45 protein-coding genes and 1 pseudogene (1 of these 46 running past the window's edge) are annotated in these 57,671 nt (G+C 49.9%); 35 read left to right on the plus strand and 11 right to left on the minus strand.

Features of this window, described 5'->3' with window-relative positions:
* Positions 1 to 131 precede the first annotated feature (131 nt).
* Positions 132 to 1,124 (plus strand): hypothetical protein, encoded by a 993-nt coding sequence (locus tag FYJ45_RS15790; protein WP_154465652.1) that lies wholly within the window; start codon positions 132 to 134, stop codon positions 1,122 to 1,124.
* A gap of 37 nt (positions 1,125 to 1,161) precedes the next feature.
* Here FYJ45_RS15790 and FYJ45_RS15795 read toward each other — a convergent pair whose 3' ends face one another.
* Together FYJ45_RS15795 and FYJ45_RS15800 are read right to left on the minus strand one after the other, a co-directional pair.
* Complete coding sequence (locus FYJ45_RS15795) at positions 1,162 to 2,757, minus strand: response regulator transcription factor (RefSeq protein ID WP_154465654.1); 1,596 nt, start codon at positions 2,755 to 2,757, stop codon at positions 1,162 to 1,164.
* Positions 2,742 to 4,562 (minus strand): cache domain-containing sensor histidine kinase, encoded by a 1,821-nt coding sequence (locus FYJ45_RS15800; RefSeq protein ID WP_154465656.1) that lies wholly within the window; start codon positions 4,560 to 4,562, stop codon positions 2,742 to 2,744. Before FYJ45_RS15800 ends, FYJ45_RS15795 begins: the two co-directional genes overlap by 16 nt.
* A 172-nt stretch (positions 4,563 to 4,734) precedes the next feature.
* On the opposite strand from FYJ45_RS15800, the gene FYJ45_RS15805 reads away from it, so the two are divergent.
* The 4 genes from FYJ45_RS15805 to FYJ45_RS15820 all read left to right on the plus strand — a co-directional run bounded on the left by FYJ45_RS15805 (position 4,735) and on the right by FYJ45_RS15820 (position 9,708).
* Positions 4,735 to 6,099 (plus strand): ABC transporter substrate-binding protein, encoded by a 1,365-nt coding sequence (locus FYJ45_RS15805; RefSeq protein ID WP_154465658.1) that lies wholly within the window; start codon positions 4,735 to 4,737, stop codon positions 6,097 to 6,099.
* Positions 6,100 to 6,204: 105 nt separating this feature from the next.
* Entirely contained in the window at positions 6,205 to 7,074 is an 870-nt protein-coding gene (locus tag FYJ45_RS15810) for a carbohydrate ABC transporter permease (protein WP_154465660.1), read from the plus strand.
* Positions 7,075 to 7,087: 13 nt separating this feature from the next.
* On the plus strand, positions 7,088 to 7,912 hold the full coding sequence (locus FYJ45_RS15815) for a carbohydrate ABC transporter permease (protein WP_154465662.1): 825 nt from the start codon (positions 7,088 to 7,090) through the stop codon (positions 7,910 to 7,912).
* A 62-nt stretch (positions 7,913 to 7,974) separates the two neighbouring features.
* On the plus strand, positions 7,975 to 9,708 hold the full coding sequence (locus FYJ45_RS15820) for a glycoside hydrolase family 66 protein (protein WP_195841835.1): 1,734 nt from the start codon (positions 7,975 to 7,977) through the stop codon (positions 9,706 to 9,708).
* A gap of 189 nt (positions 9,709 to 9,897) precedes the next feature.
* On the opposite strand, the gene FYJ45_RS15825 is transcribed toward FYJ45_RS15820, so the two are convergent.
* Complete coding sequence (locus tag FYJ45_RS15825) at positions 9,898 to 10,815, minus strand: Rpn family recombination-promoting nuclease/putative transposase (RefSeq protein ID WP_154465666.1); 918 nt, start codon at positions 10,813 to 10,815, stop codon at positions 9,898 to 9,900.
* 360 nt (positions 10,816 to 11,175) lie between these two features.
* Here FYJ45_RS15825 and FYJ45_RS15830 point away from each other — a divergent pair, with 360 nt between their 5' ends.
* The 10 genes and pseudogenes from FYJ45_RS15830 (at position 11,176) to FYJ45_RS15870 (ending at position 20,560) form a co-directional block, all read left to right on the plus strand.
* Positions 11,176 to 11,373 (plus strand): hypothetical protein, encoded by a 198-nt coding sequence (locus FYJ45_RS15830; RefSeq protein ID WP_154465668.1) that lies wholly within the window; start codon positions 11,176 to 11,178, stop codon positions 11,371 to 11,373.
* Positions 11,374 to 11,388: 15 nt separating this feature from the next.
* On the plus strand, positions 11,389 to 12,090 hold the full coding sequence (locus tag FYJ45_RS30760) for an alpha-L-fucosidase (protein WP_207708429.1): 702 nt from the start codon (positions 11,389 to 11,391) through the stop codon (positions 12,088 to 12,090).
* Entirely contained in the window at positions 12,045 to 12,383 is a 339-nt protein-coding gene (locus tag FYJ45_RS33195) for an alpha-L-fucosidase (RefSeq protein WP_207708430.1), read from the plus strand. The genes FYJ45_RS30760 and FYJ45_RS33195 overlap by 46 nt, the downstream gene beginning before the upstream one ends.
* A gap of 88 nt (positions 12,384 to 12,471) precedes the next feature.
* On the plus strand, positions 12,472 to 12,708 hold the full coding sequence (locus FYJ45_RS15840) for an alpha-L-fucosidase (protein ID WP_154465670.1): 237 nt from the start codon (positions 12,472 to 12,474) through the stop codon (positions 12,706 to 12,708).
* On the plus strand, positions 12,683 to 14,503 hold the full coding sequence (locus FYJ45_RS15845) for a glycoside hydrolase family 35 protein (protein WP_154465672.1): 1,821 nt from the start codon (positions 12,683 to 12,685) through the stop codon (positions 14,501 to 14,503). Before FYJ45_RS15840 ends, FYJ45_RS15845 begins: the two co-directional genes overlap by 26 nt.
* A 591-nt stretch (positions 14,504 to 15,094) precedes the next feature.
* Positions 15,095 to 16,057: a bifunctional 4-hydroxy-2-oxoglutarate aldolase/2-dehydro-3-deoxy-phosphogluconate aldolase gene (locus FYJ45_RS15850; protein WP_154465674.1), complete on the plus strand. Its 963-nt coding sequence runs from the start codon at positions 15,095 to 15,097 to the stop codon at positions 16,055 to 16,057.
* 29 nt (positions 16,058 to 16,086) lie between these two features.
* Complete coding sequence (locus FYJ45_RS15855) at positions 16,087 to 17,112, plus strand: PfkB family carbohydrate kinase (protein ID WP_180998039.1); 1,026 nt, start codon at positions 16,087 to 16,089, stop codon at positions 17,110 to 17,112.
* Between the two features lie 491 nt (positions 17,113 to 17,603).
* Positions 17,604 to 18,050: an RrF2 family transcriptional regulator gene (locus FYJ45_RS15860; RefSeq protein WP_025490615.1), complete on the plus strand. Its 447-nt coding sequence runs from the start codon at positions 17,604 to 17,606 to the stop codon at positions 18,048 to 18,050.
* Positions 18,051 to 18,123: 73 nt separating this feature from the next.
* Positions 18,124 to 19,019, plus strand: a pseudogene (locus FYJ45_RS15865) (FAD-dependent oxidoreductase).
* A 173-nt stretch (positions 19,020 to 19,192) separates the two neighbouring features.
* Entirely contained in the window at positions 19,193 to 20,560 is a 1,368-nt protein-coding gene (locus tag FYJ45_RS15870; protein WP_154465676.1) for a cytochrome c biogenesis protein/redoxin, read from the plus strand.
* 105 nt (positions 20,561 to 20,665) lie between these two features.
* On the opposite strand, the gene FYJ45_RS15875 is transcribed toward FYJ45_RS15870, so the two are convergent.
* Positions 20,666 to 21,151 (minus strand): GNAT family N-acetyltransferase, encoded by a 486-nt coding sequence (locus FYJ45_RS15875; RefSeq protein WP_102286936.1) that lies wholly within the window; start codon positions 21,149 to 21,151, stop codon positions 20,666 to 20,668.
* An 86-nt stretch (positions 21,152 to 21,237) separates the two neighbouring features.
* Positions 21,238 to 22,248, minus strand: coding sequence for an aspartate--ammonia ligase (asnA, locus tag FYJ45_RS15880; protein WP_154465678.1), 1,011 nt, complete (start codon positions 22,246 to 22,248; stop codon positions 21,238 to 21,240).
* Positions 22,249 to 22,554: 306 nt separating this feature from the next.
* Between asnA and FYJ45_RS15885 the strand changes: the two genes are divergently transcribed.
* From FYJ45_RS15885 to FYJ45_RS15900, 4 genes are all read left to right on the plus strand, one after another.
* The gene (locus FYJ45_RS15885) at positions 22,555 to 23,268 is read left to right on the plus strand and encodes a response regulator transcription factor (RefSeq protein ID WP_235930831.1); all 714 of its coding nucleotides are present in this window, start codon (positions 22,555 to 22,557) and stop codon (positions 23,266 to 23,268) included.
* Between the two features lie 81 nt (positions 23,269 to 23,349).
* Positions 23,350 to 24,543: a HAMP domain-containing sensor histidine kinase gene (locus FYJ45_RS15890; protein WP_207708431.1), complete on the plus strand. Its 1,194-nt coding sequence runs from the start codon at positions 23,350 to 23,352 to the stop codon at positions 24,541 to 24,543.
* Positions 24,544 to 24,683: 140 nt separating this feature from the next.
* Positions 24,684 to 25,379, plus strand: coding sequence for an ABC transporter ATP-binding protein (locus FYJ45_RS15895; protein ID WP_021639318.1), 696 nt, complete (start codon positions 24,684 to 24,686; stop codon positions 25,377 to 25,379).
* The gene (locus FYJ45_RS15900) at positions 25,372 to 27,714 is read left to right on the plus strand and encodes an ABC transporter permease (RefSeq protein WP_195841837.1); all 2,343 of its coding nucleotides are present in this window, start codon (positions 25,372 to 25,374) and stop codon (positions 27,712 to 27,714) included. Before FYJ45_RS15895 ends, FYJ45_RS15900 begins: the two co-directional genes overlap by 8 nt.
* Positions 27,715 to 28,365: 651 nt before the next feature.
* Here the strand turns inward: FYJ45_RS15900 and FYJ45_RS15905 are convergent.
* Complete coding sequence (locus FYJ45_RS15905; protein ID WP_154465684.1) at positions 28,366 to 29,391, minus strand: carbohydrate-binding family 9-like protein; 1,026 nt, start codon at positions 29,389 to 29,391, stop codon at positions 28,366 to 28,368.
* Positions 29,392 to 29,915: 524 nt separating this feature from the next.
* Between FYJ45_RS15905 and FYJ45_RS15910 the strand changes: the two genes are divergently transcribed.
* The 9 genes from FYJ45_RS15910 (at position 29,916) to FYJ45_RS15945 (ending at position 41,740) form a co-directional block, all read left to right on the plus strand.
* Positions 29,916 to 30,845, plus strand: a complete 930-nt coding sequence (locus tag FYJ45_RS15910; RefSeq protein ID WP_154465686.1) for an ABC transporter permease — start codon at positions 29,916 to 29,918, stop codon at positions 30,843 to 30,845.
* 13 nt (positions 30,846 to 30,858) lie between these two features.
* A complete protein-coding gene (locus tag FYJ45_RS31810; protein ID WP_321170244.1) occupies positions 30,859 to 31,392 on the plus strand; it encodes an ABC transporter permease family protein in 534 nt (177 codons plus the stop codon).
* A complete protein-coding gene (locus FYJ45_RS31815) occupies positions 31,298 to 31,789 on the plus strand; it encodes a carbohydrate ABC transporter permease (protein ID WP_321170245.1) in 492 nt (163 codons plus the stop codon). Before FYJ45_RS31810 ends, FYJ45_RS31815 begins: the two co-directional genes overlap by 95 nt.
* Before the next feature lie 92 nt (positions 31,790 to 31,881).
* Positions 31,882 to 33,510: an extracellular solute-binding protein gene (locus FYJ45_RS15920; protein WP_154465688.1), complete on the plus strand. Its 1,629-nt coding sequence runs from the start codon at positions 31,882 to 31,884 to the stop codon at positions 33,508 to 33,510.
* Positions 33,511 to 33,674: 164 nt separating this feature from the next.
* Entirely contained in the window at positions 33,675 to 34,964 is a 1,290-nt protein-coding gene (locus FYJ45_RS15925) for an alpha-L-fucosidase (RefSeq protein WP_035323751.1), read from the plus strand.
* Entirely contained in the window at positions 34,957 to 36,459 is a 1,503-nt protein-coding gene (locus FYJ45_RS15930) for an alpha-L-fucosidase (RefSeq protein ID WP_235930832.1), read from the plus strand. Before FYJ45_RS15925 ends, FYJ45_RS15930 begins: the two co-directional genes overlap by 8 nt.
* Positions 36,456 to 37,646: a glycoside hydrolase family 18 protein gene (locus tag FYJ45_RS15935; protein WP_154465690.1), complete on the plus strand. Its 1,191-nt coding sequence runs from the start codon at positions 36,456 to 36,458 to the stop codon at positions 37,644 to 37,646. The genes FYJ45_RS15930 and FYJ45_RS15935 overlap by 4 nt, the downstream gene beginning before the upstream one ends.
* Positions 37,633 to 40,341 (plus strand): transglutaminase domain-containing protein, encoded by a 2,709-nt coding sequence (locus FYJ45_RS15940; RefSeq protein ID WP_154465692.1) that lies wholly within the window; start codon positions 37,633 to 37,635, stop codon positions 40,339 to 40,341. The genes FYJ45_RS15935 and FYJ45_RS15940 overlap by 14 nt, the downstream gene beginning before the upstream one ends.
* Positions 40,310 to 41,740 carry a leucyl aminopeptidase family protein gene (locus tag FYJ45_RS15945; RefSeq protein ID WP_235930833.1) on the plus strand — a complete coding sequence of 477 codons (1,431 nt, stop codon included), beginning with the start codon at positions 40,310 to 40,312 and terminating at the stop codon, positions 41,738 to 41,740. The genes FYJ45_RS15940 and FYJ45_RS15945 overlap by 32 nt, the downstream gene beginning before the upstream one ends.
* Positions 41,741 to 41,802: 62 nt before the next feature.
* On the opposite strand, the gene FYJ45_RS15950 is transcribed toward FYJ45_RS15945, so the two are convergent.
* A complete protein-coding gene (locus FYJ45_RS15950; protein ID WP_021639334.1) occupies positions 41,803 to 42,822 on the minus strand; it encodes a LacI family DNA-binding transcriptional regulator in 1,020 nt (339 codons plus the stop codon).
* 531 nt (positions 42,823 to 43,353) lie between these two features.
* Here FYJ45_RS15950 and FYJ45_RS15955 point away from each other — a divergent pair.
* Both FYJ45_RS15955 and FYJ45_RS15960 read left to right on the plus strand, forming a co-directional pair.
* Positions 43,354 to 43,923, plus strand: coding sequence for a TetR/AcrR family transcriptional regulator (locus tag FYJ45_RS15955; protein WP_154465694.1), 570 nt, complete (start codon positions 43,354 to 43,356; stop codon positions 43,921 to 43,923).
* Positions 43,916 to 44,434 (plus strand): flavodoxin domain-containing protein, encoded by a 519-nt coding sequence (locus FYJ45_RS15960; RefSeq protein ID WP_154465696.1) that lies wholly within the window; start codon positions 43,916 to 43,918, stop codon positions 44,432 to 44,434. The genes FYJ45_RS15955 and FYJ45_RS15960 overlap by 8 nt, the downstream gene beginning before the upstream one ends.
* A gap of 41 nt (positions 44,435 to 44,475) precedes the next feature.
* Here FYJ45_RS15960 and FYJ45_RS15965 read toward each other — a convergent pair whose 3' ends face one another.
* From FYJ45_RS15965 to FYJ45_RS15975, 3 genes are all read right to left on the minus strand, one after another.
* Positions 44,476 to 45,312: a heparan-alpha-glucosaminide N-acetyltransferase gene (locus tag FYJ45_RS15965; RefSeq protein WP_035323754.1), complete on the minus strand. Its 837-nt coding sequence runs from the start codon at positions 45,310 to 45,312 to the stop codon at positions 44,476 to 44,478.
* Between the two features lie 3 nt (positions 45,313 to 45,315).
* Positions 45,316 to 48,054 carry a YfhO family protein gene (locus FYJ45_RS15970; RefSeq protein ID WP_154465698.1) on the minus strand — a complete coding sequence of 913 codons (2,739 nt, stop codon included), beginning with the start codon at positions 48,052 to 48,054 and terminating at the stop codon, positions 45,316 to 45,318.
* A gap of 73 nt (positions 48,055 to 48,127) precedes the next feature.
* Positions 48,128 to 49,912 carry an LTA synthase family protein gene (locus FYJ45_RS15975; protein ID WP_025490641.1) on the minus strand — a complete coding sequence of 595 codons (1,785 nt, stop codon included), beginning with the start codon at positions 49,910 to 49,912 and terminating at the stop codon, positions 48,128 to 48,130.
* Positions 49,913 to 50,194: 282 nt separating this feature from the next.
* Here FYJ45_RS15975 and FYJ45_RS15980 point away from each other — a divergent pair, with 282 nt between their 5' ends.
* From FYJ45_RS15980 to FYJ45_RS16000, 5 genes are all read left to right on the plus strand, one after another.
* A complete protein-coding gene (locus FYJ45_RS15980; RefSeq protein WP_154465700.1) occupies positions 50,195 to 51,046 on the plus strand; it encodes a GNAT family N-acetyltransferase in 852 nt (283 codons plus the stop codon).
* Between the two features lie 142 nt (positions 51,047 to 51,188).
* Positions 51,189 to 52,262, plus strand: a complete 1,074-nt coding sequence (locus FYJ45_RS15985; RefSeq protein WP_154465702.1) for an MORN repeat-containing protein — start codon at positions 51,189 to 51,191, stop codon at positions 52,260 to 52,262.
* An 84-nt stretch (positions 52,263 to 52,346) separates the two neighbouring features.
* Complete coding sequence (locus FYJ45_RS15990; protein WP_154465704.1) at positions 52,347 to 53,822, plus strand: glutamate synthase-related protein; 1,476 nt, start codon at positions 52,347 to 52,349, stop codon at positions 53,820 to 53,822.
* A 264-nt stretch (positions 53,823 to 54,086) separates the two neighbouring features.
* Entirely contained in the window at positions 54,087 to 55,535 is a 1,449-nt protein-coding gene (locus FYJ45_RS15995; protein ID WP_154465706.1) for an MATE family efflux transporter, read from the plus strand.
* Positions 55,536 to 55,563: 28 nt separating this feature from the next.
* Positions 55,564 to 56,052: a GNAT family N-acetyltransferase gene (locus tag FYJ45_RS16000; RefSeq protein WP_195841838.1), complete on the plus strand. Its 489-nt coding sequence runs from the start codon at positions 55,564 to 55,566 to the stop codon at positions 56,050 to 56,052.
* 204 nt (positions 56,053 to 56,256) lie between these two features.
* On the opposite strand, the gene FYJ45_RS16005 is transcribed toward FYJ45_RS16000, so the two are convergent.
* Positions 56,257 to 57,671, minus strand: partial view of a glycoside hydrolase family 2 protein gene (locus FYJ45_RS16005; protein ID WP_195841839.1) — the 3' portion only. The gene runs 304 nt beyond the window's last position; the window shows 1,415 of its 1,719 coding nt (coding positions 305-1,719); the start codon falls outside the window, past its right edge — the gene reads right to left on this strand; it ends in the stop codon at positions 56,257 to 56,259.

A 57,671-nucleotide genomic window follows, 5' to 3' on the forward strand; every position in this document is an offset into this window, starting at 1 on the left:
GTCCTATAACTTCTGATGGAGGGGGAACTCCTCCTTCCGTTATATCTATATAGATTTATTAGATTGGACTTTGTAACTGTTAACCAGTAGTCGTTCTTGACTACACCATTATTATACTAGGAGGAAACACCATGGCTTACCAGATTTTTGAAATGTCGGATGGACAGAGAGTGGCGCTGTATGCCCAGGGCAACTCCGTATTATACTGCCTGCTGCCCTTTGCAAGGGGGATGCTGCCAATAGAGGTAAAGAGAGATTATCTGGCGCATTTTGAGGCGCGGGTTTTTCGGGATACGGTGTGTTATGTGTATGAAAACCTGGAGCATACGATTATACTGGATACGCTGGGTAACGGCCCTGCGCGGATCATTCTTACGGACGGACCGCTTGGGTACGGATTCTGCAATCTGCATCTGGTAGTCAGGGACGGGGATTTGTATCTGTTCTACCAGGCCTTTTCCGGACGGGAAAAGGGGTATGGACTTTACGTATGCATGCCGTATCAGGAGAACTGCCGGGGAGTGGTCTTTGAAAAGGAAAGCCCTGTCGGGGACGGCGCCAGAAAGAGCGCCGGACAGGATGAGAACCAGGAGCAGAAGGGCAGGAGAAATGATCTGGCAGGGAAGAATGATCTTGTGGGAAAAAATGCGCTGGGATTTCATGTGACGGCAACGGATGCGGGGACAGTGATTACCTGTGTGGACAAAATCAGCGGAGAGGTCCGGGTTTTTGAATGGAAGAGCGGGCTTATTTTTGAAGAAAGACGGCAGGTGGGAGAGGAAGAGCACGGACGGAGGCTGAACAGTCTTCAGGCGGCCTGGCAGGAGGAAAAGGAAGGCTGGGAGCTTCAGAAAGAAGAAATACAGGCGGTGGCCTTGGCAAAAATGGGAGAACTTCAGCAGGAACGGGAAGAGCGCCTGATCCAGTGCCGGAAGGAATACGAAGGAAAGGTAAACCGCCTGCGGGGAGAATACGAGGAAAAGCTGGCCAAATGCAGGGAAGGCTACGAAAAACAGCTCCTGCAGGCAAAACGCCAGTATGACGAACTGGCGCAGACAGCAATCCGGCTGCAGCAGATTGGCCGGAAGTGGAGGGATAAGTATTTTGAAAAGGATGATGAATAGTGTTCTTTCAAAACGGCAAAGGTGACTGACGGTTATCTTATCTGGAAACATATGCGGAAGGCGTTGTTCCATAGTATTTCTTAAAGACTGCTATGAAGTGCTTGGAACTGACGAAGCCGGTGTGCTCAGCAATTTTGTATATCTTTTCTCCTGGATTTTCTTTCAGAAGCCGGGCCGCCTGTTCCATTCGAATGCGAAGCAGATAGCGGGAATAGGGCTCCCCCATATATTTATGGAAGATATCACTCAGATAGCAGCTGTTGACGCCGATTTCTTCTGCTATCTGTGAAAGACTTATCTGCTCCTGATAATGGGACAGGATGTATTTACGGGCATTTTCCGCTATCTGCTGGGACTCGGAAATACGGGCTGGCTTATCAGGGGAAAGTAATGCACAGATGGCTCCATGAAGTGCATCTGTAAGGAGGGGCTCGGTAAAATTTCCGGTAGGCAGCAGTCTGTCAAATGCGGTAAAAAGTGCTTCGTAGGCTGCTTTTTTGTAATGGAGCTTGATGTGGGATCTGCTGCAGATATAGTGGAGTAAATAAGTTCCATACTGAAGAAGTGCGGCCGCACTTGGAGCATCCCGGAAAAAAGCAGTGTAGAGCGGAAAATCGACCATCAGCTTTTCTCGGCTGGAGGAGAGATAATCTTGATAAAGAATGGCGCAGGTTTCCTGAATCTGAAGGATAATTTCTTTGTTTTCCAGGTATTGTTCCTGAGAAAAAGGAGGCTTTTTATTTAAAAGCGAAAGTGCGGCAGCAGCATAAGCAGTTTTGGCAGAGTAGGAAAACTCGGACAGGTCGGAAGAAATCTGACCACAGGAAGCCAGCAGCCTTGGAAAGTGGAATGCAGTTGCCGCATTGGTGAGTTCCTGGAAAACATGGGAAGCAAGCTTATGCAGATGGGCTTCATCAGATGCTGCCAGAAGCAGGTAGATATCACCGTCATTGCTTTTTGCGGAAAGCAGGTGCCTGGGACGGCAGTAATCCTGGCAGAGTTTCCACAGCTTCAGCTGCCAGGCGGTCATATCCGGTGCGGTATTTCCTGATAACAGCAGATCTGGACCATCAGGATAAATGAGCATAATACAGAAAAGCTGCCCTTCAGAAAAAAGGCCGTGTTCCATGAGCTTGACATAAAGGGAATACATTTGTCCGGGATCCTCCTCAAGGACAGCAGAAAGGAACAGACTGCCCAGTTCCTCTGGGTTTATGTTTTCCGGAAAAACAGTGAGAGAAGCATTGTGGCGGCTGTCTGCGGCAAGCTGTTCTTTTACATTCATAAGAACATCGGCCAGTGCATTATCATTCAGCGGTTTCAGTAGATAATCGGTAACATGATATTTCAGCGCACTTCTGGCATATTCAAATTCATTATAACCGGACAGGATAATTATCTTGATATGAGGAAAGGCTTCCGAAATATATTTGGCCAGACCGATTCCGTCCATTTCCGGCATGCGGATATCAGTAATTACAAGATCAAAATTCTGTTTTTGCAGCAATTCCATGGCCTCTCTGCCGTCGCAGGCAACGCCGGTGACGGCAAAGTATGGGCAGATAGCCGCCGTATTATTGGCGAGATAGGTTCTCATCAGCGGTTCATCATCTACAATTAGTGTTCTGTACATATGATACCTTCTTCCCTGGAAATATTTTGCGGTATGGTAAGTGTTATTGTTGTTCCTTCCGATCCAGAAACAATATGCAGTCCTGAGGACGCACCAAAGTGCAGACGGAGCCGTCTGTGAACGTTGATAAGGCCGATACTGCTTGTCAGCGCATCCTGCGTTTCTTCCCGCGTAAGGCTTTCGGTGATTTTAAGCAGGGTTTCTTCTGGGATTCCGGGACCGTTATCCAAAACCTGTATGCTAAGATTGTTTCCATCCCATTCAGAGGTAACCAGGATGGAAACAGGAGCGCTGCTGGTCTCACAGCAGTGCTTGATGGTATTCTCCACCAATGGCTGCAGGGAAAGTGCCGGTATAGAGACATTTTCCGTGTTTTGTCCGATGGAAAGATTATAGGACAATCGATCTCCATAACGTATTTTCTGCAGGTTTAGGTAGGAAGAGACGATGGACAGTTCCTCCCTGAAGGAAATTTCCTTGTCTGCATTCATGATACCTCGTAGAAAACAGGACAAATTCTCAATGCAAAGAATGGCGTCTTTAGATTCGCCGCATTTGATGAGCAGACTGATAGTATTCAGCGTGTTATACAGAAAATGCGGTTTTATTTGGCTGCATAGAGCATCATACTGGGATACCTTGTGAAGATACTGAACTTCATATACCTGTTTCATAAGCAACGAATTCCGGTGAATTACGTCCTTGAGGCTGCTGGTCATGGTGTTGAAGGCGCTTGCAAGATAACCGATTTCATCATCCTGTTCCAACGGAACCTGTACGTCCAGATTGCCGGTCTGCACTATTTCCATGGTGCGTATGATGTGATACAGGGGATGAAGAAAACGCTGTATAAACAGGATAAAAATAACAATAGACGCTACGATGCAGATAAAGGCAAGAAATACTGTGCGGCTTAAATTCCCCCGGGCCTTGCTGGTCAGGCTCCGATAGGAGTGGAGCGCAATAATTTTGAGTTCTGATTCCTGCAGAGTAGTTACATTTCCAATATATTTCTCCCCGTTAATGCGGCAGGAAAAATCCCCGTTGTCCGTGGGAAGCGTCAATTTTTCCCATAATCCGCTTTCTGGCAGATCATTTTTTTCATAAACCATTTCTTCATTTTTATTAATCACAAACAACGCGCCGTCGTTTTCAAATTCAACCTTGTCACAAATAGACTTGATACCGGTATAATCTGCATCCACCTTGATTACACCCAATATGATGTCATTGTTATCTTTACTTCGGAGTCTCCGGGCTACAGAAAAAATCTGTGTGGGTTTTTCACCGAAGGCTTTTTCCGCATGAACGGGGATAAATACGGGGACGTTGGCTTTCAGAGCTTCCATGTACCAAAAGGAATTCTTGTAGACATTATAATCCTCCATCTGATAGGGCGTGCGTGTATAGGAGTAAATATCTGCTTCCGTCAGAATATAAACGCGGAGTATTTCATCACGAGGCAGGGTCATGACAGAAGCAAGAAAGGACTCAATGGTTCTTTTCTTATTAAGTGCTTCTTCCGGGGAGGCGGGAATAAAGGCGATTTTATTCATTATTTCGTCGTTATAATAAGGGGATAACGTAAGACGAAACAGTTCATCGATATAGTTGTCGATATTGGAGCCCGTTTGTTCGATAATCTGCTGTGTCTGGTTAATCGTCAGTCTGGTGAGCTGCCGGGAATGCCACAGATAATTAAAAAAGGATACACACAGAACCAGACTGATATTAAAAAGCGAAATCATCAGAACAAGCTTTGCCTTAAAATTCAAATGTATTTTTTCCATGGTTTCTTTATTCATAGGCTGTCTCCGTTTTCTTGGATAAATATGATACACTCATTATAGTAAAACCGGAAAAGGGAAACAAGGCTTTTGAAAAAGTGCTAAAAAACAGGAACCATTTTCCAAAAACCAAGGTATTTTAAACAAAAAATCCCTGTGTTATGCTGATAGCACAAAGGAGGTAGCACTTATGAAAAAGAAAAAATGGTTGGCAATAATGATGGCTCTTACTATGACGGCAGGTTGTCTTTCAGGATGCGGCGGAGCGGAAGAAGGACAGCAGGAAGTGTCAGGCGGTGTAGACGAAACAGCAGCACGGAAAGAGGAAGCTTATGCAGAACAGACGTCTGGGGAAAAGGTACGAATTAAGCTTTTTACCGGGAAAATTGAAACCATCGATGTTATGGATGAAATCATTGCCGATTTCAACGCCTCTCAGGACAGGATTGAGGTGGAGCAGGAGTATCAAAAGGATGCCAGTAATATTATCAAGATTAAATTTGCGTCAGGAGAGGTACCTGACATTATGACAACCTATGAACAGGGGTTTGTAGACGAAGGAAAATATCTAGATCTTTCCGGACAATCGGAGTGGTGGGAGCGGCTTTCCCCATCAATGAAGGAGGCCTGTACGGATGTAAAATCCGGAAACCAGTATCGTGTATGTACGAATATGACAATGGCCGGCTTTTTCTATAACAAGGAAATGTTGGATGAATTGGGACTGGAGGTGCCACAGCAGTGGGATGATTTCATGAAGATGCTGGAGACAGTAAAAAAGGAAAAACCGGAGGTGACGCCCTGGTTTATTTTCGGCAGCGAGGCATGGCATCTGGGTCATTTGATTGAATTTATTCCCCATGGCTATGTGAAAGCAACGCTTGGAACCATAGATGCCAAGAAGGCCATGTTGGATGATGACCAGGCAAGGCTGCGTTTCGGCGAGCCCGATGGCCCGATGGCGGTTTTCGCTTCCAGGATGCTGGAACTGCAGGAAAAAGGTTTGATTAATGAGGATGTCCTGACTGCTACAAGTGATAATTGTATACAGGATTTCGTTAATGGAAAAGCGGCCATGTTCAGCAATGGTATGTGGGTGATTTCCAGCCTGCTGGAGGCGAACCCGGATATGGCGGACAAAATAGGCTTTGCCCCATACCCCGCCTATATGCCGGATTCCAAACCGGTAGTCCTCAGCGCAGAAGATTCAGGATACTCTATTTCCTCAACAACGGAACATAAAGAGGAAGCGATAGAATTTTTAAATTTTCTGTTTCAGCCAGAGAATCAGAAGAAATATAGCGAAGCTGCAAAAGCCCCCAGCGCCTTTACGGATGTTGATGCAGACTGGGCGCCGGAAACTATTGTAAAAGAGGTTTCGGAAGCCGTTGGCAGCGCTGTCAATATCGGCTATACCAACGAAAAACCGGCCGGATTTTCAGGAGATGATGCCGGAAGAATGCTGCAGGAGCTGTTTGCAGGACAATTCTCAGCGGAAGAATTTGCAAAAGCTTATGAGCAGGCCTGGAACGATGGGATGAATACAGGAAACTGATAAATGATTGTAGATGGGGAGGTACCCTGGTAATACTTGGGGTACCTTTTCTTTTGGAAATGGCATGCTGTATGGATAGTATGTCGGAAAGGCAAGGAGGGCAATATGAACAGAAAGAGGAAAAATATCGGGGGGCATATATTTATGGCAGTGCCTGCATTTCTCCTTTTTACAGTATTTTTTCTGTATCCGCTCGTAAAAGGACTGGGAATGAGCCTGACAAATTGGGATGGCATCGGACAGGCAAAATTTATAGGACTGCAAAATTTCCGCTCCTTTTTTTCAGATAAAAGAGCAATGTCGGATATTAGAACCACACTTCTTTTTGCACTGGGAAGTGCACCGCTTCTGAATATCGCAGGACTTGCGTATGCCCTTTTGATGAATGGTAGTTTTCGAGGAAAATCGGCGGCCCGGATGTTTATTTATATGCCTGCCATTATAAGTCCCCTGATTATGGGATATATCTGGTATCTGCTGCTGCAGCCTGGCAGGGGCTTCCTTTTTCATCTGCTGGATAAGGTGGGAAAAGGAGAATGGTTCGGTAACTGGCTGGGAAGCTACGGTACGGCAATGTTGGTGCTGGTGCTGGTAAATGTGTGGCAATATGCAGGCATGACCATGGTCATTTATCTGGCTGGGTTGCAGTCCATACCATCGGAGCTTTACGAAGCGGGAAAAATGGATGGGGCTTCAGGCGTGGCCGCTTTTCGTTATATTACACTACCGCTTCTGGGACCTTCCATACGGATCAACATTATAACCAACATTATCGGTTCTTTGTCGGTGTTTGATGTTGTAATGTCCCTTACGGGGGGTGGACCGGGATACCAGACGGAAACATTGAGCATTTATATCATGCGGATGTGCTATGGCAGTAAGACAGGCTATTCTACAGCGGTGGCGGTAATTATGTTTTTCATTATACTGATTCCGGTTCTGGCTGCACTGAAGCTGATCGGTGAAAAGGAATAGGAGAAGTGATGATATGAAAAAGTTTAGGAATCTATGCAGATATACGGCTGTTTTGCTGATTTGCCTATTGTGCCTTACTCCCTTTCTGATTCTGCTGATATTATCACTGAATACGCCGCAGCGGAATTTTTATGAAGGGAATATGCTTTTGCCGGACTTTTACTTTGCTAATTTTGCAGTAGGCTGGGAAAAGTCAAATATTGGGAATGCCATGGTAAATTCCGGAATCATAACGGTTGGCTCCATACTTCTGATTGTGTTTCTGGGGGCAATGGCGGGATTTGCTATTGCACGGTTTCCCATCAAAATGAACCGGATTTTTTTCTCCATATTGCTCTGTTGTATGATGGTGCCGGGCATTATCAATACGGTTCCATTATATACCCTGATGATTAAGCTCCATGCGGTTAACACCCTTTGGGGAATGGCCTGTGTCTGTGCAACGCTGGCGCTGCCGCAGGCGGTGTTTGTATTCACCGGATTTATCAAAGCCCTGCCAAAAGAAGTGGAAGAGGCTGCAATCATAGACGGCTGTTCCTGGACAAAAACGTTTTGGCGCATTGATTTCCCGCTGCTGAAGCCTTCCATTTCGGCTGTGATAATCCTGAATGCATTTGGTATATGGAATAATTATTCCCAGGCCGTTTTCTTTTTGCAGGACAGCCGGAAGCACAATGTTCCACAGGCACTTTCCGTATATTTCCAGCAGTTTGCCGGAGCCAAATGGAATCTGATGGCAGCCACAGCGGTAATTGCCATTGTTCCGGTCATCGCTGCCTTTCTGCTGTTTCAGAAGAATCTGATAAAGGGACTGACAGATGGAGCACTGAAAGGCTGACAGCCATGTGCTTTCAGCCAGCCCGATTTATATGCGTGCTTCAGTGTTGGATGGGAGGAATAATGGAAAAAAGAATAAATACATATTTATATCCGGAAAAATCACAGTATATTACCGGTGAAGAAGTCTGGCTGAAGGTGGGTATCGGGAAAAAAGAAGAAAATGTAACGGTACAGCTGCGGATATTTCAGATGGAAAAGCTGGTCAGGACGGTTTCTGCAGTATGGCAGGGAAATGAAATGAGAATCAGCGCAGGCACTTTTTCGGAAAGATTTAAGGGTTTTGGAGCGGAGCTGTGGCTGCCTGAGAGAAAAAAAGGCGGGCAAAGGTTAAAATGCGCGGCTTCCACTGCTTTTGATGTAGTGGAAAGCGTCTCTGATTCCATTCGATATGGTTTCTTAAGTGATTTTGATACAAAGGATGGTGCTTCAGATGCGGATTTGGATTTCCTGTTAAGGTGCCATATCAATATGCTTCAGTTTTATGATTGGTCTTTCCGTCATGATAAGCTGGTTTCTACGGAAACAATATATGAAGATATGATGGGAAAACGGAAGGATTTTTCCGTCATTCGCGGGAAAATAAAGGGTGCTCATGAAAGAGGGATGAAGGCGATTGGTTATGGCGCAGTTTATGCGGCTTCAAAGGCCTATGCACAGGATCACCCGGAACAGGTTCTTTATACTTCCGAGGGAGAAGCCTTCCGGTTTATTGATATCTTTTATTTGATGAATATAGAGGAGAGCAATGGCTGGCATAAACATATTCTTGAAGAGTATGTATCGGCGGCAGAGCAGGCGGGTTTTGACGGAATCCATATGGATACCTATGGTTTTCCTAAGGAAGCCTTTTCTCAGAAGGGAGAAAAAATCCTGCTGCAGGAGGAATTCCCGGGATTGATAAGAGATGCGAGGATATACCTTGAGAGAAAGGGAAAAGATTGTTATCTGATTTTTAATAATGTGGGAAATTGGCCTGTGAATACGGTAGCCTGTGCGCCTCAGGATGCTGTTTACATTGAGGTATGGCCGCCTTACGAAAAATATCATCATATCAGGGAAATCATCCGGGAGGCAAAGGCCGCCTGCGGTGGGAAGAAGCAGGTAATTCTGGCTGCCTACCTGGAGCCCTTCCGCCTGGAGGAGAAGGGGGAACTGTTGGAAGGAAGGGCCGGTTATGCGGCGAGGCTGCTTACAGCAGCAGTTGTCTCGATGGGGGCCACTCATTTACTTATGGGGGAAGAAGGCTGTGCCTTGACACAGGGATATTATCCCGATTATACTCGGATGCAGGAACCTCTGAAAGAACAGATGATAAAGTATTATGATTTTCTGATCCGATATATGAATTTGTTTTATTCAGAGGATATGCAGGAGGTGTCCATGACCCACATGGGATGGGATAACTATGAATACCAGTGTCACTTCCCGTGGAGCGGCGATGGGGCAGCCGGCAGAATCTGGACAATTATTCGTCAGAGCGAAAGAGCAAAGAGCATCAGCCTGATCAATCTGTGCGGATGCAGTGATGATTATTGGAACCGGGGGAAGGAACGGCCCCAGGTACAGCGTGAACTGGAATTTACCGTACTTACAGACGGAGATGTGGAAGGAATATATCTGGCAACTCCGGATAAAGAAGCGCAGGATGCTGTGGGATTTCAGTCAGATATAACTTCATATGAAGGTATGAATAGTCTGCAATATGATTATTTTTTGACTAATAAGGGGAGATTTGTAAAGTTTACTGTGCCATGGCTTTTCGTGTGGGCGATGGTTTTTATAAGAATGAAATAATAAGAGAAAAATGAATTGATATTTGAGGAAATAACAAAGGGATTCCTCCAATAAGAACGGAAGAATCCCTCAGTATGTTCACGAAAAAACGGTCAGCCGGTGAGTCTGTTTCTGAAGCATAATCGGCTATATTTATTTATCCATGACGTATATGGGATCTATTATATATCGGTACTTTTCCCAAAACCTTTACAGTCCATACTTTCTGTACAGTCTGTTTCTGATGGCGGGATTGTCCGCAGCCTTGGAAATATCTGAATAACGGTTATCTCTTTCCAGCAGCTGTATCAGCCGGGCAAATCTGTTTTCGCCTTCTTTTATACCTTCCGTCCTGCAGTCTTCCATCCATTCTTCAAAAGCTCTGCACATATCAACACATTCTCCTTCCTTATTTTCCAGCATATATTTTCTCAGTTTTGGTGAATTGGTACGGTTGACAATTACCTCAAAGGCCTGTTCCGTCAGCCTTGAAAAAGCGGCTCTGTTATTTTCAAAAAAAATCTGCATGGCCCGTTTGTCATCCACACGCTGTAGAATTCCCATAACCTCTCTCAGTTCAGTATGGAACAATTCAATATCCATATCTTTCCTTACAGAGATTAGGCGCAGAGGATAGTCCGGAATCTGTTCTCTGAAGCGCGCCGTTTTAGATCGAAAAGCAATCATTTCGGACAGTCTGCGGGGAACCGTCCATTCCTCCTGTCCATAATATAAAACAATGGTCAGCACGGGCAGCAGCGATATGGCTTTCCCAGGCCTGAAAATTATACTGACGGATTTTTGTTCCGCCTCAAAAGCCTTAATCTGACGTTCGTATTCATCCGCGTCATAGCGCATACAACGGACAGGCATCCGATAGTCTCTGCGTTCCTGATTCTCTATCGCAAATATGGCAACTGGTTCTTCCTGATACCACAGCTTTTTCAAATCTCTGTATTTTTTTCCGGGTTTTCCCTGATTGGTGCTGGTATACTGGGCACTGTCCAACGTCAGAAGCTCTTCCGGAAGGATGACTGTTTTTCCCTGAAAGCAGCATCCGTTCAGAAGATCTGCAAAAATATGCGCGTCTCCCAGAAAAGCATTCAGGGTAATATCTTTTTTACCCATAATTATCTCCTGTAATTATAAATTTTTTAACGACAAAAATCAATTAGTATTTAGAAAAAAACAAACTTTGCCGATAGTTTTTATACCGGACGATTATTATTTGAACATTGGAATATATGGGAGAGTTCCCAAAGATTCATTCAGAAAAGCGGCTGAAACACCGCCATGAATTTATCCGCTAAATTTCGTTTCGCAAAATAATAATAGCAAAGGATTAGGAAGAAAACAAGTATTTCCTTTTGCAATACTATTATGATATGCAGGCGCGTTACTGTTCACATCCGGAATAAATGGGGGAAGACAGTAATGTGACAGTAATAACCTGGCAACAGCAAATTAGCCGGAGATGGGGGATAAATATTGCAATCCGCCACAAGCTCGTATAAACTATACGACCTCCAGGTTTATTCCAAGAACCAGCTGGCAAAATGGATCGCCGGTGAAAGCGACGTCAATGCGGATTGGGATAATTATCTGAAAGAGCTTGAAAATGTGGGCTTAAGTCATTACCTGGAAGTAAAGCAGAAGATTTTTGATCGTTACGATTCGGCAGAATAAGTAAAGGAGAGAACCATGGATACAGGAGTCGATTCCGAAGTAAAATATATCCCGGATGAGCAGAACGCTGCAGAAGCAGCTGTAAAAAGAGCGGCAGCCATAGTGCCCTCAGCCAGACAGGTAAAATGGAATTGCATGGAATTTTACGGTTTTGTACATTTTGGCTTATATACATTTGACCCGTCAAGAGAGGGGAAGGCAGGGCCTGAAATCTTCAATCCGGAAAAATTCGATCCGTATCAGTGGGTCAGGGCATTTAAGGCAGCAGGCATGAAAGGCCTGCTGCTGACCTGTAAGCATCATGAAGGCTTTTGCCTCTGGCCCAGTGAATATACGGAATTCAGTGTCAGGAACAGCCCGTGGAAGGATGGAAAAGGGGATATCGTAAAAGAGGTCTCCGAGGCCTGTCATGCGGAAGGCCTGAAGTTCGGCGTTTATCTTTCCCCATGGGATATGCATGAAAAGACATACGGCACACCGGAATATGACGTGTTTTTCAAAAACCAGCTGACGGAGCTGTGCAGTAATTACGGTGAACTGTTCTGCGTCTGGTTTGACGGCGCTTGCCGTTCAAAAGATAAACTTCAGGACTATGATTGGGATGGCTATTATGATATAATCAGACGACTGCAGCCGGAAGCCTGTATCAGTATCTGCGGCCCTGACGTGAGATGGATATCGGAAGCCGGGAATTCATTCAGCAATATGATGAACTGATATGGTATCCCGCAGAGGTGGATGTATCCATACGCCCCAGCTGGGGCTATATGAAAGGCGAAGCGGAAAAGCTTCATTCGCTTGATACATTGATTAATATGTATGAAAAAGCAGTGGGCGGCAATGCCAATCTGCTCCTGAATGTTCCTCCAACACAGAGGGACTGTTTGATGAAGCGGACGTGGCGCGCCTTACGGAAATGGGAAATGAAATCAAACGCATCTTCAGTAAATCCCAGCTTGCAAACGCATCAGCGGCAGACGGAAAGGGAAGGGATGCCGGCGCGGTACTAAATAAGGACAGGGGCAGTTTTATGAAGCCGCTTCCGAAGAACTTCCTGCGATTGAAATTCATCTGACAGGGGAAAAAGAAATAAATCTGGTGACCATTAAGGAGACCATAGAGCTTGGACAGCATATTGAGGAATTTTGCCTGGAGATTCCGGCAGCAGGGGGATTTCAGGAAATTTACAGGGCGGCCACAGTGGGTTATCAGAGAATATGTCGTTTCCCCACGGTACATACGCAGGTTCTGAGGTTCAGAGTGCTTAAAACAAGAGGAAAGACTTCATTGACTGAAATTGGAATCTATTATGATGACAAACACAGGAACCTTTGAAATCAGGGACAAATTTTATCTGAACGGAAAACCGTTCCAGATTATTTCGGGAGGAATCCATTATTTCAGGGTCCTTCCCGAATACTGGGAGGACAGGCTGCGGAAGCTCAAGGAGATGGGCTGCAATACCGTGGAAACCTACATCCCCTGGAACATGCATGAGCCTGAAAAGGGCAGGTTTGATTTTTATGGGGAAAAGGTACACGGCATGCTGGACATAGTGTCTTTCATCCGGAAGGCACAGCAGCTGGGGCTGTGGGTGATTCTGCGCCCCTCGCCCTATATCTGCGCGGAGTGGGACTTCGGAGGCCTGCCCGCCTGGCTGCTGGCGCAGGGGGATATGGCCTTAAGAACCAGCGATGAAAGATTTCTCTGCCATGTGAGAGCCTATTATGACAGGCTGATGCCTTTGCTGGCGCCGCTCCAGATTGATCACGGCGGCCCCGTCATCATGCTTCAGGTGGAAAATGAATATGGCTCCTTCGGCAATGATAAGAAATATCTGGAAAGCCTGCGGGATATGATGCGCGGACAGGGAATTACGGTGCCTCTTTTTGCATCCGACGGGCCGGGGCATAACATGCTTTCCAATACCAGGATTGATGGTGTGTTTCCTACCGCGAATTTCGGCTCAGGCACGAAAAGGGCTTTTTCCATTCTGGAGGAATATACGGACGGCGGTCCCTGTATGTGTACGGAATTCTGGATAGGCTGGTTCGATGCCTGGCGCGATGAGAAGCACCATAAGGGCAATATGGAAATTGCCGCAAAGGAGCTGGAGGAGCTTCTGGAGCTGGGAAATGTGAACTTTTACATGTTTGAGGGCGGCACTAACTTCGGCTTTATGAATGGATCTAATTACGGAGATCATCTGACGGCGGATGTGACTTCCTATGATTATGACGCCCTGCTTACCGAGGACGGACAGATTACGGAGAAATACAGACGTTTCCAGGAGATCATTAGCAGGCATCGTGGAAAAGGGGCGGAGCCGGATGAAAGTATTGCCGGCAGCAAATTATCCGGAGAAGATGGGGAAGAAAAGAATTTCCGGGAAAGAACTGCCTATGGCACATGCAATGTTTCGCAGAAGGTAGATTTGTTCCATGCGCTGGACTGCCTGGCGGAGCCTGTAGGGACACTCAGTCCCATGTCCATGGAACGGCTGGGACAGAGCTACGGTTATACCCTGTATTCCTCGGTTCTGCATACGGAGAGACAGCTGCACAGCATCAGGCTTTATCAGGCGGCGGATCGGGCCATTTGCTTTGCCGATGGAAAAAGGATTCTCACTGCAATGGACAGGGAGCTTCTGGAACGCCATGAGGTGGAGCTGACAGTATCGCAGGATATCCGGCTGGATATTCTCATGGAAAACATGGGAAGGGTCAATTATGGGCCTATGATAAACTGGCAGAGGAAGGGAATCGACGGCTGTGTAATGATAAACGACTGTTTCGCCCAGCATGGCTGGCAGCAGTACTGCCTTCCCATGGATAACCTGGAGAAGCTGGATTTTACCAGAGGCTATGATGAGGGAATGCCTGCGTTTTACCGGTTTGCCTTTACGGTAGAGGCGCCTGGAGATACCTTCCTGGACTGCAGCGGCTGGGGAAAGGGCTGTGTCTTTGTAAATGGCTTCCATCTGGGAAGGTTCTGGGAGGCAGGCCCGCAGAAAAGGCTGTATCTGCCGGGAGCGCTTCTGAAAAAAGGGGAGAACGAAATCATTCTTTTTGAATCGGAAGGAAAATGCGCAGACAGTATTTCCCTGCTGGCGGAACCGGATTTGGGGTAATATAGTATTTATTGTAACTGTGAAGACGCTGTCCAGTCACTGTTTATTTTTGTAAGGAAAAGAGAGAGGGACCCTTCCAATGAATGGAAGAGTCCCTCTGTTTCTGCGGGCGGTATAGCAGTCCGTTTTCACACGCTGCTATAGCCCGTACTTTTTATATAATCTGTTCCCGCTTCCAAAATATCTGCAATGCGGCCTTCATTTTCCAACAGCTGAATCAGGCGGGCAAGCCTGGCTTTCCCTGATTGGTGCGGGTATACCGGGCGTTGTCCAGAGGCAGAAGTTCTTCCGGCCGGATGGGCGTATTTCCCTGAAAGCAGAAGCCGTTCATGAGAGCAGTATCAGAATGGCAAAGGATAATAAGGATTATAAGTATTTTCCGTAATGGTTCAAAAAAAACCATATTTACGAAAAAAACCAACAAGATACGGAAGAAATAAGATGATATAGTAAATAATAGATAAAACATGATATAATGTCAACGTAGACGACATTATATCTATAAATCCTGGTTTCTGCGCCCGCCGCAGCCATCCGGTCCGTTGTACGCAGGAATAAATAACCTATCACCTAAAAAGGGGAGGAAAGAGAATGAACGAAGTATTGGAACAAATCAGCAGAATCGGTATTGTCCCGGTTGTGAAAATTGACAGAGTGGAGGATGCGGTGCCGCTTGCAGCAGCGCTTTGCAACGGCGGTCTTCCCTGTGCGGAGGTGACCTTCCGTACGGAAGCTGCAGCAGGAGCGATTGCCGCCATCAGAAAGGCGTTCCCGGAAATGCTGCTGGGCGCAGGTACCGTGCTGACCACAAAACAGGTAGATGAAGCCATGGATGCAGGAGCAACCTTTATTGTCAGCCCCGGGCTGAATCCCGAAGTGGTAAAATACTGTGTAGATAATAAAATTCCCGTCACCCCCGGCTGTTCGAATCCCAGCGATATTGAAATCGCCATTTCCCTGGGGCTTGATGTTGTGAAGTTTTTCCCGGCAGAGGCGGCAGGCGGCCTAGCCATGATCAAAGCGATGTCCGCTCCTTATGTAAATATGAAATTTATGCCTACCGGCGGAATCAGCGCCAAGAACCTGAATGAATATCTTGGTTTTAATAAAATTATTGCCTGCGGCGGAAGCTGGATGGTGAAGAGCGAGCTGATCAATGCGGGTGAATTTGATAAAATTGAAGCGCTTACAAGAGAAGCGGTACAGCTGATGCTTGGCTTTGAACTGGCGCATGTGGGAATTAATGAGACGGATGAAGATGCTGCCGACAAAACAGCGGGACGTTTTGAAGCTATTTTCGGATTTGCGAAGAAAACCGGCGCCAGCTCCGTATTTGCAGGAACTGCAGTAGAAGTGATGAAGACACCCGGGCTGGGCGCTAAGGGACATATCGGCATCAGGACCAACTTTATCAACAGAGCGGTTAATTATCTCGAATACCAGGGTGTTGAATTTGATCAGTCCAGCGCAAAATATGATGACAAGGGCAGCCTCAAGGCAATTTATCTGAAGGAAGAAGTCGGCGGTTTTGCGGTTCATCTGGTACAGAAATAATAGAAACGGATAAAGGAAAGGTGAGGAAAATTATGAGTAAAGTAGTTACATTCGGGGAAATCATGCTGAGACTTGCACCGGAAGGCTATTACCGCTTCGTACAGGCGGATACTTATGGCGCAACCTATGGCGGAGGGGAAGCGAACGTTTCCGTATCTCTGGCGAATTTTGGTTTGGATTCCAAATTTGTGACCAAACTGCCGAAGCATGAAATCGGACAGGCAGGGGTGAATTCCCTGAGAAAATTCGGCGTGGATACCTCCGATATTGTAAGAGGCGGCAGCCGTGTGGGTATTTATTTCCTGGAAAAAGGCGCAAGCCAGCGTCCTTCCAAGGTTATTTACGACCGTGCCGGATCTTCCATTGCGGAAGCGGTAAAAGAGGATTTTGACTGGGATAAGATTTTTGAAGGCGCAGACTGGTTCCATTTTACCGGGATTACTCCCGCGCTGGGCGACAATGTGGCGGAAATCTGTCTGGAAGCCGTAAAGAAAGCGAAGGAAAAGGGAATCACCGTAAGCTGCGACCTGAATTACAGAAATAAACTGTGGAGCAAGGAAAAAGCTGGACAGGTTATGGGAGAACTCTGCAAATATGTGGATGTCTGCATTGCCAACGAAGAGGATGCGGGAGATGTATTCGGCATCAAAGCGGCAAATACCGATGTAACCAGCGGACAGGTAAATCACGAGGGCTACAAGGATGTGGCAAAGCAGCTGGCTGACAGATTCGGCTTTAAGAAGGTGGCAATCACCTTAAGGACGTCCATTTCCGCAAATGACAACAAATGGGCTGCCATGCTGTATGACGGAACGGATTTTTATTTCAGCAAAAATTATCTGATGCACATCGTTGACCGTGTAGGCGGCGGGGATTCCTTCGGCGCAGGGCTGATTTACAGCTGCCTGCAGAATATGGAGCCTCAGCAGATCATTGAGTTTGCCGTTGCTGCCAGCTGCCTGAAGCACAGCATCGAAGGTGACTTCAATATGGTAACCGTGGATGAGGTTTCCAAGCTTGCAGGCGGAGATGCCTCGGGAAGAGTACAGCGCTGATGCTGTGATGTTTGCCTGATTTTTGAATATATATATATGTATATATGGCTGAATACCTGACATCTGTTACTTAACGGATGTGGCTGCGGTATAAAGCTGATGGCCGTTTTTGCGGTTTGTATGCGCCCTCCGGACAGAGGGCGCATTTTTTTGCGTTAAAATGTTGCAGAAGGCTTTGCCATGAGTCCCTTTGCCGGCGGTGCTGTTCCGCCGGTATATTCTATCCTTTTCCAGAAACGATCCGGCCTTCCAGGAGCAGGAGGCGGCATAAGCGATAAGTTTTGTCCAGGGAATCTGTGGGGACAAGTGCCTTTGTATGTGTTATGGTAATATCATTTTTATCCAACTGGAAAAAATAATGTTAAGAGGAAAAAAGGGATTGACAACTATATCTGTAAATGATATAGTTACAGTACAAAGTGTATAACAAATAATTACAGTTACAAATGAAAATAAAATATGGGCGCAATAACGCAGAAGGGGGTAATGTATTGAACAGTGATTTTTGTGTGGCCGTGCATGGCCTGGTATTTCTGAAGCATAAGGGATGCACAATTTCCAGTGAAGAGCTGGCGGAAAATATCTGTACCAATCCGGCCCGCGTAAGAAAAGTAATGGCAAAGCTGAAGAAGGTGGGCCTGGTGCAGACAAAGGAAGGAAAGGTGGGCGGTTATACCTCTGTGGAGCAGGCGGAAGATATTACGCTGTACCGGGTTGCCGAAGCATTGGATATCCGGTTTGTGGAAGCTTCCTGGCGCAGCGGGGACAGTGATATGAACTGTATGATTGCTTCGGGCATGGCGGATGTGATGGATGAAATCTACCTGAACTTAAATGACATGTGCCTGGAGAAGCTGAAAACGATTACGATAGGCGAGATAGAACGGAAACTGATAGAAATACGGGCGCAAAAACAGGCGAAAGCAGCAGTGGGATAATTCTTCTGCCCGCAGATAAATTTCATTTTTGCTTCACAAAACAAGGAGAATTCAAATGAAGTAATATGGCAATATAATTATAGGTTTCGGAAAAGGCGGAAAGACCCTGGCAGGCGCTCTTGCTTCTAAAGGGGAAAAGACAGCGCTGATAGAGCGCTCCGATAAGATGTATGGCGGTGAAAACAACGCCAGAATGTCAGCGGCGGAGGGCGGGAGCTTTCAGGAAAAGGCAGACCGCTACCGTAAGGTAATTGAGGAAAAAAGGCAGCTGACAGCTGAACTTAGTCAGAAAAATTATAATAAAGCCGTTGGGGCCGGGGTAGAAGTGCTTACCGGATCGGCAGCTTTTCTGGATGACCACAGAATTCTGGTTACATATCCGGAAGGAAATACGGAAGAGCTGTACGGAAAGAGAATATTTATTAATACCGGGGGAACGCCCTTTGTACCTCCCATTACAGGGCTGAAGGAAAGCCGCTATGCCTATACAAGCGAGGGCATGATGGAACTGGAGACACTTCCGGAGAAACTGCTTATTATCGGCGGCGGCTATATCGGGCTGGAATTTCCTTCCTACTATACCAATTTTGGCTCCCAGGTAACCATCGTGCAGGATGGGGAAGCCTTTATTCCCAGGGAAGATGAAGAGGTATCGGCAGCTGTCCTTGAGCATATGACGGCAGCGGGTATGCGGATTCTCAGAAAAGCAGCGGTAACTGCAGTAAGGGATGAGAACGGGAAAGCGCGCGCGTCCTGAAAGCCACAGCCGGGATGATGAAGGCTGTGATTGACGGAAAAACAGGACTGATTCTGGGGGCGCATCTGTACTGCGCGGAATCCTATGAAATAATCAACCTGTTCAAGCTTGCCATGGATGCAGGTATTCCCTACACGGTTCTGAGAGATAATATTTATACGCATCCTACCATGAGCGAGGCCCTGAACGATTTGTTCGCAGCGCTAAATTAAATCTGACTGTTCGCCAGGCCAGCACATGTAGCTGCGCAGGCAAGCGCTTTGCAATGACCATATTAAAGAGATTCAGTCCATCGCTAAAGGCGATTCAGGATGGAGGTTAGCAGTTACTGAGAAAAACTGAACAGTTACATTAAAATATATAAAAGAAAGCTAAGGAGATGATTATGGGTTTTTCAGTTGAAAACGGAGTTCCGGTAATTACAGTGTTTATTCAGGGTATTTTAAGCTTTTTCTCACCCTGCGTCCTGCCCCTTGTTCCTCTGTATGTCAGCTATCTGGCAGGCGGGACCAAGACAGTGGACGAAAATGGAATTGTACATTATCCACGGAAAAAGGTGTTGATAAATACGCTGTTTTTCGTATTGGGTATCAGTTTTACCTTTTTCCTGCTGGGCTTCGGCTTCTCGGCGATGGGGCGTTTCTTTACCAACAACCGGGTGTGGTTCGCACGGATCAGCGGAATTATCATGATTATGTTCGGTCTTTACCAGCTGGGAGTGTTCGGACGATCCGAAACCATTGAAAGAGAGCACCGCCTGCCCTTCCGGCTGGATCGGTTTTCCATGAATCCGCTGGTGGCGCTGCTGCTTGGCTTCACCTTCAGCTTCGCCTGGACACCCTGCGTAGGTCCTACGCTGGGAAGCGTGCTGTTGATGGCCTCCTCTTCCTCCTCTTCGGCAAAGGGATTCCTGTTGGTTGGCGTATACACACTGGGCTTTGTCATTCCTTTCCTGGCAGTGGGAATCTTTACCGGCTCCGTGCTTGATTTCTTTAAGAAAAAGAGAAATGTGGTAAAATATACAGTAAAGGTCGGCGCGGCGCTGCTGATCCTGATGGGTGTTATGACTCTTACCGGATTTATGAACGGCATTACCAGCTACCTTTCCAAAGCGCAGCTTGGGGATGCGCCGGGGCAGTCCCAGATAACGGAAACGGAGAATGCGGCTGAAACCGTGCCGGAGAACGTTCCGGAAACCGCATCGAATACCCCTTCGCAGTCCGGACAGGCATCGTCAGAAAGCGACTCTTCAGGCACAGCCGCTCAGGAGAGCACACAGGCTGAGGAGAAAAAGACGCCTGCGCCTGATTTCACACTGGTGGATCAGTATGGTGAAACCCATACGCTTTCGGATTATAAAGGGAAAACGGTATTTTTGAACTTCTGGGCTACCTGGTGCCCTCCCTGTAAGGGAGAAATGCCCGACATCCAGGCGTTATATGAAAAATACGGGGAAAACAGCGAAGATCTGGTAGTGCTCGGCATTGCCAATCCGAAGTCGGATGAATATCCCTACAATCAGGACGGGACTCAGGAGGAAGTGGAAAAATTTCTGAGTGACAGCGGCTACAGCTTTCCTGTAGTCATGGATATCACCGGCGAAATATTTTCCGCCTACGGCATCCGTTCCTTCCCCACCACCTTCATGATTGATAAGGACGGCAATGTATTCGGATATGCGCAGGGAGCGCTAAGCCCTGATATGATGGAGAGCATTGTTTCCCAGACAATGACAGGGAAGCGTGTGCAGTAAGAAAAAGGGAACAATAATACAGGAATAAATGGAAAATAAAAACTAGTTCAGCCATGTGAAAAAATGGCTGAGCTGGTTTTTTGCGGCGCGCCCGGAGGCATACGTTTACAGCTGCAGGGTATAAATGCAGAGGCCTGAGGCCATATCAGGAAAATGAAGGATTTCCTGCAGGGAAAAGCCGCTTTTTTCCAGAACCCGGCAGGAGCCTGCGTTGTCCTGGACTACATAGGCCTTCAGACACCCGATTTTTTCAGCGGCAGCAGCATTTTTCATGTGCCGCACCACTTCGGTGCTGTAGCCCTTATTCCAGCAGTCAGGATAAAGGAATACGGACATGGAGCGCGTATCCGGCTCATTTTCCTCCTGCTTCAGCGCCGCAATGCCCACAGGGGATTCGTCCTCTGTCAGACAGATAAGCCAGCCTGAATTGCCGGATTTGGTATATTCATAAAAAAGCTCCTCGGCCTCCTTCCGGCTGGTATGGGTTGAAAAACGCATGTATTTTGCCACCCTGGGATCTGAGGTAAGGGAATAGATGGTATCAATGTCCGCCTCGGTGAGCGGACGGAGAAAGGTTTTATCAGCTGCCATTTTTAGCTGCCTCCTGGAATTGTAATTTGAAGAAGCCCCGCCGGCAGTGTGTGCCGGTCAGGGCTTTCTTAACGTAAAAATACGGCCTACAGAAGATGGATGCCGTGGCTTTCCGCTTCCGCCATTATTTCCTCCGGCCACAGAGAGCACTGAACCTCCCCGATGTGGGCTTTTCTCAGGAAGAACATACAGATACGGGACTGGCCGATACCGCCGCCGATGGTGTAGGGCAGCTTTTCTTCAATAATAGCCTTCTGGAAGGGCAGCTGCGCCCGTTCCGGGCAGCCTGCTTTTTCAAGCTGGGAAAGCAGGGCCTCTTTATCTACACGGATACCCATGGAGGACAGCTCCAGCGCAATGTCCAGAACCGGATAATAAACCACGATATCCGCATTCAGGGACCAGTCGTCGTAGTCCGGCGCGCGGCCGTCATGCCTTTCGCCGGATTCCAGCGTATCGCCGATCTGCATGATGCAGACAGCGCCTTTGGCCTTGGCAATATAGTATTCCCTTTCCTTTGGCGTATTGTCGGGGAACATGGTTTCCAGCTCCTGGGTGGTAACAAAGAAAATATCGTGGGGAAGGATTTCTTCTATGTAATCGTACTGGATGGACATGAACTTTTCCGTTTTGCGCAGTACCTTATATACAATGCGCACGATATCCTTCAGCGTGTCGAGGCTGCGTTCCTCTTTGGTTATGATTTTTTCCCAGTCCCACTGATCCACGTAAATGGAGTGGATATTGTCCGTAACCTCATCCCTGCGTATGGCGCTCATATCAGTATAGAGGCCTTCGCCGGGCTGGAAGCCGTATTTTTTCAGCGCGAAGCGTTTCCATTTGGCCAGAGACTGTACGATCTCGGCTTCGTAATCATTCTGTTCCTTGATGCCGAAAGCTACGGGACGCTCAATCCCGTTCAGGTTATCGTTCAGGCCGGAAGCAGGGTCTACAAAAAGCGGCGCAGATACACGCAGCAGGTTCAGCCGTTCTGCCAGCAGCGTCTGAAAGAAGTCCTTTACCGTCTTAATGCCGATCTGGGTATCGTGGAGGGAAAGGGATGATTCGTAATTTTTAGGGATGTTTAAGTTTTCCATCTTTTTTTCTCCGGTTATATTGCGGCCGGATATATACCTCCGAATTTTTGGTTAAAATAATCCTTTCCTATCATAATCCAGCAAAAAGGCGATGTCAATTGCTTATGTGAAAAACAGGGAGGGAAGGTTACTGAACAGTAACCCTGAACTGTGAAGCTGCACTGAACGTATTCGACAGGAATATTGTCTTTTGGGCAGGAGGACTTTATAATGTAGGGATAAGCAGAGGAAAATGAGCGGGATACAGGTGAGTGGTTTTTAAACAGATAGAAAATTAAGGGAAGAATGGAAGGAAGGGAACAGGGAATGAACCGTAAAATGGATAAGGACAGGGTTTTGCTGGTGGAGGATGATGGAAGCCTGATTGACGGGCTGGAATACGCCCTGAAGAAGGACGGGTTTGAGGTGGAGGTAGCAAGGAGTGTGGAGGAGTTTGGAAAGCTTTACACGGACGGAAGGTTTGATGTGGTTTTGCTGGATGTTTCACTGCCGGACGGGAACGGATTTGAGATTTGCGAACGGATCCGGCGGACCTCGGAGGTGCCGATTCTGTTTCTGACGGCTGCGGATGAGGAGTTCAATGTGGTCAGGGGGCTGGATATGGGCGGGGATGATTATGTGTCCAAGCCGTTTCGGCTCAACGAACTGCTTTCCAGGATTCATTCGCTGCAAAGAAGGGCCGGAAAAAGAGGAAAAGGGGCGGGCGTGGTACAGGAGCCTGTGCTGGAGTCCGGCGGTATCCGGGTGGATTTGGTGGGAAACAGGGCCTGGCTGGAGGAGGAGCCGCTTGAGCTTACAGCGCAGGAATACCGGCTGCTTTGTCTGTTTCTTAAGAATCAGGGGATGATTCTGACAAGGGAGCGGATTCTTGACAGGCTTTGGGACGGAAACGGGGAGTTTGTGGACGATAATACGCTGTCCGTTTATATCAGGAGGCTGCGGAGCAAAATAGAAGAGGAGCCTTCTTCTCCGAAGCATCTGCTCACGGTACGGGGGCTTGGTTATCAGTGGAAGGAATAAGTCTGGCGGCAAAGGAGTTTAATGGTGGGAAGTTTATGTAAAGACAGGGATATACGCAGTTTTTTGGCGGGAAGCGCCGCTTTGATATTATGTCTGGTATTGACAGGCGGCTTCCTTCTGTTCAGACAGATGGAAGATATAAAAAAAGTGTATCTGCAACAGCAGGCGGAAGCGGCCGGCGCCCTGCTGGAGGCCGGTGTGGATCCGGCCCGGGCGGCAAAGCTGCTTGCCGGGGAAATATCGGAAGAAATGGCTGCGCAGGGCAGGCTGTTGATGCGCCGGGCAGGATATGAAGAGACGCTGGCGGTTTACCTGATGCCTGTCCTGCGTTCCCTGGGCGGTAAATGGGGAGCTGTCTACTCCGTTTTTGGCCTGACAGCCATTGGCCTGTCGGTATTTCTGGTATTTTGTCTGCTGCAAAGGGAGCATATCAGGCTTAAGGAAATGGAGGAAAATGTGCGCCGGTTTACGGAAGGAAATTTTGACCGGAGGATCGCTGCCGAAGGGGAAGGTGATTTCGCGCTGCTTTCCACGGCGGTGAATGAAATGGCATCCTCGCTGAATTCCCACAGGGAAGCTCAGATGAAGGCAAAGGAATTTCTGAAGGATACGATTTCCGATATTTCCCATCAGCTGAAAACGCCGCTGGCAGCTCTTTTTATGTATCAGGATATCATTCAGCAGGAGAGCGTAGAAGAGGAAACGGTGAAAAAATTCGCCGCCAAATCCGTGGCCGCCCTGGAACGGATGCAGACGCTTGTATTGAATCTGCTTAAAATCGCCCGGTTGGATGCGGATATGATCCGGTTCGGCAGCCAGGAGGTGAAGGTGCGCGGGCTGATGGAGGATATCCGTTCGGAATTTGAAACACGTGCGCAGAGGGAGGGCAAAGAGATAATTCTGGAGGGCAGCCAGGCCTGCTATACTGTGTGCGACAGGGACTGGATGCAGGAGGCTGTCTCCAACCTGGTGAAAAATGCGCTGGATCATACAAAAGAAGGCGGAAAAATAGAGATTTCCTGGGAGGCGGTGGGAACCGGAACAAGGATTCAGGTAAAGGACAACGGAAACGGTATCCATCCTGAGGACATGTACGCTATCTTCAAACGATTCTACAGGAGCCGTTTCTCCAATGACGGGGAAGGGGCCGGGCTGGGGCTTCCTCTGGCCAAGGCGATTGTGGAAGGGCATGAAGGGACGATAAGTGTGGAGAGTGCCTTGGGAGAGGGCGCTTTGTTTACGGTGTTTCTTCCTTACAAAGAAGTAAACCGGTAATCTTACAAATTTGCAAGCTGCCATACACCTTGGCGTAAGGCGCATCCATTATACTTACTTTCAACAAATAAATAAAGCTTTCGCGGAATACTCAGCCGGGAAAGCATCAATTCTATAAACATTAAGAAAGGAAGTTCAGGATGGAAATCTTAAAAGTAGAAAATCTTGGAAAAACCTACGGCACAGGAGATGCGAAGGTGGAAGCGCTGAAAAACGTATCCTTCACGCTGCAAAAAGGAGAATTTGCGGCAGTGGTGGGAGAATCCGGTTCCGGGAAAAGCACGCTGTTAAATCTGGTGGGCGGACTGGATACACCGGGCGCAGGCAAAATACTGGTGGAGGGCAGGGATCTTTTTTCCATGAAGGAAAAAGAAAGGACCGTATTCCGGAGGCGGAACATCGGGTTTATTTTCCAGGGCTTCCATCTGATACCGGAGCTTACCGTGGAACAGAACCTGGTGTTCCCGGTGCTTCTGGATTACCAGAAGCCGGACATGGCATACGTGGAGGAGCTGATGGGAAATTTGGGGCTGAAGGAAAGAAGGAAGCACCTGCCCAGCCAGCTTTCCGGGGGACAGCAGCAGAGAGTGGCGATCGGCAGGGCGTTGATGAATCATCCGGCGCTGATTCTGGCGGATGAACCTACAGGCAACCTGGATTCCAGGACGAGCCGCGAGGTCATTTCCCTGCTGCACAGCCTGTCCCGCAAATACCGTCAGACAGTGCTTATGATCACACATAACATGAATATTGCGGCGGATGCGGACCGGGTATTTCAGGTGACGGACGGCTGCCTGAAGGAAGTGAATGCCGGAAGGGAGGCTATATATGAATAGTTATCTCGAGCTGGTAAAAGAGTATGCCGAAAAGCACAAACGGAAAAACCGTATGAGCCTTTTTGTTATCCTTCTGGCGGTGGCGCTGGTTGCCACGATTTTCGGCATGGCGGATATGGAGCTGCAGACACAGCAGATCAGCATGAAAAAACAGTATGGCAGCTGGCATATTGGGATAAAGGATATGGCAAGGGAACAGGAGCAGATAGTGGCCCTGCGCCCGCAGATTGCCGTCTCAGGTTATCTGGAAAGCGTCGGCGGTCGTTCCGGTTACACGCTTTTTGGCAAGGACGTCAATATTTGCGGCGCTGACGAGGCGCTGGCTAAGGAACTGGGAATCAATCTGGAGGCGGGGAACTGGCCGGAGAAGGGAAACGAAGCCCTGATTACCGGGACAATGGCCCGGACCTTTGGAATAGAACCTGGGGACAGCATAACCCTGAAACGGCCGGACGGCGATGAAATGCAGCTTCTTATTACGGCTGTCGCCGGGGATACGGCGTTTGTACTCAAGGCAGATCAGGCAGGAATCCTGATGCCGGTGGAAACGCTGCGCAGGCTGTTTTCCCCGGAGGATTACAGCAGCGCCTATTTTATCAAATTCCGGCCCTTTACCAACATACAGGCTGAAAAAATGAAAATCGCGGAGAGCCTTGGCATTTCTCCTGACTCAATAGGGGAAAACGCCTATCTTCTGGCGGCGATGGGGCAGAGCGATGATCCCTTTTTCGTAGGAATTTACGGAACGGCCGCGGTTCTTTTCCTTTTTGTCCTCACTGCTGCAGTGCTGATGATAACCAGCAGCTTTCAGACCAGTGTTACGGATCGGATCCGTTTTTTCGGCATGCTCCGTTGTCTGGGGGCAACCAGAAAACAGGTGAAGCGTTTTGTCATAAAGGAAGGAATGCGCTACTGCCGGAAGGCAATTCCGGCGGGGCTTGCCGTGGGCGTGCTGGTGATCTGGATGCTGTGCGGTTTCCTGCGGGTGATGAATCCGGAATATTTTTCAGATATCCCGCTGTTTGGCATCAGCATCCCGGCCTTGGCGGCGGGGGCTGCGGTTGGCCTGGCCGCCTGTCTGCTCGCCTCCCTTTCCCCGGCAAAAAAGGCATCCTCCGTATCCCCGCTTACAGCGGTGAGCGGCAATGCCCGGCTGCCCGGACAGATGAAAAATATGCGTTTTTTCAGGACCGGTAAGGTGGATAGGAATCTGGGAATCTATCATGCCCTGGAAAACCGGAAGAACCTGCTGCTTATGACCGTGTCCTTTGCCCTGAGCATCCTGATGTTTATGAGCTTCTCAGGAATCGTTGATTTCATGCATCATGCGGTGCGGCCGCTGCGTCCCTGGAGTCCTGATCTTTCCCTGGTGAGCGCCGACAATACCTGCTCCATTGAAAATAAAATATACGAGGAACTGGAAAAGAATCCGGAGATAAATAAGGTATACGGCAGAATGTTTGCATTTGATGTCCCTTTCTCCGGGGAGCAGTCGGAGACTCAGGAAATGTCCTATTTGGTCTCCTATGAGGAGCACCAGTTCGGCTGGGCGGAGGACTTCCTGCAGGAGGGCAGCATTGAGGAAGTGCAGGGAACACCTGGAAAGGTGCTTGCAGTCGCGGGAGAAGGCAGGGACTGGCATACGGGGGAGAGACTGGAACTGGAGCTGAACGGGGAACTCAGGCAGGTGCAGATTGCCGGAGTGCTTGGCAGCAGTCCTTTTGACAGTGAAAACGGCGAGAGCATTTTCATCTGTTCTGAAGACAGCTTCCGTCAGCTTACCGGGGAAAATGCCTTTACCATACTGGATATACAGCTGAAAAGGGGGGCATCAGAGGAAATGGTAACGCAGCTGAGGGAACAGGCCGCCGGGCTTGGGCTTACCTTTTCCGATGCCAGGCAGAGCAAGGCGGAAAGCCAGGCTGTTATGATTTCCTTTTCGGTGTTTGTTTACGGTTTCCTGGCGGTTATTCTGATGATAGCCGTACTGCATATTATTAACAGCATTAACATGAGTGTTACAAGCCGTATGAATCAGTGCGGCGTGATGAGGGCCATCGGCATGGAGGGCGGCCAGCTGCTTCGCATGGTAAGGGCGGAGGCTGTTGTATACGCGGCGTTAGGTTCCATACTGGGGATTGCCATGGGTATTCCGGCACACCATTTCGTATTTAAAATGATGGTCACCAGCCGTTGGGGAACGGCCTGGCAGATGCCATTCCTGCAATTGGCAGTTGTAGTGGGAGTGACCGTCGCCGTCACCCTGTTGGCGGTAAGAGGGCCTGCCAGGAAAATCAGGGACATGGATATCGTGGAAACTATCCATGCGCTGTAGAGATGCAATCGATCAGGCCGGGATTTCTTGAAATGTTTGCTCCTGTATATAAAGGGCCGTATTTTGCTCTGTCTCAGGCAAAAGTATTTATCCGCTCCTTTATGTGAAAACAGGGTAACAGATCAGTTATCAGGATTGTTATCTGGGGTAGAATATTTTATATGGAAAGCATGTATTTTATATTGCGTCCTTTCCTGAGTTCAACTATAGTGAAAGAATAGTAGCAGAAAAATTTGGACAGAAACACATTCAGGAGGGGACGCCATGTTAAGAAAAAAATGCTGTGGATGAAGGACAGCGGCAACATAGGGGATGAAATCAGACAGTGCAGGGACGAAGGCCGGCAGATTGAGGCGCTTCTTCCCCGGGCGGAGAAAATTGCCGCCATGGAAGACGGGGAGGAAAAGGAAAAACAGGCCAGGGAGCTTCTTTTGGAAATGGAGAATTGTCCTGTTAAAGCCATGTTTCCATATGAAGAACCTGAGGCCTGTGAGGATATCCGAAAGGCCGCGCAGGGTAGCAGCCTGTGTCGTCCGGTGCCGGAAGAGGAACTGGAGAATCGCCTGAAGGGCGCCTGGATAGGCAGGGCATCTTGCTGCCTGCTGGGAATTCCGGTAGAGGGCTGGAGCCGGAGCAAAATCCGCGGCTTTCTCAACAATGTTTTCCATCGGCGGAAGGACAGGAAAGCTCAAACGTATGCGGCGTCACGGAGATTTTGTAGGCAAGCGGCAGAACCCTTCCATTTTCCGGAAGAGCCGTATGTCTGTGCAGAATCTCCGTCAGCGCCGTAAAATCGTCCGTATAATGACCATTCTCATCCCGGTAAATCTGCTGGGCATAATAAAGCTTTCTCAGCTCCCATTTGCGCCGTTCATCCTCCGGAATGGAGCCTGCGCGGCCCCCTTCTTCCTGCCCGTCCGTGAAAAAGACAAATCCCCACAGCTCAGGATAATGAATATTGATGACGCCGGTTGGCGCCCATACCCAGTTATCCTCGGGCAGGGGATTGCCGGTTACAGGGTCGGTGCGTTTTCTGTAACATCCGTCTTCCTTGTCTACAGTCCACTGCACCCTGGAAAAATTCATGCGGTAATACTCCCCGGCCTTCGGCGCCCTTTTCCCCGGCAGGCATTCGGTGATCGCCCGAAAGGGAATCACCACCTCCGCGGACCAGCCTGTATTTTCCCCATCCGGCCGGTTGATGCTCCCTTTAACTGCAACAGCGGTGCGCAGGCCGTGGATGTCATAGCCGTTAACCGCATTTCCCCCGTCACGGTAGGCGGCCGGAAGGAACAAATCCCATACCGTATTCAACACATTCATTTCAAATTCATAATACTGCTGGGTGTCGGAGTCAGGGTCAATGAAGATTTCAAAATCGTTATCCTGGAAAATGACCTCATCACGTCCTGTTACATTTCCCCAGATCTCATCTCCGTAAAGCTGCGCCCCGATATATAGGTTTTCATCATCCCAGAGCATCTTAACCCGTGTCCCGAAACGCGGGGCGGGCATATGCGCTCCCTGGATATCGATGAATTCATCCGTAAAAGGAGCGTCAGCCCAGAAATCCTTGTCCAGATTTCCGTCCGGCTGCAGAGCCGTCCCTGCCCTGCGGCAGTAATACACAGGCGGGTGAAAATCAACGGCCGGGACAGGAATGCGGATATTGTCCATAAAAACCTCTTTTCCGCGGGAAGAAACGGATACCGGTTTATCCGGACATCCTTTCTCCCGCTTTTTTTGATATTGTATCACTATGTTCATAAATATTCAACAAAAGTGAACACTATAGTAAAGAAAGAACAAAAAATACAATCGATTGTCACTGAAAGGAAAAGAATAATATACGAAATAAGCGAAAATATGACCAAAACCAGCACTCATAAAAAGGTTATTTTAGAAAAATGCAAAAGATACATAATGAATAAAATTTAACACTAATAATTTTATATGTTTTGTAAAAATGGTAAAAAATGAACAAATATGTATGAAACAGATTGACAAAGTGCATGTGCAAAGTTATTATTTACCTAACAAAAACGACATATAAACGAAAAGAATTTAATGGCAAATTACGATAAAAAGCGTGCCTGCAGTTTTCTGTAAACATAATGAACATATGTTAAAAATGTTAAGCGCGACGGAGAAAAACGTACCGCAGAGACATCTAAAATAACAGCTCAAGAAGGGAGAAGTGCATGAAAACGAAAAAAAAGAGAAAGAAAGGAACAACAATGAGGGCATTGCGGCGTGATATATCGCTCTGGCTTTTCTGCATACCGGGCGTCGTGCTGACTTTCATTTTCAGCTATATTCCGATGTACGGCGTACAGCTGGCGTTCCGCAGGTACAATGCGAAAGCGGGGATTTGGGGAAGCCCGTGGGTGGGACTGTATTATTTCAAAAGGTTTTTTGAATCCCCCTATTTTTCATCAACAATTAAGAATACGCTTGTTCTGAGCCTGTACGGCCTGATCGTGTCCTTTCCGATCCCCATTATCCTGGCGTTGCTGCTGAATTCATTCCGGCACAAAAAATACAGGAAGCTGATTCAGACGGTTACCTATGCACCGAACTTTATTTCCACGGTGGTCATGTGCGGTATGATTATCCTGTTTTTATCCCCTTCGGTTGGTGTTATCAATAATATTATACAGTTTTTCGGGGGAGATCCTGTCAACTTTATGGCGAAAAAAGAATATTGGAGACACATTTACGTATGGACTGGTATCTGGCAGGGAATGGGCTGGAGTTCGGTCATTTATTTTGCGGCTCTTTCCGGAATCAGCCCTGAGCTGCATGAGGCGGCCAAATGTGACGGCGCCACAAAGCTGCAGCTTATCAGGCATATTGACCTGCCCTCCATTATGCCTACGGCAACGGTCCTGCTGATTATGAACTGCGGCAGTATCCTTTCCATAGGTTTCGAGAAGGCGTATCTGCTGCAGAACGACCTGAATCTGAACGTATCGGAAATCATTTCCACATATGTATACAAGGTCGGCCTTATTAATAACGACATGTCCTATTCCACGGCAATCGGGCTTTTTAATACACTGGTCAATCTGGTAATGCTGCTGATTGTTAACAAAGCCGCGGATAAACTTTCAGGCAACAGCCTTTGGTAGGAGGAACAACGAGATGACAGAACCTAAAATAGCTCCCAGGAAAAAGAAGATGAAACGCTGCAAAGAAGACGTGATCTTCGATACGGTTGTTTTTATTGTACTGACTCTGATTCTGCTGATTGTGGCATATCCGCTTTACTGGGTGGTGATTTCTTCCATCAGCGATCCCAGCGCGGTGTCCGGCGGCAAGGTAATCTTAAGGCCGATTGGATTCACATTGAACGGCTATGCGGAGGTGTTTAAAAACAGCGCCGTTATGAAAGGCTTTTTTAACTCCATTATTTACACGGTCTGCGGCGTGTGCATCAATCTGGTGGTAACCCTGCCCACCGCTTATGCGCTTTCAAGGGACAGGTTCGGGGGAAAGAAAATTGTAACGCTTTTTTTATATGGTCACCATGTTTTTCGGCGGCGGCCTGATCCCCACTTACCTGGTTATCCGCAACCTGCACATGCTCAATACCATATGGGCGCTGGTCCTGCCCGGCTGCCTGAGCGTATACAACATGATTGTGGCGAGAACCTTTTTCAAATCCAATATTTCTGAAGAACTGTATGAGGCGGCGGAAATCGACGGCTGTACCCAGGGACAGTTTTTCTTCAGGATTGCCCTTCCGCTTTCCGCGGCCATTACGGCGATTTTGGTTCTTTATTACGGCGTAGGGCATTGGAATTCCTATTTTTCCGCGTTGGTTTATATTTCTGATTCCGAAAAATATCCGCTGCAGCTGGTGCTGCGTAATATCCTGATTACAAATGAAACGGCGCTGGCGCAGACCGCCACGACAGAAGCGGCCAGGGCTGCGCTCAGGGAAAAACAGCAGCTGATTGACGTTATGAAATATTCCCTGATTATTATCAGCAGTATCCCGGTTCTGCTTTTATACCCTTTTATACAGAAGTATTTTGTCAAGGGAGTAATGATTGGTTCCCTGAAGGGCTGACGCATTGCGGTGTTTACCGGCAGAAGGCCGGATGAATACAGGCAGCTGCAGCCAAAGGGCGGCTGCCAATATATAAAACAGGAGGAAAAAGAATGAAAAAGAAAGCGGTTGCGTTAGTGCTGGCGGCGGCAATGTGTGTGACGTCCCTGGCAGGCTGCGGCAGCAGCACTGCAAGTACAACGGAAAATGCATCGGGGGAGGTATCGGAGGCTGTCGTGGATGAAAGCGGCAAGGTGGACGGCGTCATGTATAAGGTGGGGCTGCCGCTGGTGGATGAGGGAACCTACGGCTTTTCCATTTTCTGCGACGATTCCAAGGAAAAACCTGAATACTATATGCTTGATGAGTTCAAGAAGCAGACCAACGTGGATGTTGAAATGCGTATCTTCCCTTATGAAACGGCTACAGAGAGACTGAATCTGGATTTGAACTCGGGAGATTACGCGGATGTCGTTGGCGGATGGACATTAAGCGACAGTATGATCCTGACCTATGGCGTGAATCAGGGGGTATTTATTCCTCTGGAGGATTATTTTGCCGAGTACTGCCCCAGAATTACAGAAATCCTGGATCTGCCCGGCGTAAGGGAGGAAATGACGGCTCCGGACGGACATATCTATGCCATTCCCTATGTCTGTGACGATACCAAGGTAGGCTATTCTCCTTATATCAACGGCAGATGGCTGAAAAATGTGGGGATGGACATGCCCACAACAACGGAAGAGTTCGAAGCCGTGTTAAAGGCGTTCAAGGAACAGGACGCGAACGGGAACGGAGATCCTAACGATGAAATCCCGTTTTCCGCAGACCCCAACAATAAGCATATTGAATCGATGACCGGCTGGTTCGGACTGCCCATGGGAAAATCTGGTATAGGAATCCTGGATGAGGAAGTGGTATTTGCAGGCGCAAGCAGCACCTACCGGGAATTTTTAAGCTGGTTCAACAGCCTGTATGAGCAGGGATTGATCGACCTGGAGATTTTCACACAGGACAGCTCCACCTGGGAAGGCAAAGGAAACCGTGATCTTTACGGGGTTTCCATCGCATACGGCAGCGGTGAGTTCTCCGGTATTGTTGTGGAGGGCGGAGAAAAGAGTGAGTTCGATGTGCTCCCCGTACTGAATACGGATAAAGGGGGCATGTGGATGAGAGATACCAACGGCTTCAGTGTGTACAGGACACAGGCGGTTATTACCGATAACGCTGAGCATCCCGAAGTGATCTGCCGCTGGTTTGACAATGCATTCCAGCTGGAAAACGGTATCGGATGTAACAGAGGCCCTGTAGGAACCGTTGTATTCAAGGAAGACGACGGCTACCGTGCCATTGATGTAAAGACTCTTCCAGAGGAGGATCAGGAAAAATTCAGCTGGGGAAACCTGTGGCCGCAGTCTCTGCCCAAATATATGCCTTCCGGCTTTAAATACATCGAGGATCATCCCACCTATAATGAAAAGAAGGTTATGGAAGACACCTATGAGCCTTATCTGACCAAGACTACCATTCCTTCTTTCTGGATCCCGCTTGACAAAATCGACAGATATTCCGACATCGCAAGCGCGCTCACCGATTACTTCAACCAAAGACAGGCAATGTTCATTTCCGGCGAAATGGATATTGACGATGACGCACAGTGGCAGAGCTATGTTGACGGTCTGTATGCGCTGGGACTGGAAGACTGGATGGATGTCCGCGGTATTGAAAAAGTAGTGGAATAAAAGCTGTGCCTGCGCGGGCAGGCAGCATATGCATGCCGGCATAAAACCGCCAGGACGGCGGTAAGCTGGAAAGAAGCTTTATAAATAGTTGAACAGATAAATCCCTGCCGCCTTGTCATTGGGCGACAGGGGATTTTTGGAGTTTGGAAGCGGAGGGGAATTTTATGATGCAGGAATGGTTCAGAAAGGCCAGGCTTGGGATTTTTATACACTATGGCATTTATGCGGTGGGGGATGTATCGGAATCCTGGTCCTTTCATAATGGGAATATTTCCTATGAAAATTATATGAAGCAGTGCGGGGGCTTTACCGCCTCCCGGTATGATCCGGCGGCCTGGGCGGAGCTTTTTAAAAAAGCAGGCGCGCAGTATGTGGTCATGACGTCCAAGCATCACGACGGCGTGGCTCTTTTTGATACGAAATACAGTGATTTGAACGTGGTGAAGAAAACGCCGGCAGGCAGGGATCTGGTAAAGGAATATGTGGAGGCGATGAATGCCGCGGGGCTGAAGACCGGGATTTATTTTTCGTTGATTGACTGGTCGGATCCCCGCTACCGCAGCATTTATCCGGAAGGGGCGAAGCGGGAGGACTGCCTGAAGGATATTTATGGTTCCCCGGCCGGCGGGGAGGAGGACTATGGAAAGTGGGAGGAGTTTCTGGAATTCAACAATAATCAGCTCAGGGAATTAATGACAAATTACGGAACTGTGGATTTGCTCTGGTTTGATGGAGACTGGGAACGGAGCGCGGCACAGTGGAAAATGCCTCAGTTCCGGGAATATCTTCACAGCCTGAATCCCAATGTGGTGCTGAATTCCCGGATGCAGGGCTATGGCGACTATGGGACGCCGGAGCAGGGCATCCCCCTTTACGGCCCGGAAGGGGAATGGGAGTTCTGTACCACCATCAATGATTCCTGGGGCTATCGGCCCAGCGATAACGATTATAAGACCAGCGGGCAGATTATCCGTATGTTCTGCGACTGTATCACGCTGGGCGGAAGGCTTCTTTTGGATGTGGGGCCAAAGGAGGACGGCACGCTGGATGAGCGGCAGGAAAAGGTGCTGCTGGATCTGGGAAGCTGGATCCATGATCATGAGGAAGCAGTGTATCCTACGGGAAAGGGTTTAAGCTACCATCAGTTTCTGGGAGGCAGCACGCTGTCCGCGGATCAGCAGGTCCTTTATCTTTTCCTGTATGACAAACCGCTGGAAAGCGTATGCGTCAAAGGGGTGAAGACACCTGTAAAAAGAGTGACGGCGCTGCACAGCGGCCAGGAGCTTCATTTTTCCTATACCGGCTCACTGCCGTGGAGCGGCATCCCGGGGACACTGTGGATTTGGGCGCAGGATTTGCAGACCCATCCCTTTGCCACGGTGCTGAAGGTGGAGCTGGAAGGAAAAATTACTTATAATCTGGGACATGGAGAAGTGGTGACGAATAATGACTGAGGATATGATGGAAAAATTGCAGACAGCAGATGAATTGACAGAGGAAATCCCTGACAGCGCGGCAGGGGAAAATGAAGAAGCGCCGGAGGAGAAAATTGTACAGGGAGTACATAATTACAGCGCCGCGGAGGGCTATGTCCGGCCCACGGATCCCAAGGTGCTGGAGAAGCTGGAATGGTTCCAGGATCAGAAGCTTGCGCTGATGATGCACTGGGGACCATATTCCCAGCTGGGAGTGGTGGAGTCCTGGGCGCTTTCCGACGCGGATGCCGGCTGGTCAAGAACCGACATCGACTGGGAGGCTGACGGCAGAAGCTTTAAAGAACAGTATTTCGGGCTGAACAAAACCTTTAATCCCATCCGCTTCGATCCGGAAAAGTGGGCGGAAACCGCTGCCGAAGCAGGAATCCGCTATCTGGTATTTACGACGAAGCATCACGATGGCTTCTGCATGTGGGACAGCAAGTATTCCGATTACAAAATCACCGGAGAGGACTGCCCTTTCCATACCCACAGATATGCGGATATCTGCGGGCATCTGTTCGAAGCCTTCCGGAAAAAGGGGATGGGGATTGCCGCCTATTTTTCCAAGGCGGACTGGCATACGGACAGCTATTGGGCGAAGGGGTTTCCCAGAGGGGAATATATGTGGAGAGGACCTTCCTATGTTCCGGCGGAGCATCCGGAGGAATGGGAACGTTTTGTGGCCTATACCCAGAACCAGATCCGGGAGCTGGCGGCAAATTATGGAAAGCTGGATATCATGTGGTTTGACGCCGGGTGGGTCTGCCCCCAGGCAGGCCAGGATATCCGTCTGGGCGAGGTGATCGAGGAAATCAGAAGGTGGCAGCCGGGCATGCTGTGCGCGGACCGCACGGTGGGCGGCCCTTATGAAAATTATATTACGCCGGAGCAGTGCGTGCCGGAGGAACCGCTGGGAGTGCCGTGGGAGAGCTGCATTACACTGGGGACCTCCTTCTCCTTTGCCTATGAGGATACCTATAAAACGCCGCGGGAGGTAATCTGCCTGCTTGTTGACATCGTGGCCAAGGGCGGTAATCTGGCAATTAATGTGGGGCCTCAGCCGGACGGCAGACTCCCCAAAGGTGCGGTTGCATCCCTGAAGGGAATGGGCGAATGGCTGAAGGTATACGGCGAGGCCATATACGGCACTCGTGTCTGCGATCCTTATAAAAAGGGGAATATCGCCTTTACCCGGAAAAAGGATGAGGATATTCTTTATGCGCTGGAGCTGTTCCCCGATGAAAAAACGGTGGTTCCGGAGGTGGTGCTGCTGCCTTTTACGGAGGATGTGATCGAAAGCATCGTAAAGGTGACGATGCCTGACAGCGGTGAGAGCATTCCCTTTACCCGGCAGAAAAGCGGGATTCTGGTAAAACCGCCCCGCAGGCCTTTGGATACGGCGCCGATCGCCAGAGTATACAGGATAGAAAGAAAGCGCAGGAGCGCGCGGACAGGAGAAGAAAGAAGATGATGAGGTTAATCGGCTATGTGGGCGCAAGGGATCTTTCCGTCATAACGGAGGAAGATATCCGGTGCCTGGATGTAATCAATATTGCCTTTGGGCAGGTACGGGACGCTTGCATGGTTTGGGACGGGCAGGCCTGCAGGCCTGCGCTGGAGCGTATCCGGAAGATAAAACCCGGTATTAAAATCCTGCTTTCCGCAGGCGGCTGGGGCGCGGATGGTTTTTCCCAGGCGGCGCTGACGGCACAGGGCAGGGAAAGCATGGCGGCGAGCGCTGCTGCGCTGGTGACGGAATACGGGCTGGACGGTATAGATATTGACTGGGAGTATCCGGGAATGGCCCTGTCGGGAATCGGCTCCCATGTGAAGGATAAGGAAAATTTTACGCTGCTTTTGCAGGCGGTGAGAGAAGGGCTGGACGCTGTCGGCGGAGGATATATGCTGACCACTGCGGCTGGCGGGGATTCCTATTTTACCAGGCAGACCAACATGAAAGAAGCGGCTGTTTTTCTGGACTATGTCCAGCTGATGACTTATGATCTGCAGGGCGGCTTCCAGAAAGTGACCGGGCACCATGCGGCGCTGCGTCCCGGAAACTGCAGCCTGTTTGACGCCTGTGTTGACAAGGCGGTCAAGGCCTTTCTGGCGGCGGGGGTCCCGGCGGAAAAGCTGGTGGTTGGCGTTCCCTTTTATTCCCGGAAATGGGAAGGCGTGAAGGGAGGCGGCCCAGGACTGGGCCAGGAGGCAGAGACCGTGGGCGGCTACGGGCCGGATTACGGCAGCCTGACAGCGGATTATATCAACAAAAACGGATTTATCCGTTACTGGGATGAGGAAGCGTCATCGCCCTATCTGTTTGACGGAAGCACCTTTATCAGCTATGAGGACGAGGAGTCCATGGCGCTTAAGGTGAGATACGCGGAAGAAAATGGCCTGGGCGGCATCATGTACTGGGAATACCGCTGTGACGGGACAGGGACGCTGACCGGCTTCCTGCGGCGGGAACTGGACAGGGGGCTGTGCCCTGGGGGGAAACAGGAACCGGGCAGGGGGCCATGCCCTGGAGTGGAACAGGAACCGGGCAGGAGGCCATGCCCTGGAGTGGCTCAGGAACCAGGCTGGGGACTGTGCCCTGGAGTAGTTCAGGAACCGGAGGTAAACCGGGGCGGGGAGGCGGCGCATGAAAGCGACTGAAACAGCAGCTGTGCTGTCCTCTGCCCTGCAGGACTATGCGGAACGGAAGTTCCGGGAACGGGCCGAAATCTATGCCCCCATATTTTCTGAAATCGAAAGCGGGCTTTCCTGCTGTACGCAAGAGGAAGCGGTGCTGATGCGTTTCCTTTACGGAACGATGCCGGTGCGGGATGCGGGGGAATACGGGTTTGAGGTATTTTTATCCTATGTACGGCATGCGCTGTGGCTGCGTGACAATGTGGAGTGGTGCAGACGGCTGCCCGAGGATATTTTTGTCCATTACGTGCTTTATTACCGCATTAATACCGAGGATATCAGCGACTGCAGACCGTTTTTTTATGAGCGGCTGAAGGACAGGATTGCCGGGCTTTCCCTGGAGGAAGCAGTTAGGGAAATCAATTACTGGTGCGCGGAACATGCAGCTTATGAGTCTACGGATGGCAGAACCGCTTCCCCCATGACCATGTACCGCTGCGGAAAAGGAAGGTGCGGTGAGGAATCCGCCTTTGCGGCGGCTGCCTGCCGCAGCGTGGGAATTGCCGCCAGGCAGGTCTATGCGCCCAGGTGGGCGCACTGTGATGATAATCATGCCTGGGTGGAGGTTTATATTCACGGCAGGTGGCATTTCCTTGGAGCCTGTGAGCCGGAGGAGGAGTTGGACCGGGGATGGTTTTCCGGCCCGGCGGGACGGGCGATCCTGATACACAGCCGATGCTTCTGCGATTATGACTGCGGCGGCATGCAGGAGGAATGGATCGGCAGGGAAGACGGGGTGTACTATTTGAATGAAACCGCCTCCTATGCGAAGACCTGCCGGCTTACAGTTATGGTAAAGGACGCGTCGGGAAGGCCGGTGAGGGGGGCGCGGGTCGCTGTGGAGATACTGAATATGGCGGAATTTTTCCCGGCGGCAGCCCTGGTTACGGATGAAAACGGCGAGGCAGGCATCACCATGGGAATCGGCGATGTCAGGCTGAGAGCCTGGAGCGGCGGCTGTGTATGTGAGAAAATGGTATTTCCGGCGCAGGAAGCCGGAGCCCGGGACAACGGGCTTAAGGAAAACGGGACAGGGGAAATCAGGACGGAGCTGGTGCTGAAAAGCGGATATCCTTTTATTCAGGAGGAGGACGCGAAGGGACGGCTGGCCGGAGGAAGCAATACCTGGGAACAGATATTGCTGACGGCGCCTGCGCAAGCCCCTGTCTCCTGCGCCCGTCAGTCGGAGGAACAGAAAGGACGCAGGCAGCGGCGGCTGGAAGAGGCCGTCCGCCTGCGGGAGGAACGTTTCCGCACCCTCCTGGGGAAGCTGCCCGCAGGGGAATTCCCTGAAGAGAAGGAAATGCTGCAAATCGCCGGGGAAAATGCGGCGCAGCTGTATGCCTTCCTGAAAAAGGACGGAAACCCTGACAGAAAGCGTCTGCTGCACAGCCTGGCCCGGAAGGATTACAAGGATGCGCATGCCGGTGTGCTGGAGGATCATCTCAGCTGCACGCAGGGAGAGCTGCCGGAGGATATCTATGTCCCGTATCTGCTTTGCCCCAGGATTTACCTGGAGGTGCTGACGCCCTGGCGCAGCTTCATCCGCAGCTGTTTTTCGGAGGAGGAAAAGTCCGCTTTTACCCAGCGGCCGGAACTGGCATGGGATTATATAGAGAAAAATATCCGGTATGATGCCCGGCTGGATTACAGCGCCGTCTGCGGGACGCCCATTGGCTGCCTGAAGTTAAAGTGGGGCAGCCTGCTGACCCGGAAAATACTGTTTGTGGCAATCTGCCGCAGCCTGGGCATCCCCGCCCGGCTCCGGCGCAGCACCATGCAGCCGGAATATCTGGAAAACGGAGAATTCCGGGCGCCCGCCGGACTGCGCGGAAAAGACAGCCCGGGCTGTCTGCCGGCGCCGGCATTGCTTACCCTTGAAGCGCCTGAAGCACAAAGCGGGGAGAAATGGAATTATGGACAGAACTGGACTATCGGGAAGCTGGAAGGGACGGGCTTCTGCACACTTGGTTATGAGGGGATTTGCTTTGCAGGGGATTCGCTCACCCTGGAGCTGGAAGCCGGAGTGTACCGGCTTGTCACCTCACGGCGTCTGCCGGGCGGCAATCGGCTGGCGGCTTTCAGCGTATTTGGATTAAAGTCGGGAGAACGCAGGGCAGTGGAGCTTTTGTCCGGGGAAAACGATGAAAAAACCATGCTTTCCGATTACCCGGCCAGGGAGCTGCCGGAGCTTTTTCTCTGGGATGTATCAGGGGAAAGACAGTCCCTTGCCCATATCACAGGACGCGGGACGGCGCTGGTGGCTTTCCTGGGCGCGGGAGAGGAACCGACAGAGCATGTGTTAAATGAGCTGAATGACTGTGCGGGGCAGTGGAACGGCAGCGGCGCTGAAATAATCGCGGTGCTTCGAAGGCCGGAGGAACTAAAGAATGCCACGCTGCAAAAGACGCTGGCACGTCTGTCTTCAGTGCGTATTTATTTTGACAGAGAGGAAGCGTCGGAAAAGACTGCGGCCGTGATGGGCGCTGATCCGGAGAAACTCCCTCTGCTTGTGCTCACGGAAGAGGGCCGCCGCGGGATTTATTCCTGTGCGGGCTATCACGTGGGCAGTGTGGATTTGATTTTACAGATTTTGCTTTTGAGAAAAAAGGGCAGAAAAGAGGAAAATGATGATAACATTAACCGGAAAGCGGAATGACGCCTGTTTTGCCGAGTTTGTCTGGGAAGGGGACGCCCGTATCAGAAGCTACCGTCTGGGTCTTGAGCAGCTTTTTCACGGCAGGTACCTGGAAACGATGCTTGTGCCTTTTACGGGCCAGGCCGTCCTGCTCATCGGCTGCGGGAAAAAGGAGGACTTCGCTCCGGGGCTTACCGCGGTAAAAGAGGTGCTGGCGGCAACGGCGGCAAAATGCAGGGATTTTAATATCCGGGCCTGCTCCATGGATGTGAGCTGCTTTACGCAGCTCCTCGGGCCGGAGGCATTTACCGCGGCCGTTCTGGGGCTGGGGCTTGGCTGCTACCGCTACCGTTATCAGCCTTTGGAAAATGAGGAGGCATGGGACTGTGATTTCCAGCTGGAAAACGGGGAAGCGTATGCGGACAGGCTGAAGGAAGCGCAGGAGCTTCTGGCGGGGATTTGCTTTGCCAGAAATATGGTGAATACGCCGGGAAACCACCTGCGGCCCATGGATTTTGACAGGATTATCACCGCTTATGAAAAGGATGTGGAGATCGAGGCGGAAACCCTGGTCTACGGCCAGCTGCGGGCGCTGAAAATGGAAGCGCTTTACAGTGTGGGGCAGAGCAGTGAATATCCTCCCTGCCTGCTGATTCTGCGGTATCGGGGAAACCCGGACAGCGATGAAATCTACGGACTGATCGGAAAGGGAATCACCTGTGACACCGGCGGCTACTGTCTGAAAAGCAGTGATTCCATGGGAGGCATCAAATCCGATATGGCGGGCGCGGCGGCAGTGGCGGCTGCGATGCACGCGGCAGCCGCGCAGCGGCTTAAGGTGAACGTGACGGCCTGCCTGCCTTTGAGTGAAAACAGGATATCCCAGTCAGCGCTGCTTCCGGGAGACGTGATCACAGGCTTTGGCGGCAGGACAATAGAGGTGCTCAATACGGACGCGGAGGGACGTCTTGTGCTGTCTGATGCCGTGAGCTACGCAGTCCGCAGGGAAGGAATCACAAAAGTTCTGGATATTGCCACGCTCACAGGCGCGGTGGCGAATATGCTGGGCAATACCATAGCGGGAGCCATGTCGGATGACGATGGGTTTTATGCCCTCTTTGAACGGGCGCTGGAGCATTCGGGAGAACGCTACCTGCGCCTGCCCTTCGGTCGGGAGCATGAGAAGATGATAAAAAGCGATGTGGCGGATGTGAAAAATGTGGGAGGAGGCTGCTGCGGCACCATCACGGCAGGGCTGTTTATCCGCAGCTTCTGTGAAGGAAGGCCCTGGCTTCACCTGGACATCGCCGGTACGGCCTGGTGCGGTTCTCCCACCTATGCTTATGAGAGCAAAGGAGCCACCGGAGCCGGGGTGACAACCTTATATTATCTGATGAAAGAAGCGTCGCTGCCGCACTGAGCATTCAGTGCGGCGGCGACGCTTCTTTGCCTGACAGTATTTCTTTTTTCAGGCCTTATCCGTCAGTCTCCGGTGGAAGCGCGGAAAATCACCTGGGAAGAGATATAGGTGGTCTCAAACTGGCTGTCCGGATGCTGTATCCGGTACAGAATCTGAGAGGCAAGCCGGTTGCCGATATCCTTATTGAAGACCTGGACCGTGGTCAGCTCCTCCGCCAGCGGGCTTTCCATATTCCCGTCAAAACCGGAAACAGCCACGTCCTCAGGAATCCTGAAGCCCCGTTTTAAAAGCAGCTGCATCAGGATGCAGGCCACATAGTCGCTGACGCATACAAAAGCCTCAGGCATTGCAGGAAGCGTATCGAGGAAGGCATCAATTTCCTCTTTATAGGTAAAAGCGCCGATGGATCCGGTGAGCATACATTCCTTTGACAAAGCCAGCCCAAAACGTTCCAGTGTTTTGGTAAAGCCTTCATACCGTTCATAGTTGGATTTGGCATAGTTGATGTCCCCGATAAAACCAAAGGTTTTCCGGCCCTGCTTTATCAGGTGCTCCGTTATCCGGGCGGTGCTGACGCCGCTTTCCATCAGCAGGAGATCCCCGTTTAAGGAGGATGGGTCAATGGCTGTGGCCGTATCCAGAAAAACCTTGGGCGTATCAGCCCGGGACAGCAGACGTATCAGCCGCTCATTGTAAACATTCATAACAATGATACCGTGTATGCTTCCTCCAAGCAGCTGGGACGGAAGCGTATAATCCTCCTCGATAACCGAAGGAAGATAGGTATAAACCAGATTGACATCGTGAAAGGAGAATTCCTTTGCGATCTGGTGGATAATGTTCATCCAGAAAATGGAAGTCTCCGGACGGCAGACCGCTACCGCAATGTTGACGTCCTTTTTTTCGGGGACTGCGTTCCGGTCAAGCTCTTCCGGAAATTTATAATCGAGTTCTCTGGCTTTGGCGAGTATTTTTTCTCTGAGATTGCCGGATACACCCTCCTGGCCGCTGAATACCTTCCAGACTGTAGTACGTGAAACGCCCAGAGAAGAGGCGATTTCCTGAAGTGTCGCTTTTTTCATGCTGTGTTATAACCAATCCGCGCGCTGCGCAGCACGCAAAAATAGAGTAACAGATCCGGAAAAACGCGCCATTTGTTCAACCGGACAAAAAAGACAGAGGCCATGGACAAATATGGGAAAAGAAGGAGAAAAAAGCAAGCTTTCTGGTGTCTGTCCTGAGATTTATTATAGCATTGCGCAGTGACATTTTCAAATGTAAAAGAAGGGTAAAAGGGCAGGATAAACGCATCAGCGTAGGCGACGTCCTTCCCGCCGTCCGAGGCTCCCGGAAGAATAAGATGGAAAAGAAGAATAAATATTGTGATTGTAGCTTCCCGCATATATTCCCCAGTTGCGGTACAAAAAAGGCGTTTTCCCGCTTCCCACATTAACTTCCGCAGAAACTGTAATAAATTAGCAGTTGACAGAACCGGGCAAAGAATATAAATTAGTTATATAAACTATTTATATAAAATGGTTATATATTGTAAACCATATCTGCATAAAACATTGTATTTGTATTATTTTGCATGAATATGTACAGGAGGGAAAATGCCAAAACAGAAAATCACCCGGGAAATGGTAATAGAAGCCGCTTTCGATATCGCGCGACGGGAGGGGATGGAAAAGGTAATCGTTAAGAATATTGCGGATAAGCTGGGCTGTTCCGTACAGCCGATTTACAGCTATTGTTCCAATATGGAAGGACTGAAGGCGGCCCTGACAGAACGCACGGGCACATTTATGAAGGAATATCTGGCGGCTCATATTGAAAAAAAAGATTATTTCAGGAGCATGGGCCGGGCGCAGCTGCGTTTTGCCAGAGAGGAGCCTCAGCTGTTTCAGCTGTATTTTCTCAGACGCCGCAGTGACATCCATTCCCTGCAGGAGCTGTATTCCAAAGAAAGCAGCCGCGAGGTTGCAAAATTTATATCCGATACGCTGCAGATTACCATGGCGCAGGCGGAACAGCTGCATCTGCATATGATAATCTACACAATGGGAATCGCGTCAATTCTGGCGACCTCTTGCTCCCACATTCCGGAGGAAGAGCTTATGACGCAGCTGGAAACAGCCTGCGATGCCTTTCTGGCAGAAATAAGGAGAAAAAACAATGAATAAAATTCTGATCATCTATTACACGAAAACGGGTTTTACGGAAAAATACGCTCAGTGGGTCAGAGAAGAGACAAACTGTGAGCTTCTGCCCTACAGCCGCAGAGATACGGCGGATTTTACGGCATATGATACCATAGTATATGGCGGCGGCGTCCATGCGGGCGCCATCAATGGAATCAAATGGTTCAGGAAGAAAATGACGGAGCTGTCAGGAAAAAGGCTTGCGGTATTTGCCACAGGGGCTATGCCGCCGGATTTGCCGGAGCCGGAAAAGGCGCTGAAACAGAATTTTTCAGAGGAAGAATGGCAGAAGCTGAAAGTGTTTTATCTTCCTTCCGGCCTAAATTATGAAAAAATGGGAGCCGTTGACCGGGCCATGATGGCCATGTTCCGCAGTCTTATGAAGAAAAAAGAAGGGGAGGACAGCGAAGCATACCGCGCCGTCAGCGCTTCCTATGATATATCTTCAAAGGAGTACCTGAAGCCGCTGCTGCAATATCTGAAGGAAAACTGAAACAGCCCTCCCTGTTCCGGACAAAGTAAAATTCCGGCCGCCTACAGGACGCCAATCAGATCAATCAGCGTAAATATTGCCATAAGCACCGGCTGATGCAGCATATAAACCGGAAGCGTATTTTTTCCCAGGAACTCCAGCGGCTGGCATTTCGGCTTCTCCAGAAGCGGCAGGCGTACAGAAGAGGCGGGAATGCCGCGGCCCGCGGAAGCGTTCCGCAAAAAAGCATACCGCTCAGCGGCCTTTTGACGCAGAAGCGCCGCCCACAGAATCAGCTGCCAGGTAAAATAGCCGCTGAAAAACAGGAAAATCCAAGGTATCAGCGGAAAATAATCGGTAGAATAAAATCCATCGTAAGGGAAGCCCAGCACCATCATGATTTTTCCCTGATATAGAAAACGGGGAAGCTCCAGAAGGCGGAAACTTTCAAACCCCAGATAGCCGTAGGGGGCTTCCTTTGTAAGCAGAAACAGCAGGAAGCTTACGGGAAGCCCGGCAAAAGCCGGAATCCGTGAAAGCAGCGGATTCAGCAGGGCCGTAATCAGCGTGGCCAGGCCGAAAAAGCTGAGGATTCCCATAATTACAATGGCGTCAGGCATCACAAAAGCCGTAGCCAGCGTGATAATGATCCCGCAGCCGGTCAGAAGCAGTCCCCTCTTTACCGGACGCCGTCCCAGACAGAAGCACATGCCGGAGAGGAAAATGAAAGTCCAGCAGATGCTCTGCTGCCATATCTGGCCCGGATCGTCCCGGAACCAGGGCATTCTGACATGGTAAAGATATGTCAGATCATAGGCCGCATGATAGGCAATCATGCTGAGCAGAGTAATCCCTCTTGTCATATCCAGTAAAGAATAACGGGGACGGGTATTTTCCATGAATCAGTCATTGCTCCCTTCTGCTGTTGTCAGCTTCTTACTATTTCCGTATCCATCGCGGGAAATTCGTTTTTCCAGGATTAGAATCAAAACAAAAGCGGCCAGGCAGATCAGGGTTATCACGATGCCCAGCGTCAGCCCCGCAGGATAATAATGCATTTCAACCGTATGCTCACCGGCCTCCAGGGAAAGGCTGATGAAGGTATCGTCAAACAGTCCCGGCTGCACCTCTTCACCGTCCACAAGCACCTTCCAGCCCGGTTCATAAGGTACGCTCAGCACCAGTTCACCGGCTTTGGAGACCTGGATATGTCCCCGGATATGGGTGGAATCAAAGGAATCCACTGTCATGGTTTCACTGCCCAGGATATCAATGGCCTGCGCCAGGATATCTTCATCCAGCCGGTACGCAGAAAGGCTGAGGGAGCTGCTGTCTTCGGAATGCAGGGAGATTACGTCCCCTTCATCATGCCAGCCCAGGTCGCAGATGTAATGGTATTTCAGCTTGGTAAAGGACTTGGACAGCGATTCAGATTCCATTTTCAGGGTATCCACTTTGGAATTTCCCACATAAGCGTAATAATGGCCGCTCTGCTGCGCCGTGACGATGGTTCCGTTTCCTTCTTCCTGGGAGGGCACGCTTTCAAACAGGGAGCTTTGCAGACCGAGGGCGCGTACCATCAGGTTCTGTGTTTCCAACGGATTGGAGCCTTCTCTGTCAAGGACGGCTTCCAGCACATCCGTCTGTGTATCCTCCACATTGCCGAGAAATTCATCCAGGGCGTCCGGATTTTCTGTCCCTTCCTCCGTCCCGGCCGCTCCGGAGGAGGAATCTCCGTCAGCAGGCGCGTCCGGCGAATCGGTGATATCAAAGCCCGGATGCTCACTCACCATAAAGCCCAGAGGAAGCGTATATTTACATTCATACAGATAAATATCCCCTTCGCTGTCAATGAGCGTATACAGGTTCGGATCCTCTTTGGAGGATTTGGAGAACATATAACGGACGGAGAGCAGCGAGGAGGTTAACGGCGTTGCGCCGTCAAAGCAGTAAAATACCTTGCTGTGGCTCATCCCCAGCTTTTCGTAGAACTCCTCCACCTGCCCGTTGGCCGTGGAAGAAAACAGGGAAGCGGTGGGATAGCCTATCATGGTGCCGTCGTTTTTCGTCACCCGGCTGAACTTTTCAAACCGGTAGAAATCCGGGTCCTGTTCCCTGATGCGATCCACCAGAAGCTGGTAATTGTCATGGTTTTCCAGATATTTGCTCCTGCTGGTCACGGAAACGCTTGTCTGATACATATTGATGGAGGCTTCCGCGGTCACCACAACCAGGGTGAGGACGGCCAGCAGCTTCAGGTTGAAGTTCTTCTTTTTATAATAATAAGCAAAAATTCCATACAGACATAAAAATACGGCAGTCAGCAGGAAGGTTTCCACGGCAAATGCTTCATCGTCCTTCAGCAGCTTTTCACACAGCAGCACAAAGCCCAGGGACAGGCAGCAGCTGACGCCCAGGGACTTGAAGGAGCACTCCCGGATGCGCAGCACCGCCTCGCAGCACAGGGTGAGCAGCAGGAATATATACATAAAGGACTGGCGGCAGGGAAGGGAATCCGGGTAGTTCATGCCATGCCACATGAAATTCAACACATTAGTGGAAAAGCTTACCAGCAGAAACGCCAGGAGGCCCAGTCTTGCAGCCTTTTCCCGGAGGGAAATTTTGGCATTGGAAACATACAGCGGAACCAGCAGGAAAACCGCAACGCCGCAGTAAATGTTCGGCCAGTGATCCAGCCCCGTTTCCACTGCCACATCCATGCAGTGCCTTGCCAGCATGTCGATGGTGGAGAAATAGAAGGTCAGCTTGGAGGGAAAGTTGAAGTCGCTGAATTTCGTCAGATGCAGCGCTGAATATTCCGGTATTAACAGTATGGCCGCCATGCCTCCCGCCAATACGGAAAAAAGCGCAAAACGCAGTACAGCGCCGCCCATCCGGCGAAGGGAGCTGCAGTGGGACACAAGCAGCACCAGGAAATACAGCACCAGGAAAATACATACCATGATGGAAATATAGTAATTGGACAGGATGCACAGCGCAAGGCTGATGCAGTACAGCCTGTATTTCCCTTCAGTCACCAGCTTTTCAAGCCCCAGGGCTATCAGGGGGAACAGGAAAATACAATCCAGCCACATCACGTTCCAGTTATAGGCCGCCAGATAGCCGGACATGGCATAAAAAACGGCAAAGGGAACCACGGCCGCGCTTCTGGTTTTAAAATGCCGGGTAAGATACCAGGAAAAGGTAAAACCGCTGAAGCCGATTTTCAGGATGACCAGATAGGACATGAATTCGATCAGGTATTTATCCGGGAAAAGAGCCACAAGCCAGTTGAAGGGACTTGCCATATAATAGGCGTAAAGCGCAAGAAAATTAGAGCCCACGCCCACATTCCAGGAATAGGAAAGGCTGTCCCCGCTTCGGATTTTGCTGAGCATTTCAGAAAGAAAGGGGACGTACTGGTGGTACATGTCCGAGTGCATGAAGCTTTCATCGCCAAACGGGAAAATGCCGTTGATAATGAAAATCGCCAGCATGATCAGAAAAGGAATGGCAAAGGAAAGCAGGCAGGCCCAGTTGCTTCTTATCCATCTGCCAGGGGAAGGAGGTTCTGAGGCTGCCGTTTTGGATGGGTTGTTGCGGGCCGCGCGGCCCGCCGTCATTGTATTCATGAATTTCATTTTTGTCGTTGTACCTCCGGAGCTGTAATTGGGTTACGCTTATGTGGCCGTGCGGTTTTTCCGGCGTGGGAAATTAGCCGCCGTTACGCTTTGATGCATCAAAGATCTGGTAATACTGATAGCCTCTGTAGCCGGAAAGCAAATCCTTCTGATCGTCCGCATTCGTAAAGGTACCGTCTTTAAGCTCCACATGGTTGGCGGAGATTACGGGCGCCTCCCCGGAAAAAGCGGCCAGATAGCTGAAATAATCAGGAAGGGGAAGGCCTGCGGCCTGAAGCGTCTGAAAGCCCAGATAATTGGCGCTGGTTTCCACGCCCGTGGTTTCCTCAATATCATAATTGGCCCAGATGATGAAAGGAACCTTGTAACGCCGTGACAGTTCTTCCTCAGTCAGCGTTGCATTACGCTTCCCATTGAGCTTCCATACCGGCTCCACAACGGAGTTGGTAGGCTGATGATCACCGAAGAAAACAATAATGGTTTCTTCCTCCTGCCCTTCAAAATAGGCAATCAGCTCCTGCAGCGCCTCGTCCGAAAGCTTCATCAGGGATAAATAATTGTTCAGGGCTGTGGAATTGGCGCCCTCCACGGTAATATCCGGCTGGAAATTATCGAAGCTTTCCGTATAAGAAGAATGGTTCTGCATCGTTACGTTGAATACGAACAGCGGTTCTCCGGGTTCTTTCTTTTCGTAGGTTTCAATAATTTTCTCAAAATCCGATTTATCACTTACATACTCTCTCACAAGAAGCGGATTTTTATAATCGGGCAGAAAATGCATTTCCTGAAAGCCCAGGTCCGGATAAACCTTATCCCGATCCCAGCCGGTCGCCTTGTAAGGGTGCATGGCTACCGTTTTATAGCCAAGGGAAGCCAGGTGGGAGGCCATGGAAGGCGTTTCTGCCTTGATGTACTGCTGGTAGGGGATGCTGCCGGTGGGAAGAAAGGCCATGGTATTCCCCGTCAGGTATTCAAACTCGGTATTTGCAGTATTTCCCCCCAGGACTGAAACATTCAGCCATCCGGAAACCGTGTTGTCCGCGCCGTCCATCATGCTGTGCATAAAAGGCATATAATCTTCATTGGTCTGAAAATCCGCAAGCACGGCCGGATCGGAAAAGGCTTCGTCCATGATGACGATAATGTTCGGTTTTTTCTCCGGTTCCTCCGAGGGCTGTGCATAGGCGGCTAGCTCCTCCCGGGCAGCATCCGCGTTGTAGCCGGCCGGTTTGTCTACGGAGATATAACGCAGCTCCATGACAAAGGCCAGCGCCGTGCCGTTCTTGAAGCTGATGGTGGTCGGGGTAAAAAGCTTGTCATACAGCCGCAGCTTCTGCTGGACGATTTCGTCGGAATGGAACATACCGCCGAAGGCCACCAGCAGGGCGCATACAACGGCAGCCGTGGGTATGCGGAATTTCCAGGTTCCTTTTTTCAGTGTATACCTGCAGAAAAATTCCAGTATCAGCAGAACCAGAAAGCCGATAACCACAAGAAGCGCCTGTTTGTCCAGCGTATATTCATAGTTGTCCGCAACGCTTGCGGCGGTGCTGATAGAGAACAGATCCCAGGGCTGAATCGGTACGGAACGGAAATTCAGCACGAAATAATTCACCAGCCCATACAGGAAAAAGAAAAGCGTTTCCGTCATCAGCGCCGCATGCAGCCGGCCGAACAGGGCGAAAAGCAGCAGGGCAACCAGCTCAAACATTACGATATTGAGCACCTGCGGAGTTGCCTTCATGGTTTTCCAGGGATTATGGGTAAACCATTCCAGCAGATAAAAGGTTACGATTGGATAAAGCAGCAGCAAAATCAGGTTCAGCCTGCTTTCCTTTATTTTCTTTAGAAATTTCATTTTTACTCCCATCTTGTTTTTCCATACGGATCAGAATACCCCATGATTCTTGTTACATTCTAGTCAGCGATATGGTGACTGTCAAGAGAAGCGGCGAAGAATTCATAATTTGGAAAGAAAAAATAATTATACCGAACACGGAAATACGAAATACAGAACGAGAGAATCGGGCAGCGCGGTTGACAGAAGAAATACGTAATTGTAATATGAAAAAACCGGCAGCCGCAGGGCAGGTAAGCGCATTTGCGGCAGCAGTACAATCAACAGGGAGGATTAACAAAAATGCATATAGCTGAGGATATTATAAAAAGGGTGGAGGCCCAGTTTAAAATGGACTGCGCGCTGGATCCGTCCGGCGAAGCAGGAAAACGCGGTTATTTAATAGGAAGAAGGCCGAAAATGCCGGATCAGACCTTTATGACTGATACGGCCTATGGCTGGCTTATGAGAGAGCGTATGGAAAAAGCGGCGGCAGGCATTGACTATGGAATTGATTCCAGGGCAAGGGTATATGAAGGGATGGATCTGTTTTTCAGGGCGATTCTGTTCTGCGGGAAAGGGTATCTTATGGCGGATGAGGCAATTTATGACTGGTGCTGCCGTGAATACGGGGGACAGGGACCGGAGCCGGAATGGTTCTGCCGTTTTTCAAACCTGCGCAGGCTGGATGACTGCCTTCGCAGCCAACGCAGGGAGATTGCGGATACCCATATTTATTTTCTCCCTGGAATGCAGGAAACGGCGGTAAAACCGGATTTTGAGGTCAGATGGCTGGAAGAAGGGGAGCTGCCCGACTGGAAGGAGGGGCGGCAGTTCCGCCATGCCATCTGCGGTTCTGAGCTGATGCCGGATGTGCTGGCTGTTGCTGCAATTATTGACGGAAAAGTGGCTGCTGTGGCCGGGGCCAGTGAGGACAGTCCGCTGATGTGGCAGATTGGAATTGACGTGCTGCCCGAATTTGCGGGCCGTGGCCTGGCCTCCAGTCTGGTTGCCCTGCTGAAACAGGAGATCCTTGCCAGAGGAAAAATCCCCTTCTACGGCACCGCGGAATCCCACGGGCTTTCCAGGAGCGTTGCCATAAACGCCGGCTTTTTCCCGGCGTGGGCCGAGGTATATGTCAGACGCAGGCAATGAAGCCCAATTAATTAAGAAAATCTTTTCTGTGACGTTGCGGTCAAGTATGGTAGAATAAAAGTAACTGCTGAAGTGATGGACAGTTATAAACGAAGGCGGCGGCAGATGCCGCCCTGAAAAGAAAGAACCGGAGAGAATAGGAATGAAAAACAGTAAATTAATGAAGGAGCTGGTTCCCATAGCCGCCCTGCTTCTTTTTATCATTGTGGTGTTGGTAATGTGCGCAGTCAGTGCCAGGCAGAAAAAGGGGCCGTCCGGTACGGGACCGGATACAGAGGCGGTGCAGGAAACGGAAAGCGAAACGGAAAGCGGCGGCGAAACGGCGGAAAGCACGGAGGAAGCCTCAGATGAAACGGGAGAAAATACCGGCAAAGAGGATCCTGTGGAGGTTCAGGAGACGATTGAGCTGGATGCCGAGGAACCTGTGGAAACGGAAAGCGCGCCGGATGCTGTGAAGGACGCGCCTCCTGCCGTATCCGGCTCCAATGTGCCGGACACGGCGCAGGTAAGCACAAATACGGCGACGGTTATTGTAAAGAAAACGAATACCCAGATGCTCGCAGAAATGATGGATTACTGGCAGAAGGATAATGTGGAAGCCGTAGAGGATCTGAGCGGGCTGGCACATTACCGCGCCATGTCGGCCTCACTGAAAAGTTCAGCTTATTTTTATTACTACGGGGACAGGAATGAGCAGGGCCGCCCGGAGGGAACGGGCATTGCCGTTTACGGAGAGGATCAGTATTACTACGGAGAATGGAAGGACGGCCTGCGCAGCGGGAAGGGAATGTGGCTGAAAATGTACTGTCAGGACAATACTGCTTCCTTTGATCCGGTTCTGGTTACCCATAGCTATGAGGGTGCCTGGCTGGACAATCTGCCCAACGGGGAAGGCCAGGAGCACTATGATCTGGATATCGGCAGGGCAGCCCCGGAGAGCCGGTATTTTCAGAATGTGATCGGCAATTTCAAGGACGGGCTGTACCATGGAAATATGTATATCAACACGCTGAATGCCGACGGCAACGTGCAGGAATGGCGCGGTGAAGCGAAGGAAGGTGTGTTTAAGACCTTTGAAGGAAGGGATCTGGAAGGCAGGGTGCCGATTTGCCAGGATGTACAGAACCCGGACAGCCATATGTGGATCCATCCGCTGGAAAACAAGGATCAGGGGCTGAAGGAGGTAAGGGTTCAGGTAAAAAACAGAAAGGAATAAAGCCAGGGACAGTTGTAAAAAGGGGAACGAACGGCTTTGCCGGAAGCAGGCGGCCGTATTATAAATAATAAGGGGGTAAAAGGTATGGCAAGATACCAATGTGGAATCTGTGGTTACATTTTTGACGAAGAAAAGGAAGGGAAGCTCTTTTCAGAGCTGGAAAAATGTCCGGTGTGCGGGCGTTCGCCGGATAACTTACGTTTGCTGGAGGAGCAGCCTGCGGCTGTGCCGGAAACGGAAACTGCGGAAGCTGGCACGCAGACAGGCCTGAAAGCTGCCGGGGAAACGGAAGCGCCGGCCGGCGCTGCATGCACAGATGAAAATAGTGAACCCCAGACTCTTGCCTATCCGGAGAAATGGAGAAGGCAGGATGAAAATATCCGGTACATGGCTCAGATTCACGAAATGGCGGTTTCAGGAAAGCCCCTTATTGAGGCCATGGGGACACAGATGCCCATGCCCTGCTGGGATGACATACTTATTCTGGGGGCGCAGCTGAATCCGCCGCCGCTGGATGAGCATGCCCATGTGGATACGACCACCGTTATCGGCCCGAATGCCAAGAAGCCGCTTATACTGGACAATCCGGTATACATATCCCACATGTCCTTCGGCGCGCTTTCAAAGGAAGCCAAGATATCCCTGGCGAGAGGAAGCGCTCTGGCGCATTCGGCCATGTGCAGCGGCGAAGGCGGGATTCTGCCGGAGGAAAGGGAAGCGGCGGCCAAATATATTTTTGAATATGTGCCCAATCTGTACAGTGTGACGCCGGAGAACCTGCGGCGCGCTGATGCCATAGAAATCAAGATCGGCCAGGGTACCAAGCCCGGCATGGGAGGACATCTTCCGGGAGGCAAGGTGACTCCGGAAATCGCAGCCATCCGTAATAAGCCCCTGGGACAGGACGTTATCAGCCCGTCCAGATTCCCGGGAATCAATACCAGAGAGGATTTGCGGGCGCTGGTTGACAAACTGCGCTGTGAATCGGACGGCAGGCCGATCGGGATCAAGATCGCAGCGGGAAGAATTGAACGGGATCTGGAATACTGTGTCTTTGCCGGTCCGGATTTTATTACTATCGACGGAAGAGGCGGCGCAACAGGGGCGAGCCCGCGTCTGGTGCGTGATTCCACAAGTGTTCCCACTGTATTTGCACTTTACCGGGCAAGGAAATATCTGGACAGCGTGAAATCCGATATTTCCCTGGTGATTACGGGAGGGCTGCGGGTATCCTCGGATTTTGCAAAGGCGATTGCCATGGGAGCCGACGCGGTGGCGGTGGCTTCGGCGGCGCTGATGGCAGCGGCCTGCCAACAGTACCGGATTTGCGGCAGCGGAAAATGTCCGGTAGGAATCGCCACACAGGATGAGACACTGAGAGCACGCCTTAAGATGGATGCGGCGGCAGCGAGAGTGGCAAACTATCTCAACTGCTCCCTGGAGGAACTGAAAACCTTCGCCCGCATCACAGGGCATGAGAGACTGCATGATCTAAGCGTTGAGGATTTATGCACCATCAGCCGGGAAATATCGGAATTTACCAATATTCCCCATGCATAAGGAAAAATCAGCAGTTCAGCCGGCCGGTGCGTTTACAGTGCTGACCGGCTGAAAGTCATCCGGAAGTACAAAATATTAATTTCGCAGGTGGTTTTGAATGGAATTTTGCATGTAACTGTGATGGAACAGGACAGTTATGCAAAAACTTTAGTTAAATTGCTTATATAAATAGGAAGGAACAGCAGATTGTTTTACTTGCGGGCTGCTGTTTTTTCTATTATACTGGAATGGTTAGCTAGTTAAGAGTTAGAAAGTGGTGTTAAAATGAGTGAAAAACAAAAGAAAAATGCAGCTGTAAATGGCGCGGCGTCCCAGGCGGCGGGAGAGGGAAAGCAGCCGGAACGCGTTATGACTAATAAGATGGGAACCATGCCCATGAACAGGCTGCTTCTGTCCATGGCCCTTCCCATGATGGTTTCCATGCTGGTGCAGGCCCTTTACAACATTGTGGACAGTGTGTTCGTATCCATGATCAATGAAAATGCACTGACCGCTGTTTCCCTGGCGTTCCCTATCCAGTCGCTGATGATCGCCCTCAGCACGGGAACCGGCGTCGGCGTCAATGCGGTCCTTTCCAGAAGCCTGGGAGAGCGGGATCAGGAGAATGTTAATAAAGCGGCGGAAAACGGCGTTTTCCTTGCGATTATGTCCTACGTGGTATTTCTGATAGTCGGAGTACTGATTGCGAAGCCGTTTTATTTAAGCCAGACAAAGGATCAGGAAATCGTATCCTACGGCGTAACCTATCTGACGATTGTATGTATCTGTTCTATCGGTATGTTTACCCAGATGACCTTTGAAAAGCTGCTGCAGTCCACCGGACGGACCATGTATACCATGATTACCCAGAGTCTGGGCGCAGTGATTAATATTATTTTCGACCCTATTTTGATTTTCGGCCTCTTTGGCTTTCCCAAAATGGGCGTTGCGGGCGCAGCGGCGGCTACGGTATTCGGACAGATTGTGGCGGCAGGGCTGGCAATTATCTTTAACCTGAAGGTGAACAAGGATATCCATCTGAATTTCAGAAAATTCCGTCCTGAGAAAAAAATGATCGGCAGGATTTATGCCGTAGGCATCCCGTCTATTATCATGCAGGCAATCGGCTCTGTCATGACCTATGGCATGAACCTGATTCTGATTCAGTTTACTTCAACTGCCACGGCGGTCTTCGGCGTTTATTTCAAGGTGCAGAGCTTTGTGTTCATGCCGGTATTCGGCCTGAATAACGGAATGGTTCCTATTGTGGCCTATAATTACGGCGCGGGCAACCGGAAACGTGTGAAGCATGTGGCAAAGCTGAGTATCATTTATGCGGTGTCCATCATGATGGTGGGGCTCCTTGTTTTCCAGATTTTCCCGGACAAGCTGCTGGCTATGTTCAACGCTTCGGAACATATGCTGACAATCGGCGTGCCTGCCCTTAGAATCATCAGCCTGAGCTTTATGTTTGCCGGCTTCTGTATTGTTATCGGCAGTGTATTCCAGGCTTTGGGCAACGGTGTTTACAGTCTGGCGGTATCTGCGGCAAGACAGCTTTTAGTGCTGCTTCCCGCAGCCTATCTGCTTTCCCTGACCGGTAAGGTGGAAAACGTATGGTGGGCATTCCCGATTGCGGAACTTATGTCGCTGACTGTCACCCTGTTCTTCTATGCGAGAATTAATAAAAAGATTATCAGCAAAATCGGAGAAAACGCAGCAGATTTGGTATAGAAGGCATATAAGAGAAGAGGTAAATTTGATGCAGGAGAAAAAGAAAATTACCGTAAGAGAAGGCGGCTGGGGAGATTATGAGCTGTTGAGAGCGGCCATACGGGAAGAACAGCATATCCATGCGGTAAACCGGCCGGATATTTTTGCCGACCTGGAGGACAGCCCGTTTGGCAGGGAAGATTTTGAAAAGCTGATGGAGGAGGAAAATTCCTTCTTCCTGGTAGCCGAGGCAGACGGCAGGGCTGCGGGCATATGTAATGTCAAGCTGAAGCAGGCTCCGGCCCACCCGGTGGTGGTGCCCAGACGCTATGCCTACATTGACGATATCTGCATCTTTGAAGATTTCAGGCATATGGGTGTGGGAAAAGCGCTCTATGAGGCGTTGGCGGACATAATCAGGCCGATGGGAATCAACAGGGTGGAACTGAAGGTATGGGCCTTTAATGAATCGGCCATGGGCTTTTATAAAGCGCTGGGAATGAATCCTCAGAATATTATTATGGAAGGCAGGGTATAGCTTTGCCAGGCAGTTATGCCTGTGCTTCAAAATAAGAATAACAGGCCCGAAAGGCAGATGGCATACATACTTCATGGGTATCTGCCATTTCCCTTTCGGGCTTAATTTATTCCCGTAGCTGCGGAACACATAGGATCTGTAAGAAGTTGGTCCGTAGCTGTGGGAGATAAATATCATGATATTAAGCCAGGGCATCCGTCCTTATCAGTCTTCGATAGCAGCCTTCCGGCTGTTGATTTCCTTAAAGATATTCACATCGATCTTAGGTGTCCTGTCATAGTAATAGATGCCGTTCTGTTCCTGTTCCACGTCTGTCAGCTGTGTATAGCAGAAGCCGAACATCCTGGGATTGTCAAGAAGCGCATCGGTAAGTCCTTTATATCTGGATATGTACTCTTCCTCAGTCCTGGGGCCGTTTCCATATCCCCAGGCCTTTTCGTCCGTGCTGCCGGGAGCCCATTTGATTCCGCCGTATTCGCTGACGAACATCGCCTGCCCTTCTTTGTACTGCTGCCTGTCGCCCAGACGGTCGTGGAATACGCCCGTACCATTTTTAAACGGCTCATAAGTGGCGGCAAATGCTTCGGGATCCTGCTCATAGTCATGCACGTCAAAGATATCCGTAACAACGTGGTAGTTGCCGCTGGTATCGATGCAGGGACGGGTGGTGTCATACTGCTTGGTGATCTTCCATGTGAGGGCAAGAAGGCTGTCAATCTGTCTGCGTCCCTCAAAATCCCAGGTTTCATTGAAAGGACACCAGCCTACGATGGCGGGATGGTTGAAATCTCTTTCAATCGACTGGATCCATTCCGGAATAAATGCCTCATAGCCGGAATAGGAGGAATGATCAAAGCCCCAGTTTGCCATTTCGCCCCAGGCCAGATAACCCAGCCTGTCGCAGTGATAGAGGAAGCGGGGTTCAAATACCTTCTGGTGCAGCCTGGCTCCGTTGAAGCCTGCCGCCATGGAAAGGCGGATATCATTTACCAGAGCCTCGTCGGAGGGCGCCGTATAAATGCCATCGGGATAGAATCCCTGATCCAGGATCAGACGCTGGAATACGGACTTGCCGTTAATCAGGAAGCGGTAGCCGTCCAGCTTCACTTCACGGAGGCCAAAGTAGCTGCTCACTTTGTCATCGCCGAAGGAAAGCTGCAGATCATAAAGGCGTCCTGCCCCTGCTTCCCAGAGATGGATTTCGCTCAGGGGGATGGTGACGATTACGTTGCCGGAATCCGTCCTGGCGGATGCGCTTCCGCAGGCGGTTCCCTCATAGGAAGCGGCGGCGCTGAAGATGCCTTCCCCTTCCACTACTGCCTTGATGGTTACGGAGCCTTCCGCTACATTCGGGTAATACTGGACGCTGCAGATATGTGCGGCAGGCGTGAATTCCATCCATACGGTCTGCCAGATACCTGTGGTTCTGGTATAGGAGCAGTCATGTGAATAGAAGCGGTCGCTCTGCTTGCCGATGGGCTGCATAGGGCTTCTGGTATCATCCTGTGCACATACCACCAGATGATTCTCCCCTTCCTTCAGAAGCGTGGAAATTTCCAGGGCAAAGGACACATAGCCTCCCTTGTGCCTTCCCGCCTCCGTGCCATTAACAAATACAC

The sequence above is a fragment of the Eisenbergiella porci genome, from assembly GCF_009696275.1.
In the GTDB taxonomy this organism is placed as follows: domain Bacteria; phylum Bacillota; class Clostridia; order Lachnospirales; family Lachnospiraceae; genus Eisenbergiella; species Eisenbergiella porci.

Coding starts and splice junctions, on each gene's coding strand:
- FYJ45_RS15985 (WP_154465702.1), top strand. CDS start 51,189: ATGAAAAACAGTAAATTAATGAAGGAGCTGGTTCCCATAGCCGCCCTG.
- FYJ45_RS15810 (WP_154465660.1), top strand. CDS start 6,205: ATGAACAGAAAGAGGAAAAATATCGGGGGGCATATATTTATGGCAGTG.
- FYJ45_RS15980 (WP_154465700.1), top strand. CDS start 50,195: ATGCATATAGCTGAGGATATTATAAAAAGGGTGGAGGCCCAGTTTAAA.
- FYJ45_RS16000 (WP_195841838.1), top strand. CDS start 55,564: ATGCAGGAGAAAAAGAAAATTACCGTAAGAGAAGGCGGCTGGGGAGAT.
- FYJ45_RS15990 (WP_154465704.1), top strand. CDS start 52,347: ATGGCAAGATACCAATGTGGAATCTGTGGTTACATTTTTGACGAAGAA.
- FYJ45_RS15790 (WP_154465652.1), top strand. CDS start 132: ATGGCTTACCAGATTTTTGAAATGTCGGATGGACAGAGAGTGGCGCTG.
- FYJ45_RS15825 (WP_154465666.1), bottom strand. CDS start 10,815: ATGGGTAAAAAAGATATTACCCTGAATGCTTTTCTGGGAGACGCGCAT.
- FYJ45_RS15800 (WP_154465656.1), bottom strand. CDS start 4,562: ATGAATAAAGAAACCATGGAAAAAATACATTTGAATTTTAAGGCAAAG.
- FYJ45_RS15970 (WP_154465698.1), bottom strand. CDS start 48,054: ATGAAATTCATGAATACAATGACGGCGGGCCGCGCGGCCCGCAACAAC.
- FYJ45_RS15910 (WP_154465686.1), top strand. CDS start 29,916: ATGAAAACGAAAAAAAAGAGAAAGAAAGGAACAACAATGAGGGCATTG.
- FYJ45_RS15955 (WP_154465694.1), top strand. CDS start 43,354: ATGCCAAAACAGAAAATCACCCGGGAAATGGTAATAGAAGCCGCTTTC.
- FYJ45_RS15900 (WP_195841837.1), top strand. CDS start 25,372: ATGAATAGTTATCTCGAGCTGGTAAAAGAGTATGCCGAAAAGCACAAA.
- FYJ45_RS31810 (WP_321170244.1), top strand. CDS start 30,859: ATGACAGAACCTAAAATAGCTCCCAGGAAAAAGAAGATGAAACGCTGC.
- FYJ45_RS15930 (WP_235930832.1), top strand. CDS start 34,957: ATGACTGAGGATATGATGGAAAAATTGCAGACAGCAGATGAATTGACA.
- FYJ45_RS15960 (WP_154465696.1), top strand. CDS start 43,916: ATGAATAAAATTCTGATCATCTATTACACGAAAACGGGTTTTACGGAA.
- asnA (WP_154465678.1), bottom strand. CDS start 22,248: ATGGAAAACTTAAACATCCCTAAAAATTACGAATCATCCCTTTCCCTC.
- FYJ45_RS15975 (WP_025490641.1), bottom strand. CDS start 49,912: ATGAAATTTCTAAAGAAAATAAAGGAAAGCAGGCTGAACCTGATTTTG.
- FYJ45_RS15940 (WP_154465692.1), top strand. CDS start 37,633: ATGAAAGCGACTGAAACAGCAGCTGTGCTGTCCTCTGCCCTGCAGGAC.
- FYJ45_RS15995 (WP_154465706.1), top strand. CDS start 54,087: ATGAGTGAAAAACAAAAGAAAAATGCAGCTGTAAATGGCGCGGCGTCC.
- FYJ45_RS31815 (WP_321170245.1), top strand. CDS start 31,298: ATGCTCAATACCATATGGGCGCTGGTCCTGCCCGGCTGCCTGAGCGTA.
- FYJ45_RS15945 (WP_235930833.1), top strand. CDS start 40,310: ATGATGATAACATTAACCGGAAAGCGGAATGACGCCTGTTTTGCCGAG.
- FYJ45_RS30760 (WP_207708429.1), top strand. CDS start 11,389: ATGGATACAGGAGTCGATTCCGAAGTAAAATATATCCCGGATGAGCAG.
- FYJ45_RS15925 (WP_035323751.1), top strand. CDS start 33,675: ATGATGCAGGAATGGTTCAGAAAGGCCAGGCTTGGGATTTTTATACAC.
- FYJ45_RS15815 (WP_154465662.1), top strand. CDS start 7,088: ATGAAAAAGTTTAGGAATCTATGCAGATATACGGCTGTTTTGCTGATT.
- FYJ45_RS33195 (WP_207708430.1), top strand. CDS start 12,045: ATGGATATCGGAAGCCGGGAATTCATTCAGCAATATGATGAACTGATA.
- FYJ45_RS15935 (WP_154465690.1), top strand. CDS start 36,456: ATGATGAGGTTAATCGGCTATGTGGGCGCAAGGGATCTTTCCGTCATA.
- FYJ45_RS15950 (WP_021639334.1), bottom strand. CDS start 42,822: ATGAAAAAAGCGACACTTCAGGAAATCGCCTCTTCTCTGGGCGTTTCA.
- FYJ45_RS15805 (WP_154465658.1), top strand. CDS start 4,735: ATGAAAAAGAAAAAATGGTTGGCAATAATGATGGCTCTTACTATGACG.
- FYJ45_RS15920 (WP_154465688.1), top strand. CDS start 31,882: ATGAAAAAGAAAGCGGTTGCGTTAGTGCTGGCGGCGGCAATGTGTGTG.
- FYJ45_RS15965 (WP_035323754.1), bottom strand. CDS start 45,312: ATGGAAAATACCCGTCCCCGTTATTCTTTACTGGATATGACAAGAGGG.
- FYJ45_RS15875 (WP_102286936.1), bottom strand. CDS start 21,151: ATGGCAGCTGATAAAACCTTTCTCCGTCCGCTCACCGAGGCGGACATT.
- FYJ45_RS15795 (WP_154465654.1), bottom strand. CDS start 2,757: ATGTACAGAACACTAATTGTAGATGATGAACCGCTGATGAGAACCTAT.
- FYJ45_RS15885 (WP_235930831.1), top strand. CDS start 22,555: ATGAACCGTAAAATGGATAAGGACAGGGTTTTGCTGGTGGAGGATGAT.
- FYJ45_RS15870 (WP_154465676.1), top strand. CDS start 19,193: ATGGGTTTTTCAGTTGAAAACGGAGTTCCGGTAATTACAGTGTTTATT.
- FYJ45_RS15845 (WP_154465672.1), top strand. CDS start 12,683: ATGATGACAAACACAGGAACCTTTGAAATCAGGGACAAATTTTATCTG.
- FYJ45_RS15905 (WP_154465684.1), bottom strand. CDS start 29,391: ATGGACAATATCCGCATTCCTGTCCCGGCCGTTGATTTTCACCCGCCT.
- FYJ45_RS15850 (WP_154465674.1), top strand. CDS start 15,095: ATGAACGAAGTATTGGAACAAATCAGCAGAATCGGTATTGTCCCGGTT.
- FYJ45_RS15895 (WP_021639318.1), top strand. CDS start 24,684: ATGGAAATCTTAAAAGTAGAAAATCTTGGAAAAACCTACGGCACAGGA.
- FYJ45_RS15820 (WP_195841835.1), top strand. CDS start 7,975: ATGGAAAAAAGAATAAATACATATTTATATCCGGAAAAATCACAGTAT.